43 protein-coding genes are annotated in these 53,648 nt (G+C 64.4%); 15 read left to right on the top strand and 28 right to left on the bottom strand.

The window, feature by feature from the left end; translation table 11 throughout:
* On the top strand, positions 1-118 hold a 118-nt coding region (locus tag CBW50_RS19065; protein ID WP_139842572.1), incomplete at its 5' end, for an integrase core domain-containing protein.
* Positions 119-188: 70 nt separating this feature from the next.
* Here the strand turns inward: CBW50_RS19065 and CBW50_RS19060 are convergent.
* Positions 189-1,040, bottom strand: coding sequence for an SDR family oxidoreductase (locus tag CBW50_RS19060; RefSeq protein ID WP_086147008.1), 852 nt, complete (start codon positions 1,038-1,040; stop codon positions 189-191).
* A 114-nt stretch (positions 1,041-1,154) separates the two neighbouring features.
* On the opposite strand from CBW50_RS19060, the gene CBW50_RS19055 reads away from it, so the two are divergent.
* The 4 genes from CBW50_RS19055 (at position 1,155) to phaP (ending at position 4,879) form a co-directional block, all read left to right on the top strand.
* The gene (locus tag CBW50_RS19055; protein WP_172404817.1) at positions 1,155-1,583 is read left to right on the top strand and encodes a helix-turn-helix domain-containing protein; all 429 of its coding nucleotides are present in this window, start codon (positions 1,155-1,157) and stop codon (positions 1,581-1,583) included.
* A gap of 104 nt (positions 1,584-1,687) precedes the next feature.
* A complete protein-coding gene (locus CBW50_RS19050) occupies positions 1,688-3,919 on the top strand; it encodes an ATP-binding protein (RefSeq protein ID WP_086147007.1) in 2,232 nt (743 codons plus the stop codon).
* Between the two features lie 49 nt (positions 3,920-3,968).
* A complete protein-coding gene (locus CBW50_RS19045; RefSeq protein WP_086147006.1) occupies positions 3,969-4,163 on the top strand; it encodes a hypothetical protein in 195 nt (64 codons plus the stop codon).
* Between the two features lie 107 nt (positions 4,164-4,270).
* Entirely contained in the window at positions 4,271-4,879 is a 609-nt protein-coding gene (gene phaP / locus CBW50_RS19040; RefSeq protein WP_086147005.1) for a TIGR01841 family phasin, read from the top strand.
* Between the two features lie 64 nt (positions 4,880-4,943).
* On the opposite strand, the gene CBW50_RS19035 is transcribed toward phaP, so the two are convergent.
* Entirely contained in the window at positions 4,944-5,567 is a 624-nt protein-coding gene (locus CBW50_RS19035) for a metalloregulator ArsR/SmtB family transcription factor (protein ID WP_086147015.1), read from the bottom strand.
* 8 nt (positions 5,568-5,575) lie between these two features.
* Positions 5,576-6,793 carry an MFS transporter gene (locus CBW50_RS19030; protein ID WP_086147004.1) on the bottom strand — a complete coding sequence of 406 codons (1,218 nt, stop codon included), beginning with the start codon at positions 6,791-6,793 and terminating at the stop codon, positions 5,576-5,578.
* Between the two features lie 148 nt (positions 6,794-6,941).
* On the opposite strand from CBW50_RS19030, the gene CBW50_RS19025 reads away from it, so the two are divergent.
* From CBW50_RS19025 to CBW50_RS19015, 3 genes are all read left to right on the top strand, one after another.
* Complete coding sequence (locus tag CBW50_RS19025; protein ID WP_086147003.1) at positions 6,942-7,652, top strand: SMI1/KNR4 family protein; 711 nt, start codon at positions 6,942-6,944, stop codon at positions 7,650-7,652.
* A gap of 88 nt (positions 7,653-7,740) precedes the next feature.
* Positions 7,741-9,393 (top strand): VRR-NUC domain-containing protein, encoded by a 1,653-nt coding sequence (locus tag CBW50_RS19020; RefSeq protein WP_086147002.1) that lies wholly within the window; start codon positions 7,741-7,743, stop codon positions 9,391-9,393.
* Positions 9,390-11,645: an ATP-dependent DNA helicase gene (locus CBW50_RS19015; RefSeq protein WP_086147014.1), complete on the top strand. Its 2,256-nt coding sequence runs from the start codon at positions 9,390-9,392 to the stop codon at positions 11,643-11,645. The genes CBW50_RS19020 and CBW50_RS19015 overlap by 4 nt, the downstream gene beginning before the upstream one ends.
* Here CBW50_RS19015 and CBW50_RS19010 read toward each other — a convergent pair.
* From CBW50_RS19010 to pstS, 14 genes are all read right to left on the bottom strand, one after another.
* Entirely contained in the window at positions 11,631-12,368 is a 738-nt protein-coding gene (locus CBW50_RS19010; protein WP_086147001.1) for a LytTR family DNA-binding domain-containing protein, read from the bottom strand. The two genes, CBW50_RS19015 and CBW50_RS19010, sit on opposite strands and share 15 nt — an antisense overlap.
* An 11-nt stretch (positions 12,369-12,379) precedes the next feature.
* Positions 12,380-13,456, bottom strand: coding sequence for a sensor histidine kinase (locus CBW50_RS19005; protein ID WP_086147000.1), 1,077 nt, complete (start codon positions 13,454-13,456; stop codon positions 12,380-12,382).
* A 6-nt stretch (positions 13,457-13,462) separates the two neighbouring features.
* Positions 13,463-14,287, bottom strand: coding sequence for a DUF5668 domain-containing protein (locus tag CBW50_RS19000; RefSeq protein WP_086146999.1), 825 nt, complete (start codon positions 14,285-14,287; stop codon positions 13,463-13,465).
* Positions 14,277-14,660, bottom strand: coding sequence for a DUF5668 domain-containing protein (locus CBW50_RS18995; RefSeq protein WP_086146998.1), 384 nt, complete (start codon positions 14,658-14,660; stop codon positions 14,277-14,279). Before CBW50_RS18995 ends, CBW50_RS19000 begins: the two co-directional genes overlap by 11 nt.
* A gap of 389 nt (positions 14,661-15,049) precedes the next feature.
* A complete protein-coding gene (locus CBW50_RS18990; protein ID WP_086147013.1) occupies positions 15,050-15,964 on the bottom strand; it encodes an NAD-dependent epimerase/dehydratase family protein in 915 nt (304 codons plus the stop codon).
* Between the two features lie 94 nt (positions 15,965-16,058).
* A complete protein-coding gene (locus CBW50_RS18985; RefSeq protein WP_086146997.1) occupies positions 16,059-17,999 on the bottom strand; it encodes a UvrD-helicase domain-containing protein in 1,941 nt (646 codons plus the stop codon).
* A 35-nt stretch (positions 18,000-18,034) separates the two neighbouring features.
* Positions 18,035-19,231 carry a selenoneine synthase SenA gene (gene senA, locus CBW50_RS18980; RefSeq protein WP_226936435.1) on the bottom strand — a complete coding sequence of 399 codons (1,197 nt, stop codon included), beginning with the start codon at positions 19,229-19,231 and terminating at the stop codon, positions 18,035-18,037.
* A 75-nt stretch (positions 19,232-19,306) separates the two neighbouring features.
* The gene (gene phoR, locus CBW50_RS18975; protein ID WP_086146996.1) at positions 19,307-20,623 is read right to left on the bottom strand and encodes a phosphate regulon sensor histidine kinase PhoR; all 1,317 of its coding nucleotides are present in this window, start codon (positions 20,621-20,623) and stop codon (positions 19,307-19,309) included.
* An 11-nt stretch (positions 20,624-20,634) separates the two neighbouring features.
* Entirely contained in the window at positions 20,635-21,324 is a 690-nt protein-coding gene (locus CBW50_RS18970; RefSeq protein ID WP_076570863.1) for a response regulator, read from the bottom strand.
* A 5-nt stretch (positions 21,325-21,329) separates the two neighbouring features.
* The gene (gene phoU, locus CBW50_RS18965; protein ID WP_076570862.1) at positions 21,330-22,040 is read right to left on the bottom strand and encodes a phosphate signaling complex protein PhoU; all 711 of its coding nucleotides are present in this window, start codon (positions 22,038-22,040) and stop codon (positions 21,330-21,332) included.
* Between the two features lie 48 nt (positions 22,041-22,088).
* Complete coding sequence (pstB, locus tag CBW50_RS18960; protein WP_029496304.1) at positions 22,089-22,883, bottom strand: phosphate ABC transporter ATP-binding protein PstB; 795 nt, start codon at positions 22,881-22,883, stop codon at positions 22,089-22,091.
* Positions 22,884-22,909: 26 nt separating this feature from the next.
* Positions 22,910-23,803, bottom strand: coding sequence for a phosphate ABC transporter permease PstA (pstA, locus tag CBW50_RS18955; protein ID WP_086146995.1), 894 nt, complete (start codon positions 23,801-23,803; stop codon positions 22,910-22,912).
* Positions 23,800-24,771, bottom strand: a complete 972-nt coding sequence (gene pstC / locus CBW50_RS18950) for a phosphate ABC transporter permease subunit PstC (RefSeq protein ID WP_226936433.1) — start codon at positions 24,769-24,771, stop codon at positions 23,800-23,802. The genes pstA and pstC overlap by 4 nt, the downstream gene beginning before the upstream one ends.
* 325 nt (positions 24,772-25,096) lie before the next feature.
* Positions 25,097-26,146, bottom strand: a complete 1,050-nt coding sequence (gene pstS, locus CBW50_RS18945; protein WP_086146993.1) for a phosphate ABC transporter substrate-binding protein PstS — start codon at positions 26,144-26,146, stop codon at positions 25,097-25,099.
* Positions 26,147-26,417: 271 nt separating this feature from the next.
* On the opposite strand from pstS, the gene ppk1 reads away from it, so the two are divergent.
* The 3 genes from ppk1 to CBW50_RS30215 all read left to right on the top strand — a co-directional run bounded on the left by ppk1 (position 26,418) and on the right by CBW50_RS30215 (position 29,424).
* Complete coding sequence (gene ppk1 / locus CBW50_RS18940) at positions 26,418-28,511, top strand: polyphosphate kinase 1 (RefSeq protein ID WP_086146992.1); 2,094 nt, start codon at positions 26,418-26,420, stop codon at positions 28,509-28,511.
* A gap of 34 nt (positions 28,512-28,545) precedes the next feature.
* Positions 28,546-29,004: a phosphohistidine phosphatase SixA gene (sixA, locus tag CBW50_RS18935; RefSeq protein ID WP_086146991.1), complete on the top strand. Its 459-nt coding sequence runs from the start codon at positions 28,546-28,548 to the stop codon at positions 29,002-29,004.
* 291 nt (positions 29,005-29,295) lie between these two features.
* Positions 29,296-29,424, top strand: a complete 129-nt coding sequence (locus CBW50_RS30215; protein ID WP_256267160.1) for a hypothetical protein — start codon at positions 29,296-29,298, stop codon at positions 29,422-29,424.
* Positions 29,425-29,631: 207 nt separating this feature from the next.
* Here CBW50_RS30215 and CBW50_RS18930 read toward each other — a convergent pair whose 3' ends face one another.
* The 9 genes from CBW50_RS18930 to CBW50_RS18890 form a co-directional block, all read right to left on the bottom strand.
* Positions 29,632-30,693 carry a polyamine ABC transporter substrate-binding protein gene (locus CBW50_RS18930; protein ID WP_226936431.1) on the bottom strand — a complete coding sequence of 354 codons (1,062 nt, stop codon included), beginning with the start codon at positions 30,691-30,693 and terminating at the stop codon, positions 29,632-29,634.
* A 372-nt stretch (positions 30,694-31,065) separates the two neighbouring features.
* Complete coding sequence (gene clpB / locus CBW50_RS18925; RefSeq protein ID WP_086146989.1) at positions 31,066-33,672, bottom strand: ATP-dependent chaperone ClpB; 2,607 nt, start codon at positions 33,670-33,672, stop codon at positions 31,066-31,068.
* A gap of 121 nt (positions 33,673-33,793) precedes the next feature.
* The gene (gene moaE / locus CBW50_RS18920; protein WP_086146988.1) at positions 33,794-34,267 is read right to left on the bottom strand and encodes a molybdopterin synthase catalytic subunit MoaE; all 474 of its coding nucleotides are present in this window, start codon (positions 34,265-34,267) and stop codon (positions 33,794-33,796) included.
* Positions 34,264-36,843: a DUF349 domain-containing protein gene (locus CBW50_RS18915; RefSeq protein ID WP_086147011.1), complete on the bottom strand. Its 2,580-nt coding sequence runs from the start codon at positions 36,841-36,843 to the stop codon at positions 34,264-34,266. Before CBW50_RS18915 ends, moaE begins: the two co-directional genes overlap by 4 nt.
* Positions 36,844-37,042: 199 nt before the next feature.
* Positions 37,043-37,696, bottom strand: coding sequence for a hypothetical protein (locus tag CBW50_RS18910; protein WP_139842571.1), 654 nt, complete (start codon positions 37,694-37,696; stop codon positions 37,043-37,045).
* 113 nt (positions 37,697-37,809) lie between these two features.
* Positions 37,810-40,479 carry a bifunctional acetate--CoA ligase family protein/GNAT family N-acetyltransferase gene (locus CBW50_RS18905; RefSeq protein WP_172404816.1) on the bottom strand — a complete coding sequence of 890 codons (2,670 nt, stop codon included), beginning with the start codon at positions 40,477-40,479 and terminating at the stop codon, positions 37,810-37,812.
* Between the two features lie 116 nt (positions 40,480-40,595).
* A complete protein-coding gene (locus CBW50_RS18900) occupies positions 40,596-41,588 on the bottom strand; it encodes a DUF2804 domain-containing protein (protein WP_086146986.1) in 993 nt (330 codons plus the stop codon).
* Positions 41,585-42,865, bottom strand: coding sequence for a winged helix-turn-helix domain-containing protein (locus CBW50_RS18895; RefSeq protein ID WP_086146985.1), 1,281 nt, complete (start codon positions 42,863-42,865; stop codon positions 41,585-41,587). The genes CBW50_RS18900 and CBW50_RS18895 overlap by 4 nt, the downstream gene beginning before the upstream one ends.
* Positions 42,866-42,938: 73 nt before the next feature.
* Positions 42,939-44,303, bottom strand: coding sequence for an ATP-binding protein (locus CBW50_RS18890; protein ID WP_086146984.1), 1,365 nt, complete (start codon positions 44,301-44,303; stop codon positions 42,939-42,941).
* Positions 44,304-44,552: 249 nt separating this feature from the next.
* Between CBW50_RS18890 and CBW50_RS18885 the strand changes: the two genes are divergently transcribed.
* Positions 44,553-46,697 carry a TonB-dependent receptor gene (locus tag CBW50_RS18885; RefSeq protein WP_086146983.1) on the top strand — a complete coding sequence of 715 codons (2,145 nt, stop codon included), beginning with the start codon at positions 44,553-44,555 and terminating at the stop codon, positions 46,695-46,697.
* A 62-nt stretch (positions 46,698-46,759) separates the two neighbouring features.
* Here the strand turns inward: CBW50_RS18885 and CBW50_RS18880 are convergent, their stop codons facing one another.
* Positions 46,760-47,428 carry a response regulator gene (locus tag CBW50_RS18880; protein WP_086146982.1) on the bottom strand — a complete coding sequence of 223 codons (669 nt, stop codon included), beginning with the start codon at positions 47,426-47,428 and terminating at the stop codon, positions 46,760-46,762.
* 23 nt (positions 47,429-47,451) lie between these two features.
* A complete protein-coding gene (locus tag CBW50_RS18875; RefSeq protein WP_034755042.1) occupies positions 47,452-47,823 on the bottom strand; it encodes a YajD family HNH nuclease in 372 nt (123 codons plus the stop codon).
* Between the two features lie 281 nt (positions 47,824-48,104).
* Here CBW50_RS18875 and CBW50_RS18870 point away from each other — a divergent pair, with 281 nt between their 5' ends.
* The 3 genes from CBW50_RS18870 to CBW50_RS18860 all read left to right on the top strand — a co-directional run.
* The gene (locus CBW50_RS18870; RefSeq protein ID WP_253251961.1) at positions 48,105-51,125 is read left to right on the top strand and encodes a PAS domain S-box protein; all 3,021 of its coding nucleotides are present in this window, start codon (positions 48,105-48,107) and stop codon (positions 51,123-51,125) included.
* Between the two features lie 207 nt (positions 51,126-51,332).
* Positions 51,333-52,559, top strand: a complete 1,227-nt coding sequence (locus tag CBW50_RS18865; protein WP_086146981.1) for an exonuclease SbcCD subunit D C-terminal domain-containing protein — start codon at positions 51,333-51,335, stop codon at positions 52,557-52,559.
* A gap of 16 nt (positions 52,560-52,575) precedes the next feature.
* The coding region (locus tag CBW50_RS18860) for an AAA family ATPase (RefSeq protein WP_172404815.1) at positions 52,576-53,648 on the top strand (1,073 nt) is incomplete at its 3' end.

The raw sequence follows: 53,648 nt of genomic DNA, 5'->3' as shown, positions 1-53,648 counted from the left end.
GAAACAGGCGAGCAAAATGGTGGCGCAATCGGTGCGGATATACAACCAGGAACGACCACATACGGCCTTGAAGTACAAAACGCCCGATGCGGTGCATCGGGCGTTTGTGCAGCAATAAATACTGTCAACCTATTTTAGGACTGGACACAGAATGCCGCGCGGTTTTTCCAACCCGCGGCACCCTCCCCTTAATTGCCCAGCGCCGCCTTCACCGCTTCGGCCAGCGTCGTCGTCGGACGGCCTGTCAGCGCGCTCAATTGCCTGCCATGGTCTTCCAGGCCTCCCTTGGCCGCGCCCGCATCGGAATCGGCCAGCAGGTCGGCAAAGCCGTCCGGCACGCCCACGCCCACCAGCGCCGCCTTGAAGTCCGCCTGCGGCATATCCTTGTACACGATCGCCTTGCCCGACTGGCGCGCCACTTCGGCCGCGTACTCGGCCAGGGTAAAGCCGTGGTCGCCTGCCAGCTCATAGATGGCTTGCGGCTGGGCCGCCGTCAGCACGGCAGCGGCGGCGGCCGCATAATCGGCGCGCGCGGCCGACGAGAAACGCCCGTTTTGCGCCGCGCCCAGCACGACGCCATGCTCGAGCACGGGCGCCAGGTGCTCCGTGTGGTTTTCCAGGTACCAGCCGTTGCGCAGGAAAGTGTATGGCAAGCCCGAGGCCCGGATGGCCGCTTCCGTGACGACGTGCTCGGCGGCCAGGCCCAGCGGCGAGGTATCGGCGCGCAAGACGCTGGTGTAGGCCAGCAGGGCCACGCCGGCGCGCCGGGCCGCATCGATGACGTTCTGGTGCTGCTGCGCGCGCTGGCCCACTTCGCTCGACGAAATCAGCAAGATTTTCGTGGCGCCCTTGAACGCCGCGTCGAGGCTGGCGCCGTCGTTGTAATCGGCCTGGCGCACCTGCACGCCCCGGGCGGCCAGGTCGGCAGCCTTGGCCGGGTTGCGCACGGCGGCGACGATGTGGGCGGCGGGGACGGATGCGAGCAGGCTGGTGATGACGTGCTGGCCCAGATTGCCTGTGGCGCCGGTAATGACGATCATGATTTCTCCTTGGAGGGTGGGTCGTAAAACCCTATAATAGGACTATTACTTACCTATTGTAAGTACGTACCTTTTGGTAAGTATGAATTGCCAGACACTTTCAGGCCAACTATCATGTCCACAGACACTCCCGGTGCCAGCCTGCGCGCCGCCCTCGCCCGCCAGAACCAGGGCGCGCACCTGCTGGCCGCCGCCTGCCCGTCGCGCGCCGTTCTCAGCCACCTGACCAGCCGCTGGGCCGTGCTGGTGCTGGTACTGTTGCTGAGCGGCACGCGGCGCTTCAGCGAACTGCGCCGCGAAGTGGGCGGCGTCAGCGAAAAGATGCTGGCGCAAACCCTGGAAGCGCTGGCCGGCGACGGCTTCGTGCTGCGCCAGGCCTATCTCGTGATTCCGCCCAAGGTGGAATACAGCCTCACGCCGCTGGGGCGCGAGGCGGCCGAACGCCTGGCCGTGCTGGTCGACTGGATCGAGGATAATTACCCGCGCGTCGAACAGGCGCGCGCCGCCCTGGCGGCGACGCCGCAGGCGCAGGACGCGGCATGAACGGCTGGCGCTGCGGATTGCTTTTAGTAATCACTAATTATCGTTTACTCCTTCTTGCCTTGATGTAATACTAGCCTGACGCTACGCGCAAGGGACGCGCCCCCATGAATCAGTTGATATCCTCCATCGCCGACCGGGCCAGAGTTTTACTGGTCAGCAATTCGCCCAACGATGTGCGCGAACTGCTGTATGTGCTGGACCGGCATAACCTGGGCACGGGCCTGGCGGGCGATATCGACGAGGGCGTGGAACTGGCGTCCGGCGGCACGGACCTGATCCTGCTCGACGCAGCCCTGGCCGGTTCGAATATCGGCGCCACCTGCATGCGCCTGCGCAATGCGGGCGGACGCCACGGCGTGCCCCTGCTGCTGATGTCGTCCGCCCCCAGCGCCGAGGAACAGGGCCGCAGCGTGGGCGCCGGCGCTTCCGACTACATCAAGATGCCGTTCAATGCGCGCGACGTGGCGGAAAAAATCCTCATGGAACTGGCGCTGCACAAGGCCGAGGCGCCCGCGCTGCTCCCCACGGCGCCGCCGCGGCCCCTGCATCCGCAGACGCTGGAAGTCAATTACCACTCGATCCTGGCCGGCTCGCCCGACGCCGTGCTGCTGTTCGATATCGACAACAGCCTGCTGATCGACGCCAACCACCTGGCCGAAGAGCTGTTCGGCCTGCCCCAGACCCAGCTGCTGCAAGGGGGCATGGAGCCGCTCTTCCCGCAACAGCAGAACGATGGCGTGCCTTCGCCACAATTACTAGATGACAAGATTCGCGATACCCTGCAAGGCAAGATCGTCGTCTTCCGCGCCACCTGCCGCCACCGCGACGGCCATCCCATCGAATGCGAAATCCGTTTGATGCGCCTGTCCGTGCCGGGCCGCCAGCTCGTGCATGCGCGCATCATCGACTTGACCGAACGCAACCTCGCCGAAGCCATGCGCTCGGGCCAGAGCGCCCTGCTGGAAATGGTCGCCAAGGGCGCGCCACTGATCCCCACCCTGAACCAGCTGCTGCTACTCATCGAGGGCCAGTCGCGCGGCGTGTACTGTTCCATCATGCTGCTCGACGACGACGGCATGCACATGCACAGCGCGGCCGGCCCCAGCCTGCCGGCCGAGTACATGGCCCTGCTCGAAGGCGTGGAAATCGGCCCCGGCGTGGGTTCCTGCGGCACGGCCATGTTCCGCCGCGAGCAGGTGATCGTCAGCGACATCATGCAGGACCCGCTGTGGGCGCCCTACCGCGAACTGGCCGCGCCGTTCGGCCTGCGCGCCTGCTGGTCGCGCCCCATCTTCGGCCAGGAAGGCAAGGTGCTCGGCTCGTTCGCCATGTACTACCGCGAAGTACGCAGCCCCGACGCGCACGAGCAGGGCCTGATCGACACGGCCACCGACCTGGCCGGCATCGCCATCGGCCGCATGCGCCACGAACGCGAATTGCAGCGCCACCGCGCCCACCTGGAAGAACTGGTGGCCGAGCGCACGGCGGCCTTGACGCAGGCCAAGGAACAGTCGGAACAGGTCAACCGCGAGCTGGCCGCCGCGCTGGAAAACCTGTCCATCACGCAGGAAGAACTGGTGCGGCGCGACAAGCTGGCCGCGCTGGGCGCGCTGGTGGCCGGCATCGCGCATGAGCTCAATACGCCGATCGGCAACGGCCTCGTGGTGGCCACCACCATGGCCGAGCGCACGCGCGAACTGCAGGCCTCCTTCCTCGACGGCCTGCGCCGCTCCGAGCTGGGCGCCTACCTGGCCCAGGCCAGCGAGGCCGACGCCATCATGCTGCGCAACCTGCAGCGCGCCGCCGACCTCGTCTCCAGCTTCAAGCAGATCGCCGTCGACCGCGCCAGCTCGCAGCGCCGCCATTTCCTGCTGCGCCAGTTCGTCGCCGAGCTGATGCTGCCCCTGTCCACGCCGCTCAAGACCGCCGGCCTGACGCTGACGCAGGACGTGCCCGAGGACCTGGCCATGGACAGCTATCCCGGCCCGCTGGGCCAGGTGCTGGGCAACCTGCTGGAAAACTGCCTGCGCCACGCCTTCGACGGCCGCAGCGGCGGCAGCATCGCCGTCACCGCGCGCGCCAGCGACGATGGCCAGGGCATCGTGCTGTCCGTGGCCGACACGGGCGTGGGCATCACGGCCGACGACCTCACGCACGTCTTCGATCCCTTCTTCACCACCAAGCTGGGCTCCGGCGGCTCGGGCCTGGGCCTGCACGTGGCGCACAACATCGTCACAGGCGTGCTGGGCGGCCATATCGACGCCTGCAGCAGTCCCGCCGGCAGCACCTTCACCCTGCTGCTGCCGGCCGTCGCACCCCAGTCGCCCGCCGCCTGAACGCCGGTAACGCTACAATGCAGCCATCGCTTTCTGATGGAGCATTGCCATGAAATACATCCTCGCCACGGCCCTGCTGGCCATTTGCGCCGGCGCCTCGGCCGGACCCGCCCCCTGGTACCAATGGCGCAGCAAGATCGACGGCACCCTGTCATGCGCCCAGTCCACCCTGGGATTTGGCTGGGAACTGGCCTCGGGACCGTACAAAGATAGCCGTTGCGAAAAACCGGCGCTTGTTAAATAATGGGGCCATGACCACACGGGGCACCGGCTTGAGATCAAGCGATGGCATTGCGGCGTCGAAAGAGTATGGAACGATAAGAACGTATCTATTCAAACCGAGGAGACCACATGTTTACGAATCCCGAACAATTCGCATCGGCCACCAAGGCCTTGTTTGAATTCCAGCTGATGACCTTCAACACCCTCACTTCCAAGGCCGTGCAAGGCGTGGAACAGGTGCTGGCATTGAACATGGCCACCGCCAAGTCCGGCATCGAGGATAGTCTTGCCGCCAGTAAGGAAATCAGCCAGGCCAGGGACCCGAAGGCCGCCATGGCCGCCGCCGCCGCCCAGCTGCAACCGGGCGTGGCCGGCGCGAAAGCGTATAAACAGCAGCTCGACGACATCATCAAGGAAATCCACACGGAATTCACGACGGCCGCCGAAGCCCATGTGGCCGAAGCGAAAGGCAATCTGAGCGCCCTGATCTACGACGTCACGAAAAACGTGCCGCCCGGTTCGGAAAACGCCGTGGCCATCGTCAAGGCCGCCATCGACAACGCCTTCCTCGGCTACGAGCAAGTGACCAAGGCCACAAAACAGGCCGTGAAAACCGTGGAGGAACAGATCGCCAAGGCCAGCGCGCAAGTGGCGCAGGCCACGGAAAAGGCGACGAGCAGCGCCGCCGCGGCGGAAAAGGCGGCGCCTGCCGCCAAGCCGAAAGCGGCTAAAAAGTAACTGGCCCCAAGCGCAGGTACCGGGGTCGTGCCCTGCAGGTGACGACCCCGGCCTTTGCGGGGAGTCACCCGACCGGCACGATCCGGTACACGCAGCGCCTGCCCCCCTCCAGCAGATATTCGCTGCGCTCCACCGTGCAATCGCCCCCCAATACCCGCTGGAAGATGGCCAGCTCCGAGCGGCAGAAATTCTGGCATGCCGTGGCCGCCGCGCAGATGGGGCAATGGTTTTCCACCAGCAAGACACTGCCATCGTCGCGCGCCTCGGCATGGGCCATGTAACCCTCGCCATCGCGCGCCTGCGCCAGAGCGGCCACTCTTTGCGCCAGATCAAGCCGAGGATCGACCAACTGCCTGTAGGCCGCTTCGCTGCCGCGCTCGCGCGCGCCTATCAATTGATCGAGGCCCGCGTCGCCGAACAGGGTTTTCACTTGCGCGATCAATTCCAGGGTCAGGTCGGCGTGGCGGTCGGGAAAGCGCGCATGGCCCTCCCGCGTCAGCGCCCAGCGCCGCGACGGGCGTCCCACCTTGTCGGCCACGTCCTCAAAAGCCACCAGGCCACGCTCAAGCGCCGCCTCCAGCTGGCGCCGCGCGCCCATGGACGTGATGTCGAGCAAGGCCGCCAGCTGCTGCGCCGTCTGCGGCCCGCGCATCTTCAGCAGGAACAGGGTCTGTTCCGACGTGTTCATGCTGCCGCTCACGCCACGGCTTTCGCGTCAACCTCGCCGGCCAGCTGGCGGCGCCAGGCCGCCATGCGCCAGGCGGCCCAGGCGGCGGAACAGGCGCCGGCGACGAGGATCAGGCGCGTGTCGATCAGGGTCAGCACGGAGCCGCTCAAGGCCACGACGATGTTGGCGATGCAAAAGGTGGTGGCCAGCAAGCCCATCACGGCGCCCTGGCCATGCGCGCTGAAGCGCTCGGCGCACCAGCCCTGTATTACCGTGTTGTACAGCGCGTTCGGGATGCCGAACAGCACGATGGCGGCGATGCCCACCCAGATATTACCCAGCGCCAAAATCCCCACGGCCAAGGCCACGCCGCAGGCATACCAGCTGGCGCGCAGCAGCGGCGCATGGCGGCTGGGACCGCCCGCCAGCAGCGAGGTGATGGTCATCGTGCCGCACAGGCCCACGTTCACCCAGGCAATCGCCTGTGCATGGTAGTTGGCCGTCTCGACCAGCCACAACGGATAAAACTCATAGAAACTGGCCACGCCGCACGTAAATGCCAGCTGCACGATGAACAGGGTACGCAGCTCCTCGTGGCGCAGCAGGTTCAGCGAATGGCGGTCGCGCGCCACCTGCCACCACGACGTCGTCAATAGCGAGGGCGTTTCGCGCGGCAAGCCGACGGCCACCAGCACGGCGACGAGCATGAGCGCAGCGGCGGCGATCCAGAACGGCACCGTCACGCCCCAGCCCAGGGTCGCGCCCGCCAAAATCGGCCCCACCAGCCAGCCCAGGTAAAACGCGCCATTCAGCCAGGACATGGCGCGCAGGCGCAGCGCTCCCGTCAACTGGTCGGCCAGCATGGCGCGCGCCACGGCGCCATTTCCTTCAAGCAAACCGGTGATGAAGCGGGCGACGATGAACAACGGATACGACTGGATCACCAGCGCCCAGGCCGTGATGGCATGGCCGATGGCGGCGCCCACGGCCGTGCGCATCAGCAAGGGACGGCGGCCATAGCGGTCGGACAAGGGACCCAGCAGGGCCGAGCCGATCAGCAAGCCCAGCGGATTGATGGTGAGCGCCAGGCCGAACAGCAGTTTTGACGGCAAGCCGAGGAAATTATTGAAGGCGTTCGGCGCCTCGGCCGCGAACAGCGGCGGCAGAATCGGGTAGGGCAGCGAGGCGCCGATGGTCGACAGCAGCGCCAGCAGGCAGGCGGCGGAAATCAGGATGATGTTTTTCATGCGGCCTCGGCGGATTGTGTCTGGCAAGCATACGGGGACATGCCATATAAGTAAACTAAAAAGTTTATCAATTGCGGCCATCATTGCTGCCGTGCGCGCCATTGCGTCGGCTATCATTGCCCGATGAATCACGTTGAACAGGACACACATGACATTGTCAGAAATTGAACGGCAACACGGCTGCACCTATCCGGCTCTGTACCGGCAACTGGAACGCGACGGCATGCTGGCCGTGGGCGAATACGGCCCCGACTGGTACAAGCTGGTCTATCCCACCCTGAAGGATAAACCCACCCTGCTGCTGCATGCCGATGATTTCGAATTGCTCAATATCAAGGCCGTTGCCGAAGCAGCGGACACCTTGCGCGACGCGGACGATTACCGGCAGATCGACCCGGCCTTCCGATTCATCCCGTTCGCGCAAACGGGCGCCGGCGACCACTACTGCTTTTTCGCCTCAGGCCAGCAGGACGGCGAGATGCCCGTCGTGCTGCTGTGGCACGACCAGAATGCAGCCCAGTACCTGGCGAAGAACCTGCAGGATTTCATATTCCTTATGCTGCTCAACAGCATGGCTGACCAGGATACGTACAACGACGTCAGCGACGAGGAATTCAGGCAGCAGCTGGAAAAAACCCTGCTCACCCATGCGCGCTACCTGACGGCGCCGCAAGCCGAAGTACTGCAAACCTTGCTGGCCAGGGACATCATCGATTACGAGGTGGCGCTGCCGAAGGGACGCAAGGAAGCGCACCGGGGCTTGCTCACCGATATCGAATTGGCCGGCCTGCGCGCGGAATACATTGCCTACGAAAAGTTCGACAGCTGTTTTGCCTACAGCACGGCTGACGAAACATAAAATAGCTGGGCAAGCGGCGGATGAAGGTTTAAACTGTATATAAACACAGTAAAAATCTGTCCGAGTGACATCTTGCCCCACTATTACCATGCTGAGAGTCCTGGAAAATCCCCTGTACTATCTGGACAATTTCCAGGATGTGCTGAGCTGGATCAGCGCGCGCTACGCCGACCTGCTCAGTCTTGAGGAAACGCAATTCATCGCCGGCTTCGGTGCGCTGCCGCAGCCGTCGCGCGCCCTGTTCGTGCGCCTCGTCATGCGCAAGGGCTGTCTGTTCCGCGCCAGCAAGCTCAATTACCCGGAAATCGGCGACACGCGCGCGGCCGCCCTGCCCTTGCTGGCATCGGGCTGGGTGGAAGCCGACCCCGTCATCTCGCTAGCCGAACTGTTCGAGCAACTGCTGAAAGCGGAAATCGCCCAGGCGTTCGGCCTCGCCCCGTCCCTGAAGGCGGCGCGCAAGGCGGAGCAGCTCGATGCCTTGCGCGGGCAGCATGCGGACAATAAACCGTTTTCCGCCTGGCATCCGGCCTCCGGCGACGTGCTGTACCGCATCGGCCTGCAAGCGCTGTGCGACCGATTGCGCCTGATTTACTTCGGCAACCATCACCAGGACTGGTCGGAATTCGTGCTGTCCGACCTCGGCGTGTACCAATATGAAAAAGTGGAATTCTCGCCCGAGTCGCGCGGCTTTCGCACGCGCCAGGATATCGAGCACTATGCAGCGCTGCAGCAGTGCCGCGAACGCTATGACGCCAGCGCGCCGGCCGACGAGGTGCTGCAGGAACTGGCCGCGCTGCCCTTGTCCCAGGACAATACCTGGCTGGCCAGCCGGCGCGACAAGCTGCGCTTCCAGATCGCCCGGCACCTGGAAAAATGCCAGGACTGGCCCGCCGCCTACCGCGCCTACGCCGATTGCCGCTATCCGGGCGCGCGGGGCCGCGCCATCCGCGTGCTGGAAAAAGATGAACAGCCGCAAGCGGCCTACGACCGCCTCGTGATCGCCCTGGCGGCGCCGGAAAGCGAGGCGGAACAGCAATTGCTGCTGCGCATGGCGCCCCGTTTGCGGCGCAAGCTGGGCCACGCCAGGCAGGCGGCCCATGTTCCCGCCGCCGTGGAACGCATCGACCTGCTGCTGCCCTGCCCTGAACAAGCGTGCTACGTGGAAGGGGTGGTGCAGCAACACCTGATGCGGGACGACGCGCCCGTGTACTACGTGGAAAACACCCTGATCAACTCGCTGTTCGGCCTGCTGTGCTGGCCCGCCATCTTCACGGCGATACCGGGCGCCTTCTTCCACCCGTTCCACCGTGGCCCGGCCGACTTGCACAGCGCCGATTTCTACCTGCGCCGCAACGGCGACTTCGCCGCCTGCCTGGCGCAGCTGGACGACGGCAGCTACCACGCCGCCATCCGCGCCACCTTTGCCGCCAAGCACGGCATCGTCTCGCCCTTCGTCAGCTGGGATATGCTGGGCGACGGCTTGCTGGACCTGGCGCTGGCCTGCATGCCGGCCTTTCATCTGAAAAAGGCGTTTGAACGCATCTTGCTCGATATCAAAAGCAACCGCAGCGGCTTGCCCGACCTGATCCAGTTCTGGCCGACAGAACGGCGCTACCGCATGATCGAAGTCAAGGGTCCGGGCGACCGCCTGCAGGACAACCAGCTGCGCTGGATCGCGTATTGCGCCGAGCACGCCATGCCCGTCAGCGTGTGCTATCTGCAATGGCAGGCGGCAGCATGAAGTACACGGTTGCCGTGCGCGCCCTGTGCGAGTTCACCGCCAAGGTGGGCGACCTGGACTTGCGTTTCACGCCCTCGCCCACGGCCCAGGAAGGCATGGCCGGCCACGCCACCGTCACGGGCCGGCGCGACGACGATTACCAGCGCGAAATGAGCCTGTGCGGCGACTTCGGCCCCCTGCACGTGCGCGGCCGCGCCGACGGCTACGACCCGGCGCGGCGGCAGCTGGAAGAGATCAAGACCTACCGCGGCGAGCTTGGCGCCATGCCCGCCAACCACCGCCAGCTGCACTGGGCGCAGGCGCGCATCTACGGCCATTTGCTGTGCCAGCAGCTGAACTTGCCCATGCTGCGCGTGGCGCTCGTGTATTTCGACATCGCCAGCCAGAAGGAAACGGTGATGCACGAAGAATGCACGGCCGAGGCGCTGCGCATTTTCTTCGAGCAGCATTGCGCGCTGTTCCTGGAATGGGCCGGGCAGGAAATGGCGCACCGCGCCAGCCGCGACGTCCAGCTCACGGCCATGACCTTTCCCCACGCCGACTTCCGCCCGGGACAGCGCCAGCTGGCCGAAGCCATGTACAAGGCCAGCAGCCGCGGCTGCGCCTTGCTGGCGCAGGCGCCGACCGGTATCGGCAAGACCGTGGGCAGCCTGTTTCCCATGCTGAAGGCGACGGCGGCGCATGGCCTCGATAAACTGTTTTTCCTCGCCGCCAAGGTGCCGGGACGGCAGATGGCGCTCGATGCCTGCGCCATCCTCAAGGAAAGCGCGCCGCTGCTGCCGCTGCGCGTGCTGGAACTGAGCGCCAGGAGCAGCGCCTGCGAGCATCCCGACAAGGCCTGTCATGGCGAATCATGCCCGCTGGCCAAGGGTTTTTACGACCGTTTGCCGCTGGCGCGCGCAGTGGCGCTGGCCAGCGGTTTGATTTTGGACAAGGAAGCCGTGCGCGCCATCGCCTTGCAGCAGGGTATTTGCCCATATTACCTGGGCATGGAACTGGCGCGCTGGAGCGATGTCGTCATCGGCGACTACAATTACTATTTCGATCTCAGCGCCATGCTGTACGGCATGACCCTGGCCCACGACTGGAAAGTCAATGTGCTCGTCGACGAAGCGCACAATATGGTGTCGCGTGCGCGCAGCATGTATTCGGCCGAACTGGCGCAAATCGACCTGAAAATGCTGCGCAAATTCGCGCCCGAAGGTTTGAAAAAGCCGCTGGACCGCCTGGCGCGCCAGTGGACGGCCCTGCTCAAGGAGCAGGATGGCGACTACCGCGTGCATGCGGCACTGCCCGACAAATTCTTTGGCGCGCTGCAAGGCGTGGCCACGGCCACCGGCGACTACATGGCCGAGCACGCTGCCGCGCTGGACGAAGACTTGCAGCGCTTCTATTTCGACGTGCTGCTGATCAACCGCCTGGCGGAAAGTTTCGGCGCGCATTCGCTGTTCGACGTGAGCAAAACGGACACGGGCTCCACCGTCTGCATCCGCAATATCGTGCCGGCGCCGTTTCTCAAGGAGCGCTTCGCGGCCAGCCACAGCACGGCCCTGTTTTCCGCCACCCTGAGTCCGTGGAATTACTACAGCGACACCCTGGGCATGCCGGAGAACACGGCCTGGGTCGACGTGGAATCGCCGTTCCAGGCGGCGCAATTGTCCGTGCGCGTGGCCGATACCATTTCCACGCGCTACCAGCACCGCGCCGCCTCGCTGCTGCCCATCGCGCAATTGATGGCGAAGCAATACGCGGAAACGCCGGGCAACTACCTGGCCTTCTTCAGCAGCTTCGATTACATGGAAAAGACGGCCCAATTGTTTGCCCAGCATTACCCGGACGTGCCCCTCTGGCAGCAGCCGCGCCGCATGGACGATACTGCCCGCGCGCAATTCCTGGGCCGCTTCGGCCTGGACACGCGCGGCATCGGCTTTGCCGTGCTCGGCGGCGCCTTCGGCGAAGGCATCGACTTGCCCGGCGCGCGCCTGATCGGCGCCTTCATCGCCACCCTGGGTTTGCCGCAGATCAATCCCGTCAACGAGCAGATCCGCCAGCGCATGGGCGACATCTTCGGCGCCGGCTACGACTATACGTATCTGTATCCGGGCATGCAGAAGGTGGTGCAGGCGGCCGGCCGCGTGATCCGCACCACGTCGGACAAGGGCGTCGTCTACCTGATCGACGACCGTTTTTCACGCCCGGAAATCCGCCAGCTCTTGCCGACTTGGTGGGATGTGCAGCTAGCCAACCAGTAACTTCAGCTTCTGATAGCCCGCCTTGCTCACGGGTATCCGCGTATCGTCGCGCAAGATGGCCACGTGGCTGTCCCTGGTGGCCGCCTCGATGCGGCGGATGCCGTCGATGTTGAGCAGGTACGAGCGGTGCACGCGCAGGAACTTGGCGGGATCGAGCTGGGCTTCCAGTTCCGCCAAGGTCTGGCTTTTCAGGTAGGACTTGCCCTCGGAACGGATGCTGACGTAATCGTCCTGCGCCTCGATGTAATCGATCCGGGCGCTGGCGATCACATGGACCTTGGCGCCGTCGCGTATCAGCACGCGGTCCAGGGGCGCGGCGCGCGTGGCCGCCTCGCGCGCCGCCGCTTGCACGGCAGTCAACTGCGCGGGCGCGCTGCGCTGGGCGCGCGCATGGGCCAGCGCCTGCTCGAAGCGCTGTTCGCTGAACGGCTTGAGCAGATAATCGAGCGCATGGCAGTCAAACGCCTTCAAGGCGTACTGGTCGTAGGCCGTGACAAAGATCAACCTTGTCTTCGCGCCGATCAGCTCGGCCACTTCAAAACCGTCCAGCCGCGGCATCTGGATGTCGAGGAACACCAGTTCCGGCTCCAGTTCCGCGATGGCCTTGACGGCTTCAAAGCCGTTGGCGCACTCGGCGACGATCTCGATATCGTCGTGGCGCGCCAGGTATTCGCGCAGCACGCCGCGCGCCAGCGCTTCATCGTCGACGATGGCCACGCGCATTCTTGCCTGCATCATTCGTCCTCCGTGTCGCCGGTCCGCGCCGGCATGGAAATCATCACGTCGAAGTAGCCGTCGCGCCGGCCCCAGTGCACGCCGGCCTCGTGGCCATGGGCGCCGGCCAGGCGCTGGCGCACGTTCTCCAGGCCCACGCCCGTGCCGCGCGATGCCGTTTGATCCGCATCCACCGGGTTGCGCACGGCAATCTGCAGCAGGCTGCCCGCGCGCCGGGCCTTGATCTCAATCAGCCCGCCCTCCGTCAAATTGCAAATGCCGTGCTTGACGGCGTTTTCCACCAGCGGCTGGATCAGCATGGGCGGCAGCAGGCATGCCAGCGCGTCCGCCTCGACGGCTTCCGCCACCTGCAGGCGGGCGCCGAAACGCACTTGCTCAATAGCAAGAAAATGGCGGATCAGCACCAGTTCCTGTTCCAGCGTGATTTTCCGGTGCGCTTCCAGGCTCAGGCTCTGGCGAAAAAAACTGGCCAGCTGCAGCGTCATCTGGCGCGCGCCCGCCGCATCGATAGACGTCAGGGCGCTGATGGAGTTCAGGCTGTTGAACAGGAAATGCGGATCGATCTGCGTGCGCAGCATGCGCAATTGCGCTTCCTGCGCCGCCAGCTGCGCTTGCAGGCCCCGCTGCTCGGCCATCCTGGCGCGCACGAATTCGAGCAGCAGGTAATGCACAGCAGCAACGAGACAATACAGCAGCACGCCCAGGCCGAAGAACAGGGCCAGCAGCGATGGCGTCAGGTTCACGCCCAGCCAGCGCACGTCCAGCAGCAGGCTGACGCTGTTCAAAAATTGCAGCAAAGTGGCCCACAGCAAGCCCGCGCACAGGGCCGCCACGCCCATCACGCCGGCAACGGCGGCCGGATGGCGGGCGGCCAAAGGATAGGCGCGGCACAGGTAAAACGCGGAAAAGCCCGTGCCGATCGCATACACGAGCGTGGCCGGCACCACCAGCAAAGCCGCATTGAGCCACGGTGCATGGGCCACCCTGGCCAGGACAAAGGCCAGGGCCAGGCCCAGCGCCATGCAGGCCAGCAAGACCGCCACGGCGCCGCGCCGCTTCGACAAGGGTCCCGACATGCGCGCCTAGTTGCGGATTTCCAGGCCGCCCATGATGGCGTAGCCCGTCACGTACAAACGCTTGGCCTGGTTCGGCGGCACGATGGTCTTCTCCTCGAAGCCGCCGAGGATGGGCGTGCCCTGCAGCACGACGCTCCAGTCGGGCGGAATCTTGATGGTGACGCCGCCGCACAGGGCAAACACGTTGAGCACGGCCTCGCCTTCGATCGACGCCTGGCGCAGATCGATTTCGCAGCCGGCCATGATGACATTGATATCGCCGCCCCTGAAGCGCTGCGAGGACACGCGCCGCACATAGCCGCCGAGGATGGCCGTCACTTCGATGATGCTGTCGTCGTCGGCCTGGCCGCTGGCGCCGGGCGCCGCCGCGTCGGCCCCCGCATCCGCGCCTGCCTTGTCGAGGGAAACGGCGCCATGGCGGGGCTGGCCGAATGGGTCGGGCGCGGCAGTACTATCCTGCTGCGCGGCAAAATGGCGGCGGCGCTGCCGCTGCTGCGCGCCGGGCAGCGATTTCGACACCACGGCCACGCCGGCGGCAATGATGAGCAGCGGCCACAGCATGCTCCAGTTGATATGGAACAAACCCATGGCTTTCAGGGTCCAGCTCAGGCCCAGCAAGACCATGACGCCGCCGAGCACGTAGCCGGAGCGGGTATGGCTTTGCGATAGCTTCAGCAAGCCGAATATGATGAGGATGGTGGGCCAGAAGCGGAAGGTATAGCGCACATCGATGAAGCCGAGGTTATCGAGCAGGAACAGCAGCCCCAGCCCGATAACGATCACGCCCAGCAGGATCTGCGACGGCGAGTGCGGCGGCGGTCTATTTTTCATGCTCGGACTCCCGGTAGGCAATAAAATGCTTGTTCAGCAGCGGTTCGAGCACGAGGCCCACGCCCCAGGCGATCAGCAAGGCTGGCCAGCTGTTGTAGAAATTCAAATTCCATAGTTCCTCGTACGACACATACCACCAGGCGGCGAAAAAGATCAGCCACAGGCCGCTGAGCACTTGCTTGGCGGACACGGGCGCGAGCAGCTTGTTCAAGCCGAAGAACGCCATGATCACCGGCCAATAATGCCATAGTGCATAGTAATCGTGGAGGTAGATCACATCGAGCCGGTCCAGCAGGATGACGACGCCGATGGCAATGAGCAGCACGCCCCACAGCAGCTGGGTACGCCGGCAATACGCTTGTTCGGATTTCACGATAGCCCCTTGGTTTTGGATGATAGGCAAGATACGCGCGATCGGCGCCCGGGAACAGCCTTCTTCGGCGAATGGCGGATACGGGCGGGTGAATGGCGCGAGGGCCGGAAAAAGACGAAAAAAAGACCGGCAGGCGCCGGCCTCAAGGGGTAATGCAGAGTAAGGGGCATGCAGAGCGCCACTGGCGCATCCCGCCAACAGCCTCGCGCGAGATGTCAATGGGAAAGAAATCTGGTGCCGATCCTTGAGGCGACCGGCTGACCTGCTGGAAGATCGAACATGCCGCCAACTTCACGGCAGTGCGTCTCAACCAAGCAAAGCCATCATACTCCCGATCGGCAAAAAGCACCGTTCGCTAGCACACACAGATGTGGTTTTGCTGAGCTGCATCAAACAGCCGTGGCGTGCGGCGGCTGCTGCATGTCGTTCCTGATCCATTCCAGCACGGACGGCCCCTGCGGCTGCCAGCCCAGCAACTTGCGCGACCGCTCACCGCGCACGCGGCTGTTGGAACCGAGGCCATACGACGCCATTTCATAGCCCCATTCGGCAATCGCCTCGGCCAGCGGCCAGTCCTGCGCGGGAGCCAGGTCCAGTGCAGTGGCGATGGCGGCCGTCATGTCGCGGAAAGCCGCCTCGCCCGATACGACAAAGTAAAACGTGCCGGCCGGCGACTTGTCCAGCGCCAGCAGATACAGGCTGACAACGTCGTCGATATGCACGTTCGACCAGATATTGCGGCCCGGCCCCACGTGGCGCACGATACCGCTCTTGCGCGCCTGTTTCAGCAGGCGCGGCAACTGCACGCTGTCGCGCGGCAAGGCGCCGTGGCCGTAGATCAGCGTGTTGCACAGCACGCTGGCGCGCACGCCCTGGCCTGCACTGGCCAGCACCAAGTCATCGATGGCGACCCGCGCCGCCTTGTCGGCCGTGGGCGCCGGCAGCTTGTCTTCATAATAAATCTGTTCCGTTCCTTCGCCGCCCGAGGCGTCGCCCACGATGGACGAGCCGCTGGTGTGCAGAAACACTTTGTTCGTGCCTGCCAGCGCTTCAATAATGGCTTCCACGGCGCCCCGATGGTCGCTGCTGGCCGCATTGATGACGGCGTCCGCCGCCCTCGCCTGTTCGATGAGCAGCTCGCGGTCGTTCAAGGTGCCGACGATTGCTTGCACGCCGATGGCGGCCAGTTCGGCCACCTGCTCCGGCTTGCGCACGAGACCCGTCACCTGATGGCCGGCGCGCACGAGGCCCGCCGCGATGGAACTGCCGATGAAACCTGCCGCGCCTGTCAAGAATATTCGCATCATTACTCCTTTGTTGGTTCAGATTGCAATCAATCACAGCAACAAAGTATGCGCGCTTTCGTCTTTCGCAAAAAGCGGCCGCGCGGCAAAAGATTTATGACTTGGGCGCAACAATCTTGAGCTGCAGGGCGGCGATGTAGCGGCTCCGCCAGGCGGGGTCTTCGGGCGTCAGCAAGCTGAGCCTGTCGCGCGCGCGCGTGGCGGCCACATAAAAACGGTTTTCCTCTTCCAGCGGGTCGGTCTTGCTGCGCGGGAATTCATCGACGGCCAGGTAAGGCAGGATGACGTGGTTATATTCGAGGCCCTTGATCTGGTCGATGCAGGCGATGACCAGCCTGGCCTTGCCGGTCGAGACCGTCACAGCCTCTTCCATCTCGCCCAGCCAGCCGGCAAAGCCGCCCAGCGCCACGCCCGCCTCGCGGCACACGGCGATAAAACCGTGCAGGGAACGGGCCACGACCCGCGCCTGGGCCGGGTCGACATAGATGCGGCGCGCCGTCTGTTCCAGCTGCATCAGGCCAAAGATGTGCTGCAGGGCATCGCCGGCCAAAGCGTCCGGGGGCAGCGCGCGCAGGTAGTCGACGGCGGCCAGGGTCAGCGCCGCCTTGTCCTGGTTCTGCGACTTGGCCAGCTGGTTGGTCAAAAAGCCTTCCAGCAAGTCCGGGTAGTTGGCCACGTCGGCCTTGGCTTGCTGCAACTCCGTGCGCGTAAACGGGATTTCCGCGAAGGCCACGAGGGCTTCGAGGATCTCGCCGCGGCGCGGACCGCTCTTGATCGCATGTAAATCCTTGCGGGCGATGGCGACCATGCCGCGCAGCATCAGTACTTCCTGGCTCAGCAGATAGCTGTTCATGTCCACCAGGCCGTACGCGATACCGCTCTGGAACAGCGCCGTTTCCACGCGGATAGCCTGGTCGCGGTCGCGCAGCAGGATGGCCGTGGTGCCCGCATGCGCATGTTCGAGGGCGGCGATCAGCTGGGCGCTGCAGGCCTGCGGCTGCGCATGGTCGTATTCGAGCAGTTCGATGTGCGTGGCGCGCGACAGGGCCGACACGCTGGCCTTGTTTTTCAGCACGCCCACGGCCTGCGCCAGCTGCGGCCCGTAGCGGTAGGACGCCGTCAGCGGCAGGCGCTGCAGGGCGGGGAATTCCTGCTCGAAGCGCTGGCGCAGGAAGCGGTGGTCGGCGCCCGACCATGTGTAGATCACTTGATCCTTGTCGCCGGCGCCGCAGAAAAAAGCGTTGCCGCGGCGTATCAGCATGGTCAGCAGGCGAAACGACGCTTCGTTCAGGTCGTGCAATTCATCGGCCACGATGATCTGGAAGGCCGGCAACTGCTGGCGCAGCGGCTCGTCGCCGTCGAGCATGCGCACGAGGTCATAGGTGGCGTCGAACGGCGCGCGGAACTGGATGTCGCCCGTGTCGGCGCCGCGCAAGCCTTCATATTCGCGCAGCCACAGATAATGCGTGCGCGACATGCCCAGCATTTCCAGGTTGTCATCAAGCGAGTTGCTCTCGAAGTCGGGGTTTTGAAAATCCAGGCGCGCCTTGGTGCGCAATTGCAGTTTCAGGAATTCGGCGATGGCGCCGTTGGTCGTGTTGATTTCCAGCGGATAGCGGTGGGCGTATTTCTCGGACACCACTTCCAGCGCTTCCCAGGCCACGGGGCGCAGCTCTTCATCGCTGCGCATGACCGCTATTTGCATGTTTTCCAGCTGCAACAGTATTTTGGCGGCCAAGGCGTCGAAGGTGTCGATGGTCAGGCGCTTGACGACGCCGAGCGGCACGCCCACGTCCAGCAGGCGCTGGCGCAGGGCCACGCGCGCCGCTTCCGTGAACACGAGGGCCAGCATGCGTTCGGGCGCGCGGCCCCGGTGCAGGGCTTCGGCCAGGCGCAGGGCCAGGGTGGTCGTCTTGGCGGCGCCGGCATTGGCGTCGATCAGGACGACTTTCTTTTGCGCCGTCTGGATGGCGATCTGCTCCGGCGTCGGCGTGATGCGTTTGGGAATGAACTGCGGGGCGTTATCTGTACTCAAAGGAATTCCTGAAATGGTTGCTGCTTTTCACGCTGTTACCAGGCGCAGGTGCGCAAGCCGGCAAAGATATCACCCCGCTCGGGCGCATGGAAGGCACGCATGCGCGCTGAACGCAGGCGCGGCGGCGTGGCGAACGACGCCCCGCGCAAGACCTGGTACTGCATGAAATACGGCGCCGAATATTCGCGCCAGGCGGCGGGGGCAAAGCCCGGATACGGCTCGAACGGCGTCGCCGTCCACTCCCACACCTGTCCCCACTGGAACAGCGGATGGCGGGACAGCGCAGCATACTCCCATTCCGCCTCGGTCGCCAGGCGCCGCCCGGCCCAGGCGCAATACGCCTGCGCCTCATACAAGTTAATGTGGCGCACGGCTTCATTCGGCGGCAAGGTGGTGCGCCGGCCGAAGCGCATGGTGCGCCACTGCGTCGCTTCGCGCAGCCAGTAGCGGGGCGACGAGCGCTCCTGCTGCATCAGCCACGCGCTGCCGGCCGCGCTCCAGAACTGGCGGTTCTGGTAGCCGCCATCGGACACGAAATCGGCAAACCGGGCATTCGACACGGGCACGGCATCGATGGAAAACGGCGCGACATAGCAGGCGTAGGCGGGCGATTCATTGTCGAAGGCGAAACCGTCATCGCGCGGCGAGCCGAGTTCGATGGTGCCGCCAGGAAAGGCAATCTCGCCCGCCCCTGCCGGCAAGGCGAGGCTGGCCGCCAGGGTTCCCGGGCCTTCCAGCCCCAGCCATTGCAAGCCGGCCAGCATTTCCTCGCCGCACAGGTCTTCATGCGCCAGCGCCAGCCGGTACGGCGCCAGGGCGCTGTCGACATTGGCCTCACGCGAGAGTTTATCGAGCACCCGGTCCAGCACTTCGTGGCAATACGTCTTCACGGCGCCTGGGCTGGGCAAGTCCAGCTTCCAGCGCGCGCGCTGCTCGACCATGTTGGCGTCGAACAGATCGTCGCCGCGCGTCAGCAGGGAGTTATACACGGCGTCGGCCGGATGGCTCGACGGGGCTTCGCGCAGGATGAACCACTCGGCAAACCAGGCGATATGCGCGAGTTGCCACAGCGGCGGATTGAGTTGCGGATGGTGGGGCAGGCGCTCGACCACGTCCAGTCCGGCACAGACATAGCAGTCAAACAGGGACAAGGTGGCCTGGCGCGCGGCCACCAGCGACTGGGCCAGTTGCTGCGCGCCGGCATGGCGAAAAGAAGCGTTGATTAAAGTCATGGCCTGATTGTAACGACTTATGCCAACATTGCACCAGCCGCAAGGAAAACCGGGGGCCAGGCGCCCCCTTTCCCTCTATTTGACCAGCAATTCGCCCTGCAGCGGCGTGACGACGGATTTGGGCATGCTGACGATAAAACTGCTGCCCTTGTCGGCCACGGACTGGATGGCCAGCGTGCCGCCATGGCGCAGCAGCACGTGCTTGACGATGGCCAGGCCCAGGCCCGTGCCCTGGGTTTCGCGCGAACGGCTCTTGTCGACGCGGTAGAAACGTTCCGTCAGGCGCGAGATATGCTCCTGGCTGATGCCGATGCCCGTATCCTGCGCGATGAATTGCGGTCCGGCCGGGCCGTCCTGCCAGCGCAGGGTGATGGTGCCGCCGGCCGGCGTGTAGCGCACGGCGTTCGAGGCCAGGTTGCCGAAGGCGCTGTACAGCTCGTCGTAGCTGCCCAGCACGTCGGGACCGTTGCATTCCATCTTGATGTCATGCTTGCCTGCCGACAAGCCCTTGGCGTCGCGCAAGACTTGCTGCATGAGCTTTTTGATGTCCACCGGCTCGGGGCGCAGCGGATAGTCAACCGATTCCAGGCGCGACAGGGTCAGCATGTCCTCGATCAGGTGCTGCATGCGGTGGCCCTGCTCCGTCATCAGCTTGATATGGGCGGCGCGCGTGGCGGCGTCCAGGTCCAGCTCGGTGGAAGCGATTTCCAGGAAGCCGACGATGACCGTCAGCGGCGTGCGCAATTCGTGCGAGGCGTTGGCGATGAAGTCGCGGCGCATCATTTCGATGCGTTCCGTCTCCGTCACGTCGTGCGTAACGAGGATCTGGCGGCGGTTTTCAAACGGGATGATCTGCACGATCAGCTTGCGGTTGCGGAAAGTGATCGTCAGCGGCTGGTCGTAGCGGCCCAGGATGATGTAATCCATGAACTCGGGGCTGCGGATCAGGTTCGTGACGCGCATGCCCTTGTCGCGCTCGTGCGTGAGGCCCAGGTGCTTCTCGGCGGCCGGGTTGCACCATTCGAGGAACAGCACGTCGTCCATGATGACGACGCCGTCCGGCAGCAGATGCATGGCCTGGCGGAAACGCGCCAGCCATTCCGTCAGCTCGGCCTGGTTTTTCTCGTCATCGCGGCGCATGCGGTACAGGCGCGCGAAAATGCTGGTCCAGGCGCCCCAGCCGTCGGGCAGCTTGGCGCTTTCCGGGTTGTCCAGCCAGTTACTCAGCTGAAACAGATACGACAGTTGCACGAACACCATCATGGCCATCAGCACGAAGGCGATGCCCAGCGCATAGATGGCGCCAAACAGGTACCACACCACCGCCACGCCCACCAGCGCCAGCACCATGCGCAGTGCGGCTGGCACCCAGAACAGCAATTTCGGATTCATAGAGTGAGGCTTTACTTTTCAGACAACATGTAGCCGACGCTGCGCACGGTCTTGATCAGGCTTTCCGCCTCTTTCAAGGCTTTGCGCAAGCGCAATACGTGGACATCGACCGTGCGTTCCTCGATCACCACATGGTCGCCCCACACCTTGTCGAGCAGCTGGCTGCGCGAAAACACGCGCTCCGGGTGGGCCAGCAGGAATTTCAGCAGCTTGTATTCGGCGTGGCCGATATCGATCTTCTGTTCATCCATCATCACCGTGCAGCTGACGGGGTCCAGCGCCACGTTGCCGGCGCGCATGGGCGCCTGCGCGTGTTCCGGACTCTTGCGTCGCAACAAGGCCTTGGCCCGGGCCAGCAGTTCGCGCGGCGAGAACGGCTTGGTGACGTAGTCGTCGGCGCCGCTGTTCAGGCCGGCCAGCTTGTCTTCTTCCATGCTCTTGGCGGTGAGCATGATGACGGGAATCGATGCGAAATTGCGGTCGGCGCGGATGCGCGACAGCAGGCGCAAGCCCGTCTGATCCGGCAACATCCAGTCCAGCAGGATCAGATGCGGCGTGCGGTGCTGGATGAATTCCCAGGCATCGGCGACGTTTTGTACGGAACAGCAATTCCAGCCCGATTCGCGCAGCGAATAGGTCACCAGTTCAACGATGGCCGGCTCATCTTCAACAATCAATACCGTGGTTTTATCAGATGCCATAAAGCTTACTCAGGGAGCTCCTCGGAAATGGCGGGAGCAGCCACCTTGGTGTGGCGGATGTCCTTGCCTTCAACCACGTAAATCACGTATTCGGCGATGTTTTTTGCATGGTCGCCGATCCGTTCGATGGCCTTGGCCACCCACAGGGTATCGAGCGCCGCCGAAATCGTGCGCGGGTCTTCCATCATAAAGGTAATCAGGTTGCGCATGATAGACCGAAACTCGTGGTCGATGATGGCATCTTGTGCAATTAATTGTAAGGCCAGCTTGCCATCGTTGCGGGCAAACGCGTCGAGCGCGTCATGCAGCATGTCGGTGGCCGTGTTGGCGATGCCGCGCACCATTTCGTAATGGTTGACGACGCCGTTGCCGCGCTTGTGCAGATTCTTCGCCACGCGGGCGATTTTCGTCGCCTCGTCGCCTACGCGCTCAAGGTCGGTAATCACCTTGATGGTGGCCATGATGGTGCGCAAATCGTTGGCGGCCGGCTGGCGGCGCACGATCAGGTGGCTGCAGGCGTCGTCGAGCGACACTTCCAGCTGGTTGACGACGTCGTCTTCGCGCATCACGCGGTCGGCACGCTCGGCATTGCCGATGCGAAAGCACGTCATCGCGTCGAGGAACTGGGTTTCAACGATGCCGCCCATCAGGAGCACTTTCGAGCGGATCGCTTCGAGTTCGTTGTCGTATTGCTTGGATGAATGTTCGCCTAACATGCTGTCTCTCCGTATTCAGTTGTCTTGTATGTTGCCATGCGGGATGGATCAGCCGAAGCGGCCCGTGATGTAATCCTGCGTTTCCTTGCGAGCCGGATTCATGAAGATCTGGTCCGTTTCGCCGAATTCCACCAGTTCGCCCAGGTACATATAGGCAGTGTAATCGGAGCAGCGCGCCGCCTGCTGCATGTTGTGCGTCACGATGGCGATCGTGTAATCCTGCTTCAGTTCGCTGATCAGCTCTTCCACCTTCGACGTCGAGATGGGGTCCAGCGCCGAGGTCGGCTCATCGAGCAGCAGCACGTCCGGCTTCACGGCCACGCCGCGCGCGATGCACAGGCGCTGCTGCTGGCCGCCCGACAGCGACAGGCCGCTCTTGGACAGCTTGTCCTTGACTTCGCCCCACAGCGCGGCCTTTTTCAGGGCCCACTCGACGCGCTCGTCCATCTCGCCTTTCGACAGGTCTTCATACAGGCGCACGCCGAAGGCGATGTTGTCGTAGACGGACATGGGGAACGGCGTCGGCTTCTGGAACACCATGCCGACCTTGGCGCGCAGCATGTTGACGTCCTGGTCGGCGTCGAGCACGTTGCGGCCGCGGTACAGGATGGAACCTTCCGCGCGCTGGCCAGGATACAGGTCATACATGCGGTTCAGGGTGCGCAGCAGGGTTGATTTACCGCAACCGGACGGGCCGATGAAGGCGGTAACCTTCTTCTCGTGGATGTCCAGGTTGACGTTATGCAAGCTTTGCGTTTTGCCGTAAAAAAAGTTCAGGCCCGAAATCTCGATGGTTTTTTTCTTTGGCGCCAGGTCTTGGGCTGGATTCATTTGCGTATTCATATGGGTTCGCTTCGCTCGGTATCTGTTTAATTAGGGACTTTTTGGCTGAACACGGTGCGCGACAGGATATTCAAGGCCAGCACGCTGAAGGTGATCAGCAGTGCGCCGCCCCAGGCCAGCGAGCGCCAGTTGTCGTACGGGCTCATGGCGAACGAGGCGATGACGGACGGCAAGTTGGCCATCGGCGCATTCATGTTAAAACTTTGGAACTGGTTATTCAGGGCCGTGAACAGCAGCGGCGCCGTTTCGCCGGCGATGCGGGCCAGGGCCAGCAGCACGCCCGTGATGACGCCGGCCTTGACGGCGCGCAAGCGCACCAGGGTAGCGACCTTCCAGCGCGGCGCGCCGAGGGCAAACGCGGCCTCCAGCAGGCTGTTCGGCACCAGGCGCAGCATATTGTCCGTCGTGCGCACCACCACCGGCACGGCGATCAGGGACAGGGCGATGGCGCCGGCGTAACCGGAAAAGTGTTTGACGTGGGCCACGTACAGCGCATACACGAACAGGCCGATGACGATCGATGGCGCCGACAGCATGATGTCCGTCACGAAGCGCGTCACTTGCGCCAGCTTGTTCTCTTCGCCGTATTCGGCCAGGTAGATGCCGGCCAGGATGCCGATCGGCGTGCTGACCAGCGTCGCCAGGCCCACCATCAGGGCGCTGCCGACGATGGCATTGATCAGGCCGCCGCCTTCGCTGCCGGGCGCCGGCGTCGTTTGCGTGAACAGGTCGACGGACAGGGCGCCGAAGCCCTTGATCACCAGGGTGAACAAAATCCACACGAGCACGGCCAGGCCCAGGGCCATGGCGGCCACCGACAGGGCGATGCCGACGCGGTGCATCAGCAGGCGCTTGCGGTAGACGGGATTCATGGCCGGCTTGGCCGGGGCTTCGGTGCTGACTTGGCTGAGTTGGCTCATTTCGTGCCTTCCTTGCGGGACATGCCGGCCAGCATCAGCTTGGCGGCGGATAAGACGATAAAGGTGATGACGAACAGGATCAGCGCCAGCGAGAACAGCGACGATACGTGCAGCGGCGATTGCGCTTCGCCAAATTCGTTGGCCAGCAGCGAGGTGATGCTGTTACCGGCGGCAAACAGCGACCACGACAGTTTATTCGCGTTGCCGATGACGAAGGTCACGGCCATGGTCTCGCCCAGCGCGCGGCCCAGGCCCAGCATGACGCCGCCGACGACGCCAGTCTTGGTGTATGGCAAGACAATCTTGCGCACCACTTCCCAGCGCGTGCAGCCCAGGCCGTAAGCCGATTCCTTCAGCACGGCGGGAACGATCTCGAACACGTCGCGCATCACGGAAGCGATGAAGGGGATGATCATGATGGCCAGCACCAGGCCGGCCGTCAGCAAGCCGATGCCCATCATGGGGCCGCTGAACAGGGGGCCGATGAAGGGCACGTTGCCCAGCGTGGCTTTCAGGACGGGCTGGACGTGGTCGGCAAACAGGGGCGCGAAGACAAACAGGCCCCAGATGCCGTAGATGATCGATGGCACGCCGGCCAGCAGCTCGACAGCCGTGCCCAGCGGGCGGCGCAGCCAGGCCGGGCAAATTTCCGTGAGGAACAAGGCAATGCCGAAGCTGACGGGAAAGGCGATCAGCAGGGCGATCACCGACGTCACCAGGGTGCCGATGATGGGGATCAGGGCGCCGTACTGGTCATTGACGGGATCCCACTCGGCCGACACGATGAAATGCAGGCCGAAGGTCTTGAAGGCCGGGATCGACTCCATGATCAGCGAAATGATGATACCGACCAGGACGATCAGCACCGACAGGGCGAACAGCATCGTCACCTTGTGGAACAGGAAATCCTGGATGCGCTGCTTGCGCATGGTGGAAAGCATTTGCGCGTGACTGATGGAATCGGTCATGGTGCCGCCTGGCATGGGGATCGTGGAGGAGGTAGATTGTGCGCTCATATTGTGCCAGATGTGGGTGGTACTGCCGGTACTACTGTTTGCAGCTGCTGCTGTTGTTGTTAACTCTTGTTTTATTGTTGCTTCTTAGCCAGGACCGCCTGCAAGGGCTTGCGGGCGGTCCTGGCTAACTCCCTGCCCCGCCGTGCTGCTGGCGGGGCAAGGACATTCTTGCTTGAATAAACCGTAGCGAGCGGCAACTAGTTGTGACTGAGAAGCGGAGCTGTGCTTTAGCACAGTGAGCATCGCAGGCCGCAAATAGCGCCGCGCAGTAGGTTTATTAGTAGATCGACTTGCCGGAAGCATCTTTCAGATTGGCTTTCCACGATTCCTGCACCAGTTTCACGACCGATGCCGGCATCGGCACGTAGTCCAGTTCAACGGCAGCAGGGCCGCCGCTCTTGTAGGCCCAGTCGAAGAATTTCAGGACTTCTTTTGCCTTGGCTGCGTCAGCCTGGACTTTGTGCATCAGGATGAACGACACGCCGGTGATAGGCCAGCTGTTCTTGCCAGCCTGGTCGGTCAGGACCACGCCGAAGCCTGGGGTTTGCGTCCAGGGTGCCGAAGCGGCGGCTGCCTTGAAGTTTTCGTCGTCAGGCTGCAGGAAATTGCCGTCCTTGTTTTGCAGCTGGGTGTGCGACATCTTGTTTTTCTTGGCGTAAGCCCACTCGACGTAGCCGATCGAACCCTTGATACGCTGTACGTTGGCGGCGACGCCTTCGTTACCCTTGCCGCCCACGCCCACGGCCCATTTCACGGCCGAACCGGCGCCGATCTTCGATTTGAATTCCGGGTTGGTTTTCGACAGGAAGTCGGTGAACAGGAACGATGTGCCCGAACCGTCGGCGCGGTGCACCACGGTGATTTCCGTGTCCGGCAGCTTGACGCCGCTGTTCAGGGCGGCGATCTCAGGCGCGCTCCATTTGGTGATCTTGCCCAGGTAGATGTCGCCAACGACCTTGCCCGTCATTTTCAGCTGGCCCGGGGTCACGCCGTCCAGGTTGACGATGGTGACGACGCCGCCCATGATGGCCGGGAACTGCATCAGGCCAGCTTCTTCCAGCTCTTCCGCCTTCAAAGGCATGTCCGAAGCGCCGAATTCAACAGTCTTGGCCTTGATTTGCTTGATGCCGGCGCCGGAACCGACGGACTGGTAGTTCAGGCCGTTGCCCGTGTTGGCTTTGTACGTCTCAGCCCATTTGGCGTAGATCGGGTACGGGAAGGTTGCACCAGCACCTGTCATATCTGCCGCCATGACGGAAGCGGAAGAAAATGCCATCGCTGCCGAAGCACCCACGACGATAAATTTGAACATTTGCTTCATTTGCATATCAAGTCCTCAGGGTTGTTAGGGCTCAAAGTCCCGGTTGAATGCTGCGCAGTCTAGCAAGCGAATATGACAGCTTTATGACATGCTGAAAAAATCCTGAAATATTTGCCTACGCCCGGGAAACAGCTCTTTTCGACGGGAAAAATGACATCCGGAACAGTGTTATATGACAGCCGATGTCACGCTTACGTCATATTTCATGATTACACTCACAGCGCGTCATACAATGAGAAATACGGCTAGAATTAACTATCTGCAAAGACAAAAGAATATGAAACCTGAACTGCACACGGAAGTGACCAAATCGGGCATCCTGCTTGACCGCGAGCTGTCGCAACTGACTTTCAACCGGCGCGTGATGGCGCAGGCGGAAGACCCAGGCATTCCCCTGCTCGAGCGCCTGCGCTACCTGTGCATCGTCAGCAGCAATATGGATGAGTTCTTCGAGGTGCGCGTGGCCAGCCTGCTGGCGGCCGGCAGCATCGGCGGTTCGCTGGCCGGCCACCCTGCCCTGGCGGCCAACCTGGAACGCATCGGCAAGGAATGCCATGCGCTGGTCGAACGCCAGTATGAGATATTAAACAGCGAAGTCTTGCCGGCCCTGCGTGAAGCGGGCGTGCATTTGCTGCGCGACAGCGACCGCAACGAGGCGCAACGCGCCTGGGTCAAGCAGTATTTCGACCGCGAAGTGCGCCCCCTGCTGACCCCGATCGGCCTGGACCCGGCCCACCCGTTCCCGCAAGTGGTGAATAAAAGCCTCAATTTCATCGTTTCGCTGAGCGGCAAGGATGCCTTCGGGCGCGGCACGGCCATCGCCATCGTCAAGGCGCCCCGCGTCTTGCCGCGTGTCATCAAGTTGCCAGACGACATATCCGGTGACGGCGTGTCCTTTTGTTTGTTGTCTTCCGTCATCCATGCGCACATCTCGGACCTGTTCGCCGGGCGCGAAGTCATTGCGTATTCGCAATTCCGCGTCACGCGCGACAGCGACCTGTGGGTGGACGAGGATGAAGTCAAGAATCTGCGCCAGGCCCTGAAGGGCGAACTCGTGGGCCGCCAGTTCGGCACCTCGGTGCGCCTGGAAGTGGCGCGCAATTGTCCACCTGAATTGTCACAGTTCCTGCTCGACCAGTTTAATCTGGATCAAAGCCGCCTCTACCGCGTCAACGGCCCCGTGAACCTGGTGCGCCTGTCGGAAATGATCGACCACGTCAAGCAGCCCGAACTGCGCTTCCCGCCCTTCTTCCCCGGCCTGGCCCATAAAGCCATCGGCAACGACATCTTTGCCGCCCTGAACAAGCACGACATCCTGCTGCACCATCCCTATCAGTCGTTCCAGACGGTCATCGACTTCATCCGCAGCGCCGCCTACGACCCGTCCGTCGTGGCCATCAAGCAGACGATCTACCGCACCGGCATGAATTCGGACCTGATGGAGTCGCTCATCACGGCGGCGAAGATGGGCAAGGAAGTGACGGTCATCGTGGAATTGATGGCGCGTTTCGACGAAGAAGCCAATATCAACTGGGCCGACAAGCTGGAACAGGCTGGCGCGCAAGTCGTGTACGGCGTGGTGGGCCTGAAAACCCACGCGAAGGTGGCGCTCGTCATCCGCCGCGAGGAAGGCGCGCTGCGCTTCTACGCCCACTTGGGCACCGGCAACTATCACCCCACGACCACCAAGCTGTACACGGATTTTGGCTTGCTGACGGCCAACCAGGACCTGGCCGTGGAAGTGAACGAAGTGTTCATCCACCTGACCAGCCTGACCAAGCCGCACAATCTGAACCATCTATGGCTGGCGCCGTTCGGCCTGCAAAGCGAGATCATCAAGGCCATCCGCAACGAGGCGAAGATCGCCCGTTCGGGCCGGCGCGGGCGCATCATCGTGAAAGTCAACGCGCTGGTCGATGAATCCGTGATCCGCGCCCTGTATGCGGCCTCGACCGACGGCGTGAAGATCGACCTGATCGTGCGCGGCGCCTGCACCCTGAAGCCGGGCGTGCCGGGCCTGTCGGAAAACATCAAGGTGCGCTCCGTGATCGGCCGCTTCCTCGAGCACAGCCGCATTTATTATTTCCGCAACGACCTGGCGCACGATGTCTACCTGGCCAGCGCCGACTGGATGAGCCGCAACCTGTTCCGCAGGGTGGAGGTGGCCTTCCCCGTGCTGGACCGGGCGCTGAAGCGGCGCGTGATCGCCGAGGGCCTCAATCCGTATTTGAAGGATAATACAAATGCATGGGAACTGGAGCCGACGGGCCACTACGCGCGCCGCAAGCCGCGCGGCAAGCAAAGTCCGTTCAGCGCCCAGCAATACCTGATGCACACACTGGGCACGCCGGGCGCGGAGGTCGGCGAATAGACAGCTTTCGACTTTCAACACAGAGGAGTACAACATGGACCTCATCTTGTGGCGACACGCAGAAGCCGAGCCGGGCATCCCCGACCTGGAACGCGCACTGACAGTCAAAGGGCAGAAACAGGCACGCCGCATGGGTGAGTGGCTGGCTTCGCAATTGCCGGAAAATTGCCGCATCCTCGTCAGCCCCGCCCTGCGCACCTTGCAGACGGCCGAGGCGCTGGGGCGCAAGTTCAAGCTGATGCCCGAACTGGCGCCCGGCGCCGAGGCGGAAGACATCCTGAAGGCGGCCAACTGGCCCGGCGGCAAGGAAAGCGTGCTCATCGTCGGCCACCAGCCCACGCTGGGCCAGGCCGCCGCCCTGCTGCTGACGGGCGACGAACAGGAATGGGAAATGCGCAAGGCCAGCGCGTGGTGGTTCTCCCAGCGCGAGCCAGGCGACCCCGTCAGCGTCTATCTGAAGGCCGTGATGGCGCATGATCTGGTGGTGAAATAGTAAAACAGGGAAATGCCCGAGGCCAGCGCAGAATGGACAGGTTTTCGCAACGCGAGCCAGGCGACCCCGTCAGCGTCTATCTGAAGGCCGTGATGGCGCATGACCTGGTGGTGAAATAAGGAAAATGCGCAAACAGTGCGCTGGGACAAATACTGGTAGGAATTACAACTCGGCAGCCTTGTAAAGCGCTGCCGATCTGCTAGAGTTTAATTGCATCAACTACGTGCCCGAGCACCGCTCCGGCACATTGAGCAACCCAGCGGACGGCCGTCCAACGGCGGCTGAAAGACCATGTTAATCACCTTCCTCGTTTTTCTCTTCATCGCCATCTTCGCCGCCATCATCGGCTTCGTCGCCTTTGAACTGGTCGAAGAAATGCGCGGCAGCCACCATAAGCTGATGGACCGCTACCACGAGTAGCGCTCACTTCGGCACTATCGCATGGCGCCAGCGACGGCCTACCGGCCCGTCCCTCGCGCCATCCTTGTATCTCCCGACAAAACTTACTGCGCGTCGCGATTTGCAATCTGCGATACTCACTGCCTCGGCGGCCCCGTGCAGAGCACAGTTCCGCTTCTCGATCACGACTCCCTGCCGCTCGCTACCGTTTTGTAGGGAGCTAGTATCTCAAACTCCCGTCTTGAACTTCGTATAGATGCGCGTCATCAGGCGGCGGATGTCGGCCGTGGTCGCTTCCGGCGCGGCCATGCGCTGCTTGTCGGCGTCCGACAGGAAGATGGCCTTGTTCTCGCCGATATCCTTGCGCACGTACTTGATGCTGGCGGGGTTCGGGTTCGCGTAGAACACCTTGTTGCTCAGGCTGGCATGTACTTGCGGGCGCAGGATGTAGTTGATGAACAGGTGCGCATTGTTCGGATGGGGCGCGTCGGCGGGGATGGCCATGGTGTCGAACATCAGGGCGGCCGTCTTCGGCACCAGCACCTGGATCACATTGCCGTTTTTCGCATCGATGGCGCGCTGGCGCGCGATATTGATGTCGCCCGACCAGCCCAGCGCGACGCAGACGGAACCGTTGGCCATGTCGTTGATGTAGCCGGACGAGCTGAACAAGGTCACGTAGGGACGGATCGCTTGCAGCACCTTGCCCGCTTCCTGGTAGTCGGCGGCCGCTTTCGAGTACGCAGGCTTGCCCAGGTATTGCAGGGCGGCCGGCAGCACTTCGGACGGCGAGTCGAGGAAGGACACGCCGCACGATTTCAGCTTGGCCGCGTACTTCGGGTCGAACACCAGGTCCCAGGCGTTGTCGGGCATGGCCATGCCGCCCAGCGCCGCCTTGACCTTGTTGACGTTGATGCCGACCGTCGTGTAGCCCCACAGCCAGTCGACCAGGTAATCGTTGTTCGGGTCGATCTTCGACAGCTTGGCCTGCAGGTGGGGGTCGAGGTTGCCCAGGTTCGTCAGCTTGCTCTTGTCGAGCTTGCGCAGCAGGCCCGCGTCGATCTGCAGGCGCGCCCACTGGGCCGTCGGCACGACGATGTCGTAGCCGGACTTGCCCGCCACCAATTTCGCATTGAGGATTTCGTTGTTATCGAAAACATCATAGCGTACCTTGATGCCGGTTTCCTTCTCAAAATTCTTGATCGTATCGTCGCCGATATAGTCCGACCAGTTGTAGATGTTCAGGACCTTCTCTTCCTGAGCCTGAGCTTGAGCAGACAATGCCAGCATAGCCGCCGCCAAGGTCAGTCCCAGTCCAATGCGCCGTCCTGCTTGCCATGTGTTTGCCATCGTACCGCCTCCGAAAATTAGTCAGAAAATAGTGACGATGATAGCAAGAAGGGCGGCATCAGGTCTAGCCTGATACCGCCCTGCCTGAGGACGTCTAACAAAACCTACTGCGCGTTGCGCTTTGCGGCCTGCGATGCTCACCGTACTAAAGTACGGTTGCGCTTCTCAGCCACAAATCACTGCCGCTCGCTACGGGTTTGTTAGACGTCGCTCTTCCTCACTGCAAATGCCGTGAAATTGGGGTCAGACCCGACGCGGGAAGCTGCCCCGATGGGGGGAGCTTCCAATCCCGCAGGAACTGACCAGCCAACATTACACCTTGTCCAGCGCCACCTGCGCCCCCGTAAACACGAGGTTGCCGTTCTGGGCGTCGATGCGGATCTCGTCTTTCGGGCCGAAGCGGCCTTCGAGGATCAGCTTCGACAGCGGATTTTCGATCTGCTGCTGGATCGCCCGTTTCAAAGGACGCGCGCCATACACCGGGTCGTAGCCCGCTTCGGCGATTTGCTGCAGTGCAGCGTCCGTCAGGCTCAGCTGCATGTCCATGCGCTCCAGGCGTTCTTCGAGAATTTTGAGCTGGATCTTCGCGATCGCGCCGATGTTTTTCTCGTCGAGGCCGTGGAACACGACGATTTCGTCGATACGGTTGACGAACTCGGGGCGGAAGTGCGCGCGCACCTCGGCCATCACGGCCAGCTTCACGACACCGGGATCATCGCTTTCCATCGCCTGGATCTTGTGCGAACCGAGGTTCGAGGTCATGATGATGACGGTATTCTTGAAGTCCACCGTGCGGCCCTGGCCGTCCGTCATGCGTCCGTCGTCGAGCACCTGCAGCAGCACGTTGAAGACGTCGGCATGCGCCTTTTCCACTTCGTCGAGCAAAATCACGCTGTACGGCTTGCGGCGCACGGCTTCCGTCAGGTAGCCGCCCTCGTCGTAGCCCACATAGCCGGGCGGCGCGCCGATCAGGCGGGCCACGGAATGCTTCTCCATGAACTCGCTCATGTCGATGCGGATCATCGATTCTTCCGTATCGAACAGGAAGGTCGCCAGCGCCTTGCTCAGCTCGGTTTTACCGACGCCCGTCGGTCCCAGGAACATGAAGGAACCATACGGCCGGTTCGGGTCGGCGAGGCCGGCGCGCGAGCGGCGGATGGCGTCGGCCACGGCCGTGATCGCTTCATCCTGGCCCACGACGCGCTCATGCAGCTTCTCTTCGATGTGCAGCAGCTTGTCGCGCTCGCCCTGCATCATGCGCGACACGGGAATGCCCGTCGCGCGCGACACCACTTCGGCGATTTCCTCGGCGCCCACTTCCGTGCGCAGCAGCTTCGGCTGGTCAGGATCGAGCTTCGGCATGCCGCTGTCGGCTTGCCTGAGCTGGGCTTCCAGCTGCGGCAGCTTGCCGTATTGCAATTCCGACACTTTCTGCCAGTTGCTTTCGCGCGTGGCCTGCTCCATCTGCAGCTTGACTTGCTCGATCTCTTCCTTGATGTGCGTGCTGCCCTGCACCACGGCTTTTTCCGCCTTCAGGATTTCCTCGAAGTCATTGTATTCACGCTGCAGCTTGACGATCTCTTCCTCGATCAGGGCGAGCCGGCGCAACGATGCTTCGTCTTTTTCCTTCTTGACGGCTTCGCGCTCGATCTTGAGCTGGATCAATCGACGTTCCAGCTTGTCCATCACTTCCGGCTTGGAATCGATCTCGATCTTGATCTTCGCCGCCGCTTCATCGATCAGGTCGATGGCCTTGTCCGGCAGGAAGCGGTCCGTGATGTAGCGGTGCGACAATTCCGCCGCGGCAATGATGGCCGCATCCGTGATTTCCACCTTGTGATGCAGCGCGTATTTATCCTGCAAGCCGCGCAGGATGGCGATGGTCGCTTCCACGGTAGGCTCGTCGACGAGCACTTTCTGGAAGCGGCGTTCCAGCGCCGCATCCTTCTCGATGTACTTGCGGTACTCGTCGAGCGTGGTTGCGCCCACGCAATGCAGCTCGCCGCGCGCCAGCGCCGGTTTGAGCATATTGCCGGCATCCATCGCGCCTTCGGCCTTGCCCGCGCCCACCATGGTGTGCATTTCATCGATGAAGACGATGGTTTGCCCTTCATCCATGGCCAGTTCCTTCAGCACGGATTTCAGGCGCTCCTCGAATTCGCCGCGGAATTTCGCGCCGGCCAGCAAGGCGGCCATGTCCAGCGAGAGTACGCGCTTGCCTTTCAGCGATTCGGGCACTTCGCCGTTGACGATGCGCTGCGCCAGGCCTTCGACGATGGCCGTCTTGCCCACGCCCGGTTCGCCGATCAGCACGGGATTGTTCTTGCTGCGGCGCTGCAGGATCTGGATGGTGCGGCGGATTTCATCGTCGCGGCCGATCACGGGGTCGAGCTTGCCCTTGCGCGCCCGCTCCGTCAGGTCCAAGGTGTATTTTTTCAGGGCTTCGCGCTGGCCTTCGGCCTCTTGCGAGTCGACCTTGTTGCCGCCGCGCACGGCGTCGATGGCCGCTTCCAGGGCCTTGCGGGTCAGGCCGTTTTCGCGCGCCAGCTTGCCGCAGTCGGACTTGTCGTCCGTCATGGCCAGCAAGACCATTTCGCTGGACACGAACTGGTCGCCCGCCTTTTGCGATTCCTTGTCGGCCAGGTTCAGCAGGGCCACGAATTCGCGGCTCACCTGCACGTCGCCGCCCGTGCCTGACACTTTCGGCAAGCGTTCGATCGAGGCGCCCAGGGCCTTGGACAAGCCGCCCACGTTGACGCCGGCCCGCTGTAACAGCGAGCGGGCGCCGCCGTCGTCCTGGTTCAACAGGGCCGTCAGCAGGTGGACTGGTTCGATATAGGGATTGTCGTTGCCCACGGCCAAGCTTTGCGCATCGGCCAGGGCTTCCTGTAACTTGGTGGTCAGTTTATCTTGTCGCATGAAAAGCGCTCCCGGTTAATTAGTTGTTAACCAAATTGGGGTGAGGCAGTACTTTTCAAGCATACACAAAGCAGAAAACCGCTGCATTTTGGCAAATGCTGGCGTGCGCGGCAGATACAACTCAAACGGGGCTGGCTTTTACGGCCCATTTGTCCAGGGCCGTCTCGTCGCTGTCGCGCGCATCGACCCAGCGCGCCCCTTCGGGCGTGTCTTCCTTCTTCCAGAACGGCGCTTCCGTCTTCAGGTAATCGATGATGAATTCGCAGGCGGCAAAGGCCTCGCCCCGATGGGCCGACGAGACGGCCACCAGCACGATCTGCTCCTGCGGCAGCAAGGGCCCCACGCGGTGGATCACCAGCGCGCCGGACAGGGGCCAGCGACCGCGCGCCTGCTCCACGATGGCTACAATGGACTTTTCCGTCATGCCCGGATAGTGCTCGAGCTCCATGGCAGCCACGTCCAGCCCCTCGTTCATGTCGCGCACCGTGCCGACGAAGCCGACGACGGCGCCCACCTTGGGGTTTCCTGCACGCAATTGTGCGATTTCTTGACTGAGGTCAAAATCAGCTTGCTGGACGCGGACGGTAGTGCTCATTTGGCGTTGCCTCCTATGCGGCGCAGCAGGGTTTCGATGCGGCTGGCCGTGCGCGCATCGGTCAGCGCGGCAATCGCGCACAGCTGCATCAGCTGCGACACTTGCGTGAGCGGCTTCTGGCCCGATTTCAGCGACGATTGCAGTACTTCCACCTGCATCTTCAGGCGGTCGCGGGCAAATTCGGCGCCGCTGTCGACGCCGGCGACGATTTCCAGGCGCAACACCTCAGCGAGCAAGCGCTCCTGGTTGGCCTGCAATTGCTGCACGTAGGCGGCGCTGCCCTCGCCCAGCGCCGCCTGGGCCGCGGCAAAGCGCTGCTGCAGGCTGCGTTCGTACTGGGCGTCGAGCGGCGGCAAGGCGCTCCAGCGCTCGGACCACGCTTGCGCGTCGGCGCCGGCGTCGCCATCGGCCAGTGCCGCTTCCAGCGCCTGCGCCAGGCGCAGCTTGTCGCGCAAGGCGTTGGCCTGGGCCGCGCCCGCGCGCTCGGCGATGGCGTCCGCCTGCGCTTGCACGCCGGCAACAGCTGCCTGGTAGCGCTGCTCGATCTTCGCTTCGCTGGCGCGCGGCACGGGGCCGGTGGCGTTCCAGGCGGCGCGCGTGTCGCGCAGCAAGTGATGGATGTAGGCGCTGCGGGCCTTGTCGTCGCCGTCCGGAACGACAGCCGTTTCCAGCGCGGCGCACAGGGCTTCGCGCGCATGCAGGTGTTCGCGGCGCTCGTGGTCGGCCGCGTGGGCCGTTTCCTTGCGCCTGGCGAAGATGTCGTCGCAGGCGGCGCGGAAACGCTGCCACAGCGCCTGTTCCGCGCGGCGTTCCAGCGGCAGGGCCTTGGCCAGCTCCTGCCACTTGTCCTGCAAGGCTTTGAGCATGTCGACCGTGTTGCGCTCCGATGGCTTGAGCAGACCCACTTCGACGATCAATTGTTCGCGGCGCGCCGTCTCGATCTGGCGCTGCGTTTCCAGCGGTTTTGACAGGGCGTCCAGCGCGGCGCCGAACTCCGCATCGAGGCGTTTCTTTTCCTTGCGGTCGATGGTGCCCAGGCGCGTCCACGCCTGGCGCAAGCGCTGCGCGCTTGACGCGACATGTTTCCAGTCGGTACTCTCTTCGGCCGCCAGGGCCACCGTTTCCGCGATCAGTTCCTGGGCCTTGGCCGCATTGCCGTGGCGCTCTTCCGCCAATTGTTTGAAATGCAAGGCCGCCGGCGCGTACGCCACGCTGCAGGCCGCGTCGAAACGCTCCCACAGGGATTTCGGTGCGGGACCGGACAAGGTGTCGAGCGACTTCCAGCGCTCGCGCAGGCTGCCCACTTTCTTGGCCAGCTCGGCCATGGGAAGCTGCTGCGCCGGCAATTCCTCGCCCGCCTTGACCAGTTCTTCGCGCGACACGTTGCCGCCCCAGCGCGCCCAGTCGGCCAGTTGCTTGAATTGCGCGCGCACATGCGCCAGGCGGTCGGACTGGGCCGGCGTCAAGCGGCCATGTTTGCTGTCGCGCAAAGTCTTGTCATGCTCGGAAGCCAGGTGCAGCAAGCCGTCCTGCAGGGCCGCTTCCATGGCGTCGAGGGTCTTGAAGAATTGTTCGTGCGCTTCTTTCGACAGCGGCGCCTGCTCCTGGCGCGGCTTGCGCGGCGCCGCTTCGGCATGCACCGGCGTGTCCGCGGCCGCGGCCGCGACGACGGGCGCCGGCGCGCTGGCCAGCACGGCCGCAAATTGCAGCTGCAGGCTGTCCGACAGCGGCGATTCGGGCAGGCGCGGCAAGGCTTGCCATGCGCGTTTCAGCACATCGGCGTCCAGCGTGGCGGCGTCCTGCGCCTGCCATTCCGCCAGCGCGGCCTGGCGCGCATCGAACACGGCCTGGTGCTGCTGCAGCGCCTGCAAGGCGGACTGCGCCTGTTCACGCGCTTGCGTAAAGTCAAGTTCCAGGTGTTTCGGCAGCGAGCCGCGCTCGGGCGATTGCGCATGCTGCGCATGTTCCGCGTCCAGGCGGGCCAGCGACAGCGCCAGCTCTTCGGCGGACTGGCCATTGCTGGCCAGCGCGCGCGCGGCGGCGACGGCGTCGATCACGGCGCGCTGCAGCACCACTTGCGCTTCCAGGCGGGCGGCCAGCGCGGCGCGCGCGGCGGCAAAGGCAGTGGCCAGCTCGGGCGTGGCCTTGATGACCTGCCATTGACGGTCCAGTTCGGCTACCTGGTTGGGACTGAGCTTGTCATCGTTCAACAGGCGCTGCGCCGTGGCGATGCTGGCCTGGGCCCGCTGTGTCTCGGCCGCCTGGTGGCGGATCAGGTCCATACGGCCCTGCATCAGCTTGGCGACGCGGCGGTCCGTATTGCGCATGGCGTGGTGGACTTTTTCCAGCAGGGGCAAGGTATGGACGTGTTCAGCGGCGATCAGGCGGGCATCGGCAAATTCGCTGGCAATAATGAATTCAAAGGCGGCGGCTTCGTCGCCCGCCACGGCATGGGCACGCGCCACCTGTTCGGCGCGGCGCGATGCGCTCTGCGCCGAGGCGGCGGCCTGTTCTGCCACGACAGGGTCTGGTGCGGAAGGCTTGCTGGCAGAACGCTTGAAAAGAAATTCGAACATGACGGGTTTCGCGTGGATCAAAACCACCATCATAACAAAGCCCGGGGTATTGCATCGGACGGGTCTGTGCAAGTTACCAAATGACTAACGCCGGATTTCTCCTATGACAGTACCAGCGCAGCGCCAGCCCGGCGCCGGCGCAAAACCAGGGACGGCGCCACGGCGCAAACGCCACGGCGGGGTGTGCGCTCGCTCCTGCTCAAGCCTGCGCGCGCAGCGGCTGCGCCACGGCAGGCACCGCGGCGGCATCGGCGGCATCGGCGTTGTCAGCCCTACCGCCAGGCGTTCCCGGTCCGGGCAACGGCGCTGGCAAAACAAAGGGCAGCACTTGCGCCTTGCCGCGGCGCGCCTCCTGTGCGCGCGCATCGTGGGCCAGGAATTGATAGGCGATGGCAAACCACGCTTCGCCCACGATAACCTTGCGGGCCAGGGCGAACAGTTCGCGCTCCTCTTTTTCCAGGCGCTGCAGCAAGGCCGTGCAAAAGACGTCGATGGCCGCGCACAGCTGCCCGGCCTGCAGCTCGGACGTGTCGATGGCGGCGCCCGCGCGCTGCTGCACGACATTGATGCTTTCCAGCGCCGCGTGGTTCAAGCCGTTCAACTCATTGAGCAAGCCGTCGGCATGCGGCGTGGCCTGGCGGATGGCGGGAATCAGGTACATTTCCACCTTGCGCCAGTAGCCGCCCTGATACAGGCGGCTCAGCCAGTCGGCCGCGTATTGCAGCTGCGCCAGGTTCAGCTGACTCTGCTGGCGCAGCTGCGCATGCATGTATTTTTGAAAAGCTAACAAGCTCATGCGGATGCTGGCCTGTTCCACCGACAGGGAAACCAATATGTATGTTGCCGTAAGCATGCACTCACTCCCGAAAACGCGCTGGATGTATGATCCTGGAAGTGAAAGTGTAAAGACTACCAACAGGGCCGGGTTTGATCCTGCACAAACCCTCGGCGGGCTGCGCGCATTTTTCAGCGCGGCGGCCGCAAGCCGATATGCAGGTTGACCACGCCCGGTTCTTCCGACGGCGTGACCTCGCCGCCAAAGCTTTTCACCAGCCGCTGCATGCCCTTGTTGCGCGCCATCGCCTCGCCCACCAGCGCTTCCGTGCCGCGGCTGCGGAAGTAGTCGACCAGCTTCTCGAACAAGATGTGCCCGAGTCCCTTGCCCTTCAGGGCCGAGCGCACGGCGATGGCGAAATCGGCGTGGATATTGTCCGGGTCGGCCACGGCGCGCACCACGCCCAGGGTTTCCGGCTTGCCGTCCGGCCCCGTGTGCGTGGCGATGAAGGCCATGGCGCGGTCGTAATCGATCTGCGTCAGGCGCGCCAGCTGCGACACGGGCAGCTCGCGCATGGAGGTAAAAAAGCGCAGGCGCACGTCGTCCGGGTCCAGCGCGTGGAACAGGTCCATGTGCTGCGGCGCGTCCTCGGGACGGATGGGACGCAGCAGAATCGGCTGCGCCATCCACGTCACCTGCTCTTCCAGCTCCTGCGGATACGGGCGGATGGCCAGGCGGTCGCTCTTCTGGCCCGGCTGCAGACGGATGCGCGCGTCGAGGGCGATCACGCCGTCCGCGTCGGCCACCAGCGGGTTGATGTCGAGTTCGGCCAGCTCGCCGATGTCGGCCACCAGTTCGGCCACCTGGATCAGCGTGTAGCAGATGGCGTCGATGTCGGCCGGCGGCTGGTTGCGGTAGCCGGCCAGCAGTTTCGACACGCGCGTGCGCGCCAGCATGTCGCGCGCCAGCACCATGTTCAGCGGCGGCAGGCCGATGGCGTGATCGGCCGTCACTTCCACGGCGATGCCGCCCTGCCCCACCAGGATCACGGGGCCGAAGGCGGCGTCCGTCGTGACGCCGACGATCAGTTCATGCGACTGCGGCCGGCGCGCCATCTGCTGCACGGTAAAACCGTCGATCAGCGCGTCGGGACGCATGCGCCGCACGCGCTTCTCCATGGCGGCGGCGGCAGTGCGCAGGATGTCGGGCGTGTCGAGGTCGAGCGCCACGCCGCCCACGTCGGATTTATGGGCGATGTCGGGCGAATGGATCTTCAGCGCGACGGGATAGCCGATGTCCGCCGCCACGGCCAGCGCCGCTTCCACGTCGGCCGCCATGCGCGTGGTGGCCACGGGAATGCCGTAGGCGGCCAGAATCTCCTTCGAGCGGCATTCGCCGAGCACCGTCTGGCCGGCGGCCAGCGCGGCGGCGACGATTTCGCGCACCCTGGCGCGGCGCGGCGTGGCCGACATGGGCAGCTGCGCCGGCACCTGCATCAGGGTTTCCTGGTTGCGCCGGTACTGCACGATCTGCATGAAGCCATGCACGGCTTTTTCCGGCGTGTCGTAGGTGGGGATGCCGGCGCGATTAAAAACCTGGCGCGCGGGCGCCACGGTAGTGCCGCCCAACAGGCACGACAGCACCGTGCGCGAGGTGGCCTTGATCAGCGGCGTGACGGCTTCGGCGATGTCGATCGACGAAACCATGGCCGTGGGCGCGTGCAGCAGCAGCAGGGCGTCCGCCTGCGGCTCGTCGAGCAGGGGCACGATGGCGTCGGCGTAGCGCTGCACGGCCGCGTCGCCGGGCAGACCGACGGGGTTGTCATGCGACCAGCCCCTTGGCAAGGCCTTTTCCAGGGCGATCACGGTGTCGGGCGACAGTTCGGCCAGCTTGCCGCCGCTGCCCACCAGCGCATCGGTGGCCATCACGCCCAGGCCGCCGCCGTTGCACAGGATCGCCAGGCGCTCGCCGCGCTGCGAGCGGATGTGCGTGAGCGTTTCCACGGCGTCGAAGAGCTCTTCGGCCGAATACACGCGCAGCATGCCGGCGCGGCGGATGGCCGCGTCGTACACGGCGTCCGAGCCGGCCAGCGCGCCCGTATGCCAGGCCGCCATGGCCGCGCCTTCCGCCTCGCGTCCCGCCTTCAGCACGATGACGGGCTTGCTGCGCGCGGCTGCGCGGGCCGCCGACATGAATTTGCGCGCCGCCTGGATGTCTTCCATGTACAGCAGGATGGCGGCCGTGTCGACGTCGCCGGCCAGGTAGTCGAGCAGGTCGCCAAAATCGATGTCGTAGCTGCCGCCCAGCGAAATGAACTTGGAAAAGCCCACGCCGTGCGCATTGGCCCAGTCGAGCACGCCGGACACCAGCGCCCCCGACTGCGACACGAAGGCGATCTTGCCCTTGCTCGCGCCCAGGTGGGCGAAGCTGGCGTTCAAGCCCAGTTGCGGCACCAGCAAGCCCATGCTGTTGGGGCCGAGGATGCGCAGCAGATGCGGTTTCGCCGCCTTCAGCATGGCCAGGCGCAGCGACTGCTCGCGCACGGGGTCGAGGCCCGACGTCATGACGATGACGGCGCGCGTGCCCAGCGCCCCCAGCTCGCGGATCAGGGCCGTGATGGTGGCCGGCGGCGTGCAGATGATAGCCAGGTCCGGCGCCTTGGGCAAGTGCGCCAGCTTGCGGTAGCATTTCAGGCCCATCAGCTCGTCGTACTTGGGATTGACGGGCCAGATGTCTCCCTGGTAGCCGCCGCCCAGCAGGTTGTACAGGGCGATGGCGCCCGGCTTGCGTTCGCGCGCCGTGGCGCCGACCAGGGCCACCGAGGCCGGCTTGAACAGCTTGTCGAGATTACGGATACTCATGTTCTGGCCTCATGGATTGCCGGAGCGGGATTGCCGGAGTGGCTGCGCCAGTGTATAGGATGCATTGCCAAAAAAATTTGACTTTGCAAAGCGTTTCACGAAAAAACCGCGCGCGCCTACCAGCGCGAGCGGTGGCTTTCCGTCACGCCCGCCAGCTGCGCCACGATGCGCTTGGGACTGTCGGTGCTGGCGCGCACCCAGCCGCTGAACGTGCCGATGGGCTGGATGTAGCGGCTGGCGGCGATCCACAGGTTCTTGTCCTCGCGCCGCGCTCCTTCCGGCCTGAAGTGCAGGTCGAGCAAATCGTCGTCCGTCCACACATGCCACGGCGCCAGCGGGTTATCGGGGTTGAAGTCGAAATGCGCGCGGCCCAGCGGATACAGCAGGCCATCGAGCCACAGCGCGTTTTCATGCGCGCCGAAATAGCCGGCCTGCAGGTTGAAACCGAGGTCCAGGCTGTGCGCCGAGGCCCAGCGCCATTCCGTCTCGCGCGCCAGCAAGCCGTTCGAGTAATCGAAGCTGGCCACGCCGTCGTCCAGGCTGTAGCCGACGGCGCCGCAGCGCACGCTGCCCCACAAGGGCAGGCCGCCCGACTTTTGCGTCGCATGCACGCTGCCGCCCTCGCCCACGGGCCCGACGGCCAGCAGGGTGGGCGCCACGGGCGGGCCGCATTCCGCATCGATGCCGAAATGGCCGCAATCGAGCTGCAGGCGGTAGCGCTGCTGCGGCTGCGCCTCGATGGAGATCAGGTGCGAGAGGAAGCGAAAACGGCTGGAGGCGCCGGCATGCGGCGCCACCGTGGCGCACAGGCCGGGGATGCCATCCTGCGAAAAGCTGGCCACGATCTTGCCCTTGTGGCGGTCGAAGGCGTAGGCGAAGGCCGTGCTGGTCCAGCCCAGGTCGACGATGGCCACGCCGCAGAACACGGCGGGCGTGGACAGGGCCACGTAATGCCAGCGCTTGTGGTGGAACAGACGCCAGAGTGCGCCGCGCGCGTGCGGCGGCGCCAGCGCGGCCCAGTCGAAGGCGTTCAATTGCCCCGTGTAGCGGCCAAAACAGGGCACGCCATCGGCGTCGAGCAGGTCGGGCGGTGCCGGTGGCAGCGTCATGCGGCCCGCCTTTCCCCGTGGCCGTCCTGCAGGGCGGCGGCCAGCTGCGCACCGAAGTCTGCCGGCTGCGCTTGCGCAATATCAATCTCCGGGCAGGCATGCCAGAGCGCCAGGCGCCGCACGGCGCCGGCCACGTCCTGCGCCAGGCGGGGGCTCAGGCGCACGCCCTCTTCCAGCGCCAGCGACTTGATCTCGAAGCGCCCCTGCGCGCGGTGCGCCTTGGCGTCCAGGCGCCCCACGAGCGCGCCGCGCCGCAAGATCGGCAGGGTGAAATAGCCATAGCGGCGTTTTTCAGCGGGCGTATAGCATTCGAGCCGGTAGTCGAAACCGAACAGTTCCAGCGCGCGGCGCCGGTCCCACACGACGGGGTCGAACGGCGATAAAATCGTCGTCAGGGTGGGTGCCAGCTTGCCGGCGGCGGCATGACGCGCCAGCTCCGCGTGATCCGCATGCACATAGACGGCGTCTGCCCAGCCGTCCACCGTGCAGCGCAGCAGCGCGCCCTCGTCCACCAGCGCCTGCAGATCGTGGGCCAGGCTGGCGCGCGCCTGTTTCGTGCGGAAGTAGTCGCTGATCCAGCCGGCCCGCGCCAGCCCCAGCGCCTTCACGCTGGCCAGCAGCAGACGGCGGCGCACCGCGTGCGCGGACGGCAGCTGGCTGTCATCCCAGCCCGGCAGCACCCGTTCGGCCAGGTCGTAATAGCGCTGGAACCGATGGCGCTTGGCGATCATCAGCACGCCCGACGTAAACAGCACTTCCAGCGAGCGTTTTTCCGGCTTCCAGCTCCACCAGCCGCCCGCCTGGCCATCCGTGCGTTCAAAATCGGCCGAACGGGCGGCGCCGTTGGCGCGGATGTGGTCGAGTACCGCCGCCACGGCGTCGCCCTGCTCGGCCATCCATTTGACCGAATACTTCCAGCCCATGGCGGCCGGGTCGAGCATGCGGTGGCGGTACAGGCCATAGTCTTCGATGGGCACGAAGCAGGCTTCATGCGCCCAGTATTCGAACAGCGCGCCCTCGGCCAGCAATTGCTCCAGCCACGGCTGCGGATAGTCGCCCAGCCGGCTCCACAGCACCAGGTAGGGGCTGCGCGCCACCACGTGGATGGTGTCGATCTGCAGCACGCCCATCTGGCGGATGGCGGCCAGCACGTCGGCCTTCACGGCTTTTTTACGCCGCGCCTGCAGCAGGCCCTGGGCGGCCAGGTGCAGGGCGCGCGCGGCGGCCAGCGATAGCGGGGGGAGCTCGGGAGGAATGGAGAGGTCTGGACTGTGCATAACAGAAAGATACCGCATTCCGGACGCGCCTTGTGCGTTTTATCGCTATCGGAACGCGCAACCGGCGGCCACGCTACGTTGCGGGAAACACAAGCGTCACGGCCAGCCCCCTGCCCTGCAAGCCAAGGCCCAGAACAATCTGCGCGCCATGCCGTTCGGCGATGCGGCGCACGATGGACAGGCCCAGCCCGCTGCCGGGCAGCTGCGCGCCGCCCAGGCGCACGAAGCGCTCGAACGCGCGCTCATGCAGTTCTTCGGCGATGCCCGGTCCCGTATCGGCCACGCGCAGGTAGCTGCGCCCGTCTTGCACGCCGCAGCTGACGACGACGCCACCCGGCGCCGGCGTGTAGCGCAGCGCGTTCTCGACCAGGTTACGCAGCAGCATCCGCAGGCTGTCCGCATCGAGCGCGCACGGCGCCGGGGCAACGCTCACGGTCAACGACAGCTGATGCTGGTCGCTCCATTCCCGCCACTGCATGCCTTGTTCCTCCAGCAGGGCCGCCAGGTCGCCCGGCGCCAGCCGCGGCTCCTGGGACTGCGGGTCCAGCCGCGCCAGCGCCAGCAACTGGTTGACGAGGCGCGTGGCGCGCTCCACGCTGGCGCCCAGGGCGGCGATGAATTCCTCGCGCTCGGCCCCGCTGCGGGCCCGCTGCAGCACTTGCAGATTGGTCTTGATGGCGGCCAGCGGCGTGCGCAGTTCGTGCGCCGCATCGGCCGTGAAGCGCTGTTCATTGTCGCGGCTGTGCCGCACCCTGCCGAACAGGCGGTTAATTTCCAGCAGCAGCGGATGCAGCTCGGCGGGCGCGCCGGCCAGCCTGACGTCGGCCAGCTCATCGGGCGTGCGCGCCGACACTTCCCCGGCGGACGCCTGCAGCACGCGAAACACGCGGTGGATGCTCCACCAGATGGCGATGGCGGCCAGCGCCGCCAGCAACAGGCCGAACAGCGCGATGCGGTAAAAGAAGCCGCGGCTGATGTCGTCGCGGTGGCTGGTCGGCTCGGCCACCAGCAGCTGCAGCGTGCGCTGCGGGTCCCACAGCGAGAACAGACGCCAGCGCTGGCCGCCTATCGTGGTCCAGGACAGGCCGTCGGGCGCGCTGCGCGACAGGGCGATGTCGGACGCCGCGTCATTGCGGTACAGCACGCGCTGCCGGGCGTCGCGCACCTTGAACAGCAGGTATTGGTGGGGATTGCGCTGGCCGCGCAGGGGCAGGTCGATCGGCCCCGTCAAGCCATGTTCGCGCACGTCCTTTTCCACCAGCGACAGCAGCAGATGGCCCGTCTCGGTCAGCGACTGGTCGAACAGCTCCTGGCTTTCCCGGCGCGCCTCCACATACACGATGGCGGCGCTGCCCGCCCACAGGGCCAGCGTCAGGCCCAGCAGAACCATCAGCAGGGTGCGCCGCAAGGACCAGGTTTTCAAGGCGGCAACGCTCATGCCGCCGCCAGACCGGCCGCTGTTTGCAAGCCCCTTGCGCTGACAGCCATCCGCATGGGCTGGGGCGGTGACGGGTGGGCATGATGCGGCCAGCTTGTTAAGAATCTCTTAAGAACTTCTGCGCATGCTCCGGAACGAAATATTTTTTGGGAAGCCATGGCCGCAATTGTAAATGATTCTTATTGCTTTCATGATTCCCATTCCCTCAGAAATACAGACCCGTAACCAATCAACCCTTCAGGAGTTTGCATGTCCAACCGCCCCCGCCGCGCGCACCTGCCGCGTCCCACCACGCTTGCCCTGGCACTTGCCGCCCTGTCCTGCCTGCCAGCCCATGCACAGACGGGTGCGCCTGCCAGCATGCCGGAAGTGGTCGTTTCCGCGTCCGGCTTCGAGCAGGATATCAAACAGGCGCCCGCGTCGATCACGGTGCTGACGCGCGAGGAGCTGTCGAAGGAACGCTTCGGCAACCTGACGCAGGCGCTGGAAAGCGTGGAAGGCATCGACGTGGGCGCGGCGGGCGACAAGACGGGCGGCATGAACATCAGCATCCGCGGCATGCCCAGCGACTACACGCTGGTGCTGATCGACGGACGGCGCCAGAACGCGGCCGGCAACGTCACGCCGAACGGCTTCGGCGGCACGCAGACGAGCTTCATGCCGCCGCTGGCCGCCATCGAGCGCATCGAGATCATCCGCGGCCCCATGTCGACCCTGTACGGCTCGGACGCCATGGGCGGCGTGATCAACATCATCACGCGCAAGGTGGGCCAGCAATGGACGGGCTCCGTCTCGGCCGACTACACCTTGCAGCAGGAATCGGACTTTGGCGACGTGAAAAGCGGCCGCTTCTACGTGAGCGGCCCCATCGCCACCGACCTGCTGGGCCTGTCACTGCGCGGCAGCAAGCAGCGCCGCAATGCGGCCGACATCCGCTACAACGACGCAGCCGGCGCGGAACAATCCACCAGCATGGGCGCCAACCCCGTGCGCGCGGACATTGAAAACTTCGGCGCGCGCCTGGCGTTGACGCCGAACCGCTACCACACCGTCATCCTCGACGCCGACGCGGGCCGCCAGACGTACGACAATTCGCGCGGCCAGCTCGGCACCAAGACCGTGCAGGGCGGCTACGGCCCCGAACAGAAATACAAGCGCGACCAGTGGACCCTGTCGCACACGGGCCGCTTCGGCTTCGGCACCCTGGACAGCAGCTACATGGTGAACAAGACGGAAACCCTGGGCCGCACGATTCCACCGGGCACGCCGGGGGCCGTGGCCGGCAGCGCGCGCACGCTGGAAGTGGAAAGCCAGGTCTTCGACAGTAAATTGGTCATGCCTTTGGGCAAGCACATGGCGACCGTCGGCGCGCAATGGTGGAAAGCGGAAATGACGGACGGCGTGGCGCCGAAGAAATTCGAATTCACGCAAAAAGCCCTGTTCGTGGAAGACGAATGGCAGGCGCTGGAGCATCTCGCGCTGACCTTCGGCGCCCGCTATGACGATCACAGCATCTTCGGCGGCCAGACCAGCCCCCGCGCCTATGCCGTGTGGAACGCCACGACCAGCTGGACCGTCAAGGGCGGCGTCAGCAAGGGCTACAAGACGCCCCGCGTGGAACAACTGTCGCCGGGCATCAACGGTTTCGGCGGCCAGGGCACGATTCCCCTCGTCGGCAGCCCGAACCTGAAGCCGGAAACGAGCACGACGGCGGAAATCGGCGCCTACTTCGACAACCTGGCCGGCTGGACGGCCAGCGGCACCGTGTTCAACAATACCTTCAACGACAAGATCACGACGGGCACGGGCCTCGTCAATTGCAGCTACCGTCCTTCGCCCAACCGTCCCGGCTGCGTCAGCTTCGGCAACTGGCCCAATGTCGATGCGTTCGGCCAGTCCGTCAACGTGGATGAGGCCGTCACACGCGGCGTCGAGCTGAACACGCGCTTTCCGCTGGGCAAGACCTTGTCGGCCAGCGCCAACTACACCTACACGGAAAGCGAACAGAAAAGCGGCAGCAATGCGGGCAAACCGCTGAGCGACACGCCCAAGCACGCCGTCAACGCCCGTTTGAGCTGGGATATCTCGCGCGATTGGAACGGCTGGCTGCGCGCAGAGTACCGCAGCGAGCGTTTCCGCGATCCGGGCACGTCGGCCGCCACGCGCGCCGCCAAGGCCGCGCTGGGCGACTACAAGGGCTACACCATGTTGCACCTGGGCAGCAGTTATCAGTTGAACAAGCGCGTGACCCTGAACGCGGCCGTGTACAACCTGCTCAACAAGGACTTCATCGACTACCAGGCGTACCGCGCACCGGCCTTGAACTACGCCAACCGCTACGTCAACAGCCTGGACGGACGCCGTTTGTGGCTGTCGGCCACCGTGGACTTCTGATGATGTAAGGCGTCATCCGCGTCTGCATCGAACGGGCTGCCCAAGGGCGGCCCGTTTTTTCGTCAAGCCGTTTGCGCTTTATCAATACAGTAACCGATCGCATGCACGGTGCGTATCAAATCCCGCCCCAGCTTCTTGCGCAGGTGGTGGATGTGCACCTGCACGGCATTGCTTTCCACTTCGCCGCCCCAGCTGTACAGGTTTTTCTCCAGCTGTTCCCGGCTCAGGACCCGACCGCCGTGCTCCAGCAGCAATTGCAGGATGCGGAACTCCTTCACCGTCAGGGTCACCGGCACGCCCCCCTGCGTCACCTGCCGGTCGGCGATATCGAGCACCAGGTCGCCATGCACGAGATTTTCGCGCAGGCGGCCGGCGGCGCGGCGGCAGGCGCTGCGGATGCGCGCGGCCAGTTCATCGAGGTCGAACGGTTTGACGATAAAGTCGTCGGCGCCCGCGTCCAGGCCGGCGATGCGCTCGCCCACCTGGTCGCGCGCCGTGACGACCAGCACGGCGCCGCTGTAGCCATTGTCGCGCAGCACGCCCAGCGCCTGCATCCCATCCTGCCCCGGCAAGCCCAGGTCGAGCAGGATGCAGCCATAGTCGTGCAGGCGCACGGCCGTGTGCGCGTGTTCGGCGCTCGTGACCCAGTCGACGGCGTAGCCGCCCTGTTCCAGGCCGATCTGCGTGGCGCGGCCCAGCTGCGGGTCGTCTTCGGTCAGCAGGATGCGCATGGGGGGGAAGCGGCGCGGGCCGCTCAGTCCTTCTTCTTGATCAGGCCGGCCAGCGCGGCGAAGGGATTGTGCGTGGCGGGCGCCACCTCGGCCGACAGCAGGCCGGCACCACGGTCCGCCTCCAGGTAGCGCGAGTGTTCGTTGTCATGGCAATACAGGCACAGCAGCTCCCAGTTGCTGCCGTCGGGCGGATTGTTGTCGTGGTTGTGGTCGCGGTGGTGCACCGTCAGCTGCTGCACGTTGGCACGCGTAAATTCGCGCATGCAGCGGCCGCACACCCACGGATACATCTTCAGCGAACGCTCGCGGTAGCCGCTCTCGCGCTGGTCGGCGGCGCGGCGCGCTTCGGCCACGATCTTGTCCAGTCTTGCCGCGTCGGGCTTTTTACTCTGCATGACAACTTTCGATATGGAAGGAAGAAGCGCCTATTTTAATGAGGATGGGGGCGCAATTGTACTTTTTCTGCCACTGCGCCAGCCCGTGCCGGGGGTGGCGTGCTTTTTTTAACGTGCGCGGCACCACAGGTACTTGATTTAACGCAAAATAAGGCCAGCGACAGACCACGAGCAGACGATGGGAGTGACGGCAACAGCTTCAGCGCAAGGCCGCTTATTTCGGCTATCATGCGCGCCACGCCTCACTTCCCCTTTTCCATGACCCTAGCCTGCAAGCGCCCGTGATATCGATAACGAGACCCCTGCAACGCCTTGCCAGCCGCCTTTACGGCATCAGCCTGGTTCCCCTGTTCGCACTGCTTTTGCTGCTGGTGCTGTGGGGCGCCGTCATCTACCAGATCGGCCAGGAACAGACCAGCGCCGTGCGCGACGCCGTGGCCGGCAGCCAGTCGCTGGCGCGCACGCTGGCCGACCATACCAGTTTCATCCTGCGCCAGACCGACCATGCCACGCAGCTGTTCAAGCTCAAATACGAGGAATCGAGCGGCAGCCTGCGCCTCAATGAATTCACGCGCCGCCAGGGCCTGCTCGACAGCGTGCTGCCGTCGAAACTGGAACTGCCGATCGCGCTGGTCGACGCGCAGGGCAACGTGATCGACAGCGCCAACGCGTATTTTCCGGAAAAGCTGGCCAGGCAAGCGTTCTTCCGGACGCTGGCCGCCAACCCGGCCGACACGGCCCTGGTCGACACGCCCATGCTCGACGTGGACAGCAAGCACTGGACCATCCGCATGGCGCGCCGCCTGAACGATGCCCAGGGACGCTTCGCCGGCGCCATCATCATCCACGTCGACCCCACCTATTTCGTCGACGACTACGACCGCCTGAACCTCGACGAACACGATGCGCTGATGCTGGTGGCGCGCGACAGCGGCCTGACGGTGGGACGCATCGGCGAGCAGCTGCTCATCAGCGACCGCATCGATTTCCGCATGCCCGGCGCGCCCCTGCACGCGCCCGAGGAACTGGAGATCGAGCCGCCCGTCGACGCCACCTCGCGCATCTACAGCTACCGCGAACTGCCCCGCTATCCGCTGCTCGCCGTGGTGGGCGTGAGCCGCGCCACCGCCCTGGCCCGCTTCGAGCATCGCCGCCTTGCATATCTGGGCGCGCTGATCGCCGCCAGCGTGCTGATTGCGGGCTTCACGGCACTGCTGGCGAGCCAGAGCGCGCGCCTGCGCCGCAGCATCCGCCAGGCCAAGGAAACGCAGGCCCTGCTGCGCGCGGCGCACCAGGGCAGCCTCGACGCCGTGCTGCTGCTCAAGGCCTGGCGCCCGGCGCCGGGCAAGCCGGTGGAGGACTTCATTTTCGCCGACATCAACGAACGGGCCGCCGACATGCTGGGCAAGCCGCGCTCGGAACTGCTGGGCCAGCGCGTGCTGCCGCAGGTGCCGCTGCTGCGCGGCGAACGCTTTTTCAAGCGCTTCGTGCTGGTGATGGAAACGGGCCAGCCGCTGGAAGACGAATTCGAGCTGAAACTGGCCTCGGGCGGCACGCGCTGGCTGCGCCACCAGGTGGTGCCCATCACCGACGGCGTGGCCGTCACCTCGCGCGACATCAGCGCGCGCAAGCACGACGAACTGGCGCTGCAGGATAACCGCAGCTTCCTGCAGTCGCTGATCGACCACCTGCCGGTGCTGGTGTACGTGAAAAGCGCGCGCCCGGAAAACTTCGGCCAGATGGAAGTGTGGAACAAGGCCGCCGAGGACATTACCGGCTACCTGGCAGACGACGTCATCGGCAAGACCGACTGCGCGGCGTTTCCTGCCGATTTCGGTCTGCACGACGCGCAGGATGACCGCGCCATCCTGGCCGAGCGCGGCGTCATCGACCATAGCGAAAAGCCGCTGCGCCTGCCAGATGGCGGTCTGTGCTACCTGCACGCCGTCTCCGTGCCCGTGTTCGACGAGCGCCAGCAGGTCGAGCATATCCTGTGCATCGCCGAGGACATCTCGCAGCGCCGCCAGCAGGAACTGGAACTGCGCCAGAAACAGGCCGAACTGGCGGCCGTCAACGACGCCTCGCCGCTGGGAGTGGTGCGCCTGGACCGCCAGCGCCGCTGCACTTACGTCAACCGCACCTTCGAAGCCATCACGGGCCTGCCGCGCGCCGCCGCCCTGGGCGCCGGCTGGACCAGCGCCCTGCATCCGGACGACTATCCGCGCATGCACGTGGCGCTGGAGCAGCTCACGCGCAGCCATGCGCCGTTCCAGTCCACCCTGCGCTGCCTGCACCGCGACGGCAAGCTGGTATGGGTTTCCGTCAAAATCGCCCCCATCCTCGTCGACGGCCGGATCGAAGGCTACGTGGGCAGCCTGGACGACATCACCACCCTGCGCGAATCGGAAGTGGCGCTGCTGGAGAGCGAGGCGCGCCTGCGCACCATCGCCGACACCCTGCCGGCCATGATCGCCTACATCGACGCGGACCAGGTCTACCGCTTCCTGAACATCGCCTACGAGCGCGAATTCGGCCTGACAGGCACCCAGGTGCTGGGCAGGAGCGTGCTCGAGACGGTCGGCGCAGCCCGCTACCGCACGGTGGCGCCGTATATCGAAAGAGTGCTGGACGGCGAGACCCTGAGCTTCGAGGAGGAGGACGAAAAGGAAGGCATCGAACGCTGCATGGAAGTGATCTACATCCCGCAGATCGGTGAAGACCGGCTGCAGGTGGTGGGATTTCACGTGATGCGCCAGGATATCACCGTGCAAAAGCGCGAAAAACAGCGGCTGCTGAAACTGGCCCAGGTCGACGCGCTCACGGGCCTGTCGAACCGCGCCGGCTTCCAGCAAAAACTCAGCGACGCCATGCACGCGAGCCGCCAGCAGCAGCACCTGATGGCCGTCATGTACATGGACATCGACCGCTTCAAGCCCGTCAACGACACGCACGGCCACGGCACGGGCGACGCCCTGCTGCGCGCATTCGCCCAGCGCCTGACGCAGACCATGCGCGCCACCGACATCATCGCCCGCCTGGGCGGCGACGAATTCACCATCATCATGGAGCAGATCACCCGGCCCGACGACGCGGCCGTCCTGGCGGGAAAAATCGTCGCCGCCATGCAGCAGCCGTTCGAGCTCGACGGCATCACCGTGCGCATTTCCGCCAGCATCGGCCTGGCCTTCTACCGCGACGAAGACATTTCCCCCGCCGTGCTGCTGCAGCGTGCCGACGTGCTGCTGTACCAGGCCAAGCAGGATGGGCGCAATACCTACAGGGCCGGCGTGCTGACTGCTTGAGCACCGGAGAAAACGTCCATGGCTGCGTTGCAGTGCCTTGCCGTACTATTCGTACTGCCTACGGCACTACGCCTTGCCCTGAACGTTTTTCAGGCACTCTGGATGTATCGATAAAAATCGAAAACGCTCTTCGAAATTCGTTCAACTCTCCAGTACCTGCCTCATTTCAGCTATATTGGCGCCTGTCTTCCCTACCCTTGCCCTATCATGCGCCTGCTGCACACTTCCGACTGGCATCTGGGCCAGACCCTGCACAACTATGAGCGGGGCTACGAACACCAGCGCTTCCTCGACTGGCTGCTCGACACCCTCGTGGCCGAACAGGTCGACGTGCTGCTGGTGGCGGGCGACGTGTTCGATAACGCCAACCCGTCGGCCGCCTCGCAAAAGCAACTGTATGTATTCCTGCAGCAGGCGCGCGCGCGCCTGCCCGCGCTGCAGCTGGTCATCGTCGCCGGCAACCACGATTCGGCGGGCCGCCTGGAAGCGCCGGCCCCCCTGCTGGCCGCGCATGGCACCCACGTCATCGGCCACCTGCTGCGCGATGCAGCGGGCAATATCGACCTGGAACGCCTGCTGCTGCCGCTCACCGGCAGCGATGGCCAGGTGCGGGCCTGGTGCCTGGCCGTGCCCTTCCTGCGCCCCGGCGACGTGCCGAAACTGACGGCCGGCGATACGCAGGACGCCTACCTGGGCGGCATCGCCCTGCTGTACCGCCAGCTGGCGGACCTGGCGCTGGCGCGCCGCCAGCCCGGGCAAGCCCTCCTTGCCATGGGCCACTGCCACATGGTGGGCGGCGAAATGTCGAACGATTCCGAACGGCGCATCGTCATCGGCGGCACGGAAATGCTGCCCTCGGGGATTTTTGACGCCGCCATCGCCTACGCGGCGCTGGGCCATTTGCACAAGGCGCAGGCCGTGGGCGGCCAGGAACACATCCGCTATTGCGGCAGCCCGATCCCCCTGTCGTTTGCCGAAGTGAACTACCGCCACCAGGTGCTGTGCCTCGACCTCGACGGCGAGCAGCTACGCGAGGTGCGCGCCATCGAGGTGCCGCGCGCCGTCCCCCTGCTGCGCATACCGGCCACGCCGGCGCCCATCAACGAGGTGCTGGCGCAGCTGGCCGCCCTCGACGTGCCGGACTCTCTCACCGAGGCGCAGCCGTTCCTGGAAGTGCGCGTGCGCCTGGACGCGCCCGAACCGGGCCTGCGCACGCGCATCGAGACGGCGCTCGACGGCAAACCCGTGCGCCTGGCGAAGATCGAAACATCGAGCGGCGCGCGCAGCAGCGCCCCCGAAAACATGACGCTCGACCAATTGGGCCAGTTGCAGCCCGACGATATCTTCCGCCGCCTGTACCAGCAAAAATACGCGAAGGAAGCGCCGCCCGAACTCCTCTCGGCCCTGGCCGAACTGCTGTTGCCCGGCGCCTGAACATACCTGAAGAACCATGAAAATCCTCAAAATCAGCGGCAAGAACCTGGCTTCGCTGGCCGGCGAATTTGAAGTCGACTTCCAGCAGGAGCCGCTGGCGTCATCCGGCCTGTTCGCCATCAGCGGGCCCACGGGCGCAGGCAAGAGCACGCTGCTCGATGCGCTGTGCCTGGCCCTGTACGACGCCACGCCGCGCCTGCTGAAAGTGCTGGGCCGGGGCAGCGCCCTGCCCGACGTGGGCAAGGAAACCGTCGGCGCCCAGGATACGCGCACCCTGCTGCGCCGCGGCACGCCCGAAGGCTATGCGCAGGTCGATTTCGTCGGCAACGACGGCGCAAGCTACCGCGCGCGCTGGAGCGTGCGCCGCTCGCGCACCCGGGCCGAGGGCGCGCTGCAGGCGACCGCCATGAGCTTGCACCAGCTGCCTGCGCTGCAAGCGATCGGCGGCACCAAGACGGAAGTGAAGGAAGAGATCGAAAAGCGCATCGGCCTGTCCTTCGACCAGTTTACGCGCGCCGTGCTGCTGGCGCAAAACGAGTTTTCCACCTTCCTCAAGACGGAAGACAATGAACGGGGCGAGCTGCTGGAAACCCTGACGGGCAGCAGCATCTATACGGACATTTCCATGCGCGCCTTCGAGCGGGCGAAAAAGGAAAAGCAGGTTCTCGAACGCCTGGGCGAAAAACTGGCCGACCAGCGCCCCCTGTCGCCGCAAGAACGGGCCGACACCGAGGCGCAGAGCAGCGCCGCCGAAGCCGCCCTGCACACCGTCGATCTGCGCAAGACCGTGCTGGAACAGCAGCAGCGCTGGCACCACGAGACCGACAAGCTGCAAACCCAGGTGGCGGCGGCGCAGGAAGCAGTGGGCGGCGCGGATGCCGAACGTGCCGCCGCGCAGGCGCGCCAGACGGCGCTGGCGCAGTGGGAATTGCTGCAGCCGGCGCGTCCCCTCTGCGACGAGGTGGCGCGCCTGGCCGGCGACATTGCCGGCAGCGGCGCCGCGCTGGAAGCGTCGCGCCTGCAGGCGGCGCAAGCCGTGGCCGCCGAGGCGCAGCTGGCGCAGGCCGTGCAGCAGGCGGCAGCGGCCTT

The organism is Janthinobacterium sp. GW458P (genome assembly GCF_002127585.1).
Lineage (GTDB): Bacteria > Pseudomonadota > Gammaproteobacteria > Burkholderiales > Burkholderiaceae_D > Janthinobacterium.
The sequence above is the reverse complement of the archived record's forward strand: the minus strand, read 5'-3'. Positions and strand labels throughout refer to the sequence as shown.

Bases quoted from the DNA above. Each gene is read 5' to 3' on its own strand.
- CBW50_RS19060 (WP_086147008.1), bottom strand. From the start codon at position 1,040: ATGATCGTCATTACCGGCGCCACAGGCAATCTGGGCCAGCACGTCATC.
- CBW50_RS19055 (WP_172404817.1), top strand. From the start codon at position 1,155: ATGTCCACAGACACTCCCGGTGCCAGCCTGCGCGCCGCCCTCGCCCGC.
- CBW50_RS19050 (WP_086147007.1), top strand. From the start codon at position 1,688: ATGAATCAGTTGATATCCTCCATCGCCGACCGGGCCAGAGTTTTACTG.
- CBW50_RS19045 (WP_086147006.1), top strand. From the start codon at position 3,969: ATGAAATACATCCTCGCCACGGCCCTGCTGGCCATTTGCGCCGGCGCC.
- phaP (WP_086147005.1), top strand. From the start codon at position 4,271: ATGTTTACGAATCCCGAACAATTCGCATCGGCCACCAAGGCCTTGTTT.
- CBW50_RS19035 (WP_086147015.1), bottom strand. From the start codon at position 5,567: ATGAACACGTCGGAACAGACCCTGTTCCTGCTGAAGATGCGCGGGCCG.
- CBW50_RS19030 (WP_086147004.1), bottom strand. From the start codon at position 6,793: ATGAAAAACATCATCCTGATTTCCGCCGCCTGCCTGCTGGCGCTGCTG.
- CBW50_RS19025 (WP_086147003.1), top strand. From the start codon at position 6,942: ATGACATTGTCAGAAATTGAACGGCAACACGGCTGCACCTATCCGGCT.
- CBW50_RS19020 (WP_086147002.1), top strand. From the start codon at position 7,741: ATGCTGAGAGTCCTGGAAAATCCCCTGTACTATCTGGACAATTTCCAG.
- CBW50_RS19015 (WP_086147014.1), top strand. From the start codon at position 9,390: ATGAAGTACACGGTTGCCGTGCGCGCCCTGTGCGAGTTCACCGCCAAG.
- CBW50_RS19010 (WP_086147001.1), bottom strand. From the start codon at position 12,368: ATGCGCGTGGCCATCGTCGACGATGAAGCGCTGGCGCGCGGCGTGCTG.
- CBW50_RS19005 (WP_086147000.1), bottom strand. From the start codon at position 13,456: ATGTCGGGACCCTTGTCGAAGCGGCGCGGCGCCGTGGCGGTCTTGCTG.
- CBW50_RS19000 (WP_086146999.1), bottom strand. From the start codon at position 14,287: ATGAAAAATAGACCGCCGCCGCACTCGCCGTCGCAGATCCTGCTGGGC.
- CBW50_RS18990 (WP_086147013.1), bottom strand. From the start codon at position 15,964: ATGCGAATATTCTTGACAGGCGCGGCAGGTTTCATCGGCAGTTCCATC.
- senA (WP_226936435.1), bottom strand. From the start codon at position 19,231: ATGACTTTAATCAACGCTTCTTTTCGCCATGCCGGCGCGCAGCAACTG.
- phoR (WP_086146996.1), bottom strand. From the start codon at position 20,623: ATGAATCCGAAATTGCTGTTCTGGGTGCCAGCCGCACTGCGCATGGTG.
- CBW50_RS18970 (WP_076570863.1), bottom strand. From the start codon at position 21,324: ATGGCATCTGATAAAACCACGGTATTGATTGTTGAAGATGAGCCGGCC.
- phoU (WP_076570862.1), bottom strand. From the start codon at position 22,040: ATGTTAGGCGAACATTCATCCAAGCAATACGACAACGAACTCGAAGCG.
- pstB (WP_029496304.1), bottom strand. From the start codon at position 22,883: ATGAATACGCAAATGAATCCAGCCCAAGACCTGGCGCCAAAGAAAAAA.
- pstA (WP_086146995.1), bottom strand. From the start codon at position 23,803: ATGAGCCAACTCAGCCAAGTCAGCACCGAAGCCCCGGCCAAGCCGGCC.
- pstC (WP_226936433.1), bottom strand. From the start codon at position 24,771: ATGACCGATTCCATCAGTCACGCGCAAATGCTTTCCACCATGCGCAAG.
- pstS (WP_086146993.1), bottom strand. From the start codon at position 26,146: ATGCAAATGAAGCAAATGTTCAAATTTATCGTCGTGGGTGCTTCGGCA.
- ppk1 (WP_086146992.1), top strand. From the start codon at position 26,418: ATGAAACCTGAACTGCACACGGAAGTGACCAAATCGGGCATCCTGCTT.
- sixA (WP_086146991.1), top strand. From the start codon at position 28,546: ATGGACCTCATCTTGTGGCGACACGCAGAAGCCGAGCCGGGCATCCCC.
- CBW50_RS30215 (WP_256267160.1), top strand. From the start codon at position 29,296: ATGTTAATCACCTTCCTCGTTTTTCTCTTCATCGCCATCTTCGCCGCC.
- CBW50_RS18930 (WP_226936431.1), bottom strand. From the start codon at position 30,693: ATGCTGGCATTGTCTGCTCAAGCTCAGGCTCAGGAAGAGAAGGTCCTG.
- clpB (WP_086146989.1), bottom strand. From the start codon at position 33,672: ATGCGACAAGATAAACTGACCACCAAGTTACAGGAAGCCCTGGCCGAT.
- moaE (WP_086146988.1), bottom strand. From the start codon at position 34,267: ATGAGCACTACCGTCCGCGTCCAGCAAGCTGATTTTGACCTCAGTCAA.
- CBW50_RS18915 (WP_086147011.1), bottom strand. From the start codon at position 36,843: ATGTTCGAATTTCTTTTCAAGCGTTCTGCCAGCAAGCCTTCCGCACCA.
- CBW50_RS18910 (WP_139842571.1), bottom strand. From the start codon at position 37,696: ATGCTTACGGCAACATACATATTGGTTTCCCTGTCGGTGGAACAGGCC.
- CBW50_RS18905 (WP_172404816.1), bottom strand. From the start codon at position 40,479: ATGAGTATCCGTAATCTCGACAAGCTGTTCAAGCCGGCCTCGGTGGCC.
- CBW50_RS18900 (WP_086146986.1), bottom strand. From the start codon at position 41,588: ATGACGCTGCCACCGGCACCGCCCGACCTGCTCGACGCCGATGGCGTG.
- CBW50_RS18895 (WP_086146985.1), bottom strand. From the start codon at position 42,865: ATGCACAGTCCAGACCTCTCCATTCCTCCCGAGCTCCCCCCGCTATCG.
- CBW50_RS18890 (WP_086146984.1), bottom strand. From the start codon at position 44,303: ATGAGCGTTGCCGCCTTGAAAACCTGGTCCTTGCGGCGCACCCTGCTG.
- CBW50_RS18885 (WP_086146983.1), top strand. From the start codon at position 44,553: ATGTCCAACCGCCCCCGCCGCGCGCACCTGCCGCGTCCCACCACGCTT.
- CBW50_RS18880 (WP_086146982.1), bottom strand. From the start codon at position 47,428: ATGCGCATCCTGCTGACCGAAGACGACCCGCAGCTGGGCCGCGCCACG.
- CBW50_RS18875 (WP_034755042.1), bottom strand. From the start codon at position 47,823: ATGCAGAGTAAAAAGCCCGACGCGGCAAGACTGGACAAGATCGTGGCC.
- CBW50_RS18865 (WP_086146981.1), top strand. From the start codon at position 51,333: ATGCGCCTGCTGCACACTTCCGACTGGCATCTGGGCCAGACCCTGCAC.